This window comes from Reyranella sp., assembly GCF_044224635.1.
Taxonomy (GTDB): domain Bacteria; phylum Pseudomonadota; class Alphaproteobacteria; order Reyranellales; family Reyranellaceae; genus Reyranella.
The window spans coordinates 57,672-114,223 of sequence record NZ_JBGAKA010000005.1; the positions used below are offsets into that span (position 1 = coordinate 57,672).

Annotated in this window: 53 protein-coding genes and 1 riboswitch (2 of these 54 cut by a window edge); of the genes, 29 read left to right on the forward strand and 24 right to left on the reverse strand. The window is 66.9% G+C overall.

The window, feature by feature from the left end:
- The 8 genes from ACILR9_RS06500 to ACILR9_RS06535 form a co-directional block, all read right to left on the reverse strand.
- Window positions 1–1,012, reverse strand: partial view of a type III PLP-dependent enzyme gene (locus ACILR9_RS06500; RefSeq protein ID WP_395709091.1) — the 5' portion only. 119 nt of this gene lie to the left of the window's left edge; only the first 1,012 of its 1,131 coding nucleotides appear in the window; the start codon lies at window positions 1,010–1,012; the stop codon falls past the left edge of the window.
- Between the two features lie 584 nt (window positions 1,013–1,596).
- Window positions 1,597–2,844 (reverse strand): MFS transporter, encoded by a 1,248-nt coding sequence (locus tag ACILR9_RS06505; protein WP_395709092.1) that lies wholly within the window; start codon window positions 2,842–2,844, stop codon window positions 1,597–1,599.
- Window positions 2,845–2,935: 91 nt separating this feature from the next.
- Window positions 2,936–4,081, reverse strand: a complete 1,146-nt coding sequence (locus tag ACILR9_RS06510) for a dATP pyrophosphohydrolase (protein WP_395709093.1) — start codon at window positions 4,079–4,081, stop codon at window positions 2,936–2,938.
- A complete protein-coding gene (locus ACILR9_RS06515; protein ID WP_395709094.1) occupies window positions 4,078–5,055 on the reverse strand; it encodes a metallophosphoesterase family protein in 978 nt (325 codons plus the stop codon). Before ACILR9_RS06515 ends, ACILR9_RS06510 begins: the two co-directional genes overlap by 4 nt.
- Before the next feature lie 117 nt (window positions 5,056–5,172).
- Window positions 5,173–6,399 (reverse strand): serine palmitoyltransferase, encoded by a 1,227-nt coding sequence (gene spt, locus ACILR9_RS06520; protein WP_395709095.1) that lies wholly within the window; start codon window positions 6,397–6,399, stop codon window positions 5,173–5,175.
- Window positions 6,400–6,444: 45 nt separating this feature from the next.
- A complete protein-coding gene (locus tag ACILR9_RS06525; protein WP_395709096.1) occupies window positions 6,445–6,759 on the reverse strand; it encodes an acyl carrier protein in 315 nt (104 codons plus the stop codon).
- A 102-nt stretch (window positions 6,760–6,861) separates the two neighbouring features.
- The gene (locus ACILR9_RS06530) at window positions 6,862–7,788 is read right to left on the reverse strand and encodes an NAD-dependent epimerase/dehydratase family protein (RefSeq protein ID WP_395709097.1); all 927 of its coding nucleotides are present in this window, start codon (window positions 7,786–7,788) and stop codon (window positions 6,862–6,864) included.
- A gap of 120 nt (window positions 7,789–7,908) precedes the next feature.
- Window positions 7,909–9,651, reverse strand: coding sequence for a fatty acyl-AMP ligase (locus tag ACILR9_RS06535; protein ID WP_395709098.1), 1,743 nt, complete (start codon window positions 9,649–9,651; stop codon window positions 7,909–7,911).
- 168 nt (window positions 9,652–9,819) lie between these two features.
- Here ACILR9_RS06535 and ACILR9_RS06540 point away from each other — a divergent pair, with 168 nt between their 5' ends.
- The 4 genes from ACILR9_RS06540 to ACILR9_RS06555 all read left to right on the forward strand — a co-directional run bounded on the left by ACILR9_RS06540 (window position 9,820) and on the right by ACILR9_RS06555 (window position 14,520).
- A complete protein-coding gene (locus tag ACILR9_RS06540; protein ID WP_395709099.1) occupies window positions 9,820–11,025 on the forward strand; it encodes an aspartate aminotransferase family protein in 1,206 nt (401 codons plus the stop codon).
- Between the two features lie 6 nt (window positions 11,026–11,031).
- Window positions 11,032–11,973: an ornithine carbamoyltransferase gene (gene argF, locus ACILR9_RS06545; protein ID WP_395709100.1), complete on the forward strand. Its 942-nt coding sequence runs from the start codon at window positions 11,032–11,034 to the stop codon at window positions 11,971–11,973.
- Entirely contained in the window at window positions 11,970–12,932 is a 963-nt protein-coding gene (locus ACILR9_RS06550) for an Hsp33 family molecular chaperone HslO (RefSeq protein ID WP_395709101.1), read from the forward strand. The genes argF and ACILR9_RS06550 overlap by 4 nt, the downstream gene beginning before the upstream one ends.
- A gap of 79 nt (window positions 12,933–13,011) precedes the next feature.
- On the forward strand, window positions 13,012–14,520 hold the full coding sequence (locus tag ACILR9_RS06555; RefSeq protein WP_395709102.1) for an ABC transporter substrate-binding protein: 1,509 nt from the start codon (window positions 13,012–13,014) through the stop codon (window positions 14,518–14,520).
- Between the two features lie 115 nt (window positions 14,521–14,635).
- On the opposite strand, the gene ACILR9_RS06560 is transcribed toward ACILR9_RS06555, so the two are convergent.
- From ACILR9_RS06560 to argE, 3 genes are read right to left on the reverse strand one after another with little or no spacing between them, the layout of a single operon-like run.
- Window positions 14,636–15,814 carry a hypothetical protein gene (locus ACILR9_RS06560; RefSeq protein WP_395709103.1) on the reverse strand — a complete coding sequence of 393 codons (1,179 nt, stop codon included), beginning with the start codon at window positions 15,812–15,814 and terminating at the stop codon, window positions 14,636–14,638.
- 39 nt (window positions 15,815–15,853) lie between these two features.
- On the reverse strand, window positions 15,854–16,861 hold the full coding sequence (locus ACILR9_RS06565) for a S1/P1 nuclease (protein WP_395709104.1): 1,008 nt from the start codon (window positions 16,859–16,861) through the stop codon (window positions 15,854–15,856).
- Window positions 16,862–16,892: 31 nt separating this feature from the next.
- Window positions 16,893–18,062, reverse strand: a complete 1,170-nt coding sequence (argE, locus tag ACILR9_RS06570) for an acetylornithine deacetylase (RefSeq protein WP_395709105.1) — start codon at window positions 18,060–18,062, stop codon at window positions 16,893–16,895.
- Between the two features lie 506 nt (window positions 18,063–18,568).
- Here argE and ACILR9_RS06575 point away from each other — a divergent pair.
- Window positions 18,569–19,015: a hypothetical protein gene (locus ACILR9_RS06575; protein WP_395709106.1), complete on the forward strand. Its 447-nt coding sequence runs from the start codon at window positions 18,569–18,571 to the stop codon at window positions 19,013–19,015.
- Window positions 19,016–19,164: 149 nt separating this feature from the next.
- Here the strand turns inward: ACILR9_RS06575 and folE are convergent, their stop codons facing one another.
- From folE to ACILR9_RS06590, 3 genes are all read right to left on the reverse strand, one after another.
- A complete protein-coding gene (gene folE / locus ACILR9_RS06580) occupies window positions 19,165–19,791 on the reverse strand; it encodes a GTP cyclohydrolase I FolE (RefSeq protein WP_395709107.1) in 627 nt (208 codons plus the stop codon).
- 11 nt (window positions 19,792–19,802) lie between these two features.
- Window positions 19,803–20,195 (reverse strand): Co2+/Mg2+ efflux protein ApaG, encoded by a 393-nt coding sequence (gene apaG, locus ACILR9_RS06585; RefSeq protein WP_395709108.1) that lies wholly within the window; start codon window positions 20,193–20,195, stop codon window positions 19,803–19,805.
- A gap of 94 nt (window positions 20,196–20,289) precedes the next feature.
- Window positions 20,290–20,763, reverse strand: coding sequence for a PaaI family thioesterase (locus tag ACILR9_RS06590; RefSeq protein WP_395709109.1), 474 nt, complete (start codon window positions 20,761–20,763; stop codon window positions 20,290–20,292).
- A gap of 80 nt (window positions 20,764–20,843) precedes the next feature.
- Between ACILR9_RS06590 and ACILR9_RS06595 the strand changes: the two genes are divergently transcribed.
- Window positions 20,844–21,290, forward strand: a complete 447-nt coding sequence (locus ACILR9_RS06595) for a MarR family winged helix-turn-helix transcriptional regulator (RefSeq protein WP_395709110.1) — start codon at window positions 20,844–20,846, stop codon at window positions 21,288–21,290.
- A gap of 142 nt (window positions 21,291–21,432) precedes the next feature.
- Here ACILR9_RS06595 and ACILR9_RS06600 read toward each other — a convergent pair whose 3' ends face one another.
- Both ACILR9_RS06600 and metZ read right to left on the reverse strand, forming a co-directional pair.
- Window positions 21,433–22,044, reverse strand: coding sequence for a TenA family protein (locus tag ACILR9_RS06600; protein ID WP_395709111.1), 612 nt, complete (start codon window positions 22,042–22,044; stop codon window positions 21,433–21,435).
- Complete coding sequence (gene metZ / locus ACILR9_RS06605; RefSeq protein ID WP_395709112.1) at window positions 22,044–23,255, reverse strand: O-succinylhomoserine sulfhydrylase; 1,212 nt, start codon at window positions 23,253–23,255, stop codon at window positions 22,044–22,046. Before metZ ends, ACILR9_RS06600 begins: the two co-directional genes overlap by 1 nt.
- 66 nt (window positions 23,256–23,321) lie before the next feature.
- A riboswitch (SAM riboswitch) is annotated at window positions 23,322–23,397 on the reverse strand.
- 38 nt (window positions 23,398–23,435) lie between these two features.
- Between metZ and ACILR9_RS06610 the strand changes: the two genes are divergently transcribed.
- Genes ACILR9_RS06610 through ACILR9_RS06620 form a run of 3 tightly spaced genes read left to right on the forward strand, consistent with a single transcriptional unit; the run spans window position 23,436 to window position 24,949 of the window.
- The gene (locus ACILR9_RS06610; RefSeq protein ID WP_395709113.1) at window positions 23,436–23,729 is read left to right on the forward strand and encodes a type II toxin-antitoxin system Phd/YefM family antitoxin; all 294 of its coding nucleotides are present in this window, start codon (window positions 23,436–23,438) and stop codon (window positions 23,727–23,729) included.
- Window positions 23,726–24,103: a type II toxin-antitoxin system VapC family toxin gene (locus ACILR9_RS06615; protein WP_395709114.1), complete on the forward strand. Its 378-nt coding sequence runs from the start codon at window positions 23,726–23,728 to the stop codon at window positions 24,101–24,103. The genes ACILR9_RS06610 and ACILR9_RS06615 overlap by 4 nt, the downstream gene beginning before the upstream one ends.
- A gap of 30 nt (window positions 24,104–24,133) precedes the next feature.
- Entirely contained in the window at window positions 24,134–24,949 is an 816-nt protein-coding gene (locus ACILR9_RS06620; protein ID WP_395709115.1) for a phosphotransferase family protein, read from the forward strand.
- Here the strand turns inward: ACILR9_RS06620 and ACILR9_RS06625 are convergent.
- Complete coding sequence (locus tag ACILR9_RS06625) at window positions 24,942–26,633, reverse strand: thiamine pyrophosphate-binding protein (RefSeq protein ID WP_395709116.1); 1,692 nt, start codon at window positions 26,631–26,633, stop codon at window positions 24,942–24,944. The two genes, ACILR9_RS06620 and ACILR9_RS06625, sit on opposite strands and share 8 nt — an antisense overlap.
- Before the next feature lie 399 nt (window positions 26,634–27,032).
- Between ACILR9_RS06625 and ACILR9_RS06630 the strand changes: the two genes are divergently transcribed.
- From ACILR9_RS06630 to ACILR9_RS06650, 5 genes are all read left to right on the forward strand, one after another.
- Window positions 27,033–27,707: an RNA recognition motif domain-containing protein gene (locus tag ACILR9_RS06630; protein ID WP_395709117.1), complete on the forward strand. Its 675-nt coding sequence runs from the start codon at window positions 27,033–27,035 to the stop codon at window positions 27,705–27,707.
- Window positions 27,708–27,821: 114 nt separating this feature from the next.
- Window positions 27,822–28,550: a DUF1194 domain-containing protein gene (locus ACILR9_RS06635; RefSeq protein WP_395709118.1), complete on the forward strand. Its 729-nt coding sequence runs from the start codon at window positions 27,822–27,824 to the stop codon at window positions 28,548–28,550.
- 180 nt (window positions 28,551–28,730) lie between these two features.
- Window positions 28,731–29,474, forward strand: coding sequence for an aldolase (locus ACILR9_RS06640; RefSeq protein WP_395709119.1), 744 nt, complete (start codon window positions 28,731–28,733; stop codon window positions 29,472–29,474).
- A gap of 10 nt (window positions 29,475–29,484) precedes the next feature.
- Window positions 29,485–30,108 (forward strand): hypothetical protein, encoded by a 624-nt coding sequence (locus ACILR9_RS06645; RefSeq protein WP_395709120.1) that lies wholly within the window; start codon window positions 29,485–29,487, stop codon window positions 30,106–30,108.
- 50 nt (window positions 30,109–30,158) lie between these two features.
- A complete protein-coding gene (locus ACILR9_RS06650) occupies window positions 30,159–30,707 on the forward strand; it encodes a carboxymuconolactone decarboxylase family protein (RefSeq protein ID WP_395709121.1) in 549 nt (182 codons plus the stop codon).
- A 52-nt stretch (window positions 30,708–30,759) separates the two neighbouring features.
- Here ACILR9_RS06650 and ACILR9_RS06655 read toward each other — a convergent pair whose 3' ends face one another.
- From ACILR9_RS06655 to ACILR9_RS06670, 4 genes are all read right to left on the reverse strand, one after another.
- Window positions 30,760–31,536: a cyclase family protein gene (locus ACILR9_RS06655; protein ID WP_395709122.1), complete on the reverse strand. Its 777-nt coding sequence runs from the start codon at window positions 31,534–31,536 to the stop codon at window positions 30,760–30,762.
- Between the two features lie 4 nt (window positions 31,537–31,540).
- Window positions 31,541–32,293, reverse strand: coding sequence for an SGNH/GDSL hydrolase family protein (locus tag ACILR9_RS06660; protein WP_395709123.1), 753 nt, complete (start codon window positions 32,291–32,293; stop codon window positions 31,541–31,543).
- Window positions 32,290–33,444, reverse strand: a complete 1,155-nt coding sequence (locus tag ACILR9_RS06665) for an OpgC family protein (RefSeq protein WP_395709124.1) — start codon at window positions 33,442–33,444, stop codon at window positions 32,290–32,292. The genes ACILR9_RS06660 and ACILR9_RS06665 overlap by 4 nt, the downstream gene beginning before the upstream one ends.
- Window positions 33,445–33,567: 123 nt before the next feature.
- Window positions 33,568–34,776: a CaiB/BaiF CoA transferase family protein gene (locus ACILR9_RS06670; RefSeq protein ID WP_395709125.1), complete on the reverse strand. Its 1,209-nt coding sequence runs from the start codon at window positions 34,774–34,776 to the stop codon at window positions 33,568–33,570.
- 66 nt (window positions 34,777–34,842) lie between these two features.
- Here ACILR9_RS06670 and ACILR9_RS06675 point away from each other — a divergent pair, with 66 nt between their 5' ends.
- The 8 genes from ACILR9_RS06675 (at window position 34,843) to ACILR9_RS06710 (ending at window position 41,905) form a co-directional block, all read left to right on the forward strand.
- The gene (locus tag ACILR9_RS06675; RefSeq protein ID WP_395709126.1) at window positions 34,843–35,853 is read left to right on the forward strand and encodes a Bug family tripartite tricarboxylate transporter substrate binding protein; all 1,011 of its coding nucleotides are present in this window, start codon (window positions 34,843–34,845) and stop codon (window positions 35,851–35,853) included.
- Window positions 35,854–35,934: 81 nt separating this feature from the next.
- Window positions 35,935–37,245, forward strand: coding sequence for a class I SAM-dependent methyltransferase (locus ACILR9_RS06680; protein ID WP_395709127.1), 1,311 nt, complete (start codon window positions 35,935–35,937; stop codon window positions 37,243–37,245).
- 126 nt (window positions 37,246–37,371) lie between these two features.
- A complete protein-coding gene (locus ACILR9_RS06685) occupies window positions 37,372–37,827 on the forward strand; it encodes a class I SAM-dependent methyltransferase (protein WP_395709128.1) in 456 nt (151 codons plus the stop codon).
- Window positions 37,828–38,121: a hypothetical protein gene (locus tag ACILR9_RS06690; protein WP_395709129.1), complete on the forward strand. Its 294-nt coding sequence runs from the start codon at window positions 37,828–37,830 to the stop codon at window positions 38,119–38,121.
- Window positions 38,122–38,241: 120 nt separating this feature from the next.
- The gene (locus ACILR9_RS06695) at window positions 38,242–40,191 is read left to right on the forward strand and encodes a hypothetical protein (protein ID WP_395709130.1); all 1,950 of its coding nucleotides are present in this window, start codon (window positions 38,242–38,244) and stop codon (window positions 40,189–40,191) included.
- A 92-nt stretch (window positions 40,192–40,283) separates the two neighbouring features.
- Window positions 40,284–41,024, forward strand: coding sequence for a class I SAM-dependent methyltransferase (locus ACILR9_RS06700; RefSeq protein ID WP_395709131.1), 741 nt, complete (start codon window positions 40,284–40,286; stop codon window positions 41,022–41,024).
- Between the two features lie 49 nt (window positions 41,025–41,073).
- Entirely contained in the window at window positions 41,074–41,328 is a 255-nt protein-coding gene (locus tag ACILR9_RS06705) for a hypothetical protein (RefSeq protein WP_395709132.1), read from the forward strand.
- Window positions 41,329–41,422: 94 nt separating this feature from the next.
- The gene (locus ACILR9_RS06710) at window positions 41,423–41,905 is read left to right on the forward strand and encodes an L-2-amino-thiazoline-4-carboxylic acid hydrolase (RefSeq protein ID WP_395709133.1); all 483 of its coding nucleotides are present in this window, start codon (window positions 41,423–41,425) and stop codon (window positions 41,903–41,905) included.
- Window positions 41,906–41,933: 28 nt separating this feature from the next.
- On the opposite strand, the gene ACILR9_RS06715 is transcribed toward ACILR9_RS06710, so the two are convergent.
- On the reverse strand, window positions 41,934–43,346 hold the full coding sequence (locus ACILR9_RS06715; protein WP_395709134.1) for an alpha/beta fold hydrolase: 1,413 nt from the start codon (window positions 43,344–43,346) through the stop codon (window positions 41,934–41,936).
- A gap of 72 nt (window positions 43,347–43,418) precedes the next feature.
- Here ACILR9_RS06715 and ACILR9_RS06720 point away from each other — a divergent pair, with 72 nt between their 5' ends.
- The 4 genes from ACILR9_RS06720 to ACILR9_RS06735 all read left to right on the forward strand — a co-directional run bounded on the left by ACILR9_RS06720 (window position 43,419) and on the right by ACILR9_RS06735 (window position 48,448).
- Window positions 43,419–43,892, forward strand: coding sequence for a methylated-DNA--[protein]-cysteine S-methyltransferase (locus tag ACILR9_RS06720; RefSeq protein ID WP_395709135.1), 474 nt, complete (start codon window positions 43,419–43,421; stop codon window positions 43,890–43,892).
- 109 nt (window positions 43,893–44,001) lie between these two features.
- Window positions 44,002–45,957, forward strand: coding sequence for a uroporphyrinogen-III synthase (locus ACILR9_RS06725; protein ID WP_395709136.1), 1,956 nt, complete (start codon window positions 44,002–44,004; stop codon window positions 45,955–45,957).
- 4 nt (window positions 45,958–45,961) lie between these two features.
- Window positions 45,962–47,314, forward strand: a complete 1,353-nt coding sequence (locus ACILR9_RS06730; RefSeq protein WP_395709137.1) for a heme biosynthesis protein HemY — start codon at window positions 45,962–45,964, stop codon at window positions 47,312–47,314.
- Window positions 47,315–47,431: 117 nt separating this feature from the next.
- The gene (locus ACILR9_RS06735; RefSeq protein WP_395709138.1) at window positions 47,432–48,448 is read left to right on the forward strand and encodes a methionine synthase; all 1,017 of its coding nucleotides are present in this window, start codon (window positions 47,432–47,434) and stop codon (window positions 48,446–48,448) included.
- Window positions 48,449–48,663: 215 nt separating this feature from the next.
- Here the strand turns inward: ACILR9_RS06735 and ACILR9_RS06740 are convergent, their stop codons facing one another.
- The gene (locus ACILR9_RS06740; protein ID WP_395709139.1) at window positions 48,664–50,631 is read right to left on the reverse strand and encodes an FAD-binding monooxygenase; all 1,968 of its coding nucleotides are present in this window, start codon (window positions 50,629–50,631) and stop codon (window positions 48,664–48,666) included.
- A gap of 299 nt (window positions 50,632–50,930) precedes the next feature.
- The gene (gene mutS / locus ACILR9_RS06745; protein ID WP_395709140.1) at window positions 50,931–53,567 is read right to left on the reverse strand and encodes a DNA mismatch repair protein MutS; all 2,637 of its coding nucleotides are present in this window, start codon (window positions 53,565–53,567) and stop codon (window positions 50,931–50,933) included.
- A gap of 192 nt (window positions 53,568–53,759) precedes the next feature.
- Here mutS and ACILR9_RS06750 point away from each other — a divergent pair, with 192 nt between their 5' ends.
- The 3 genes from ACILR9_RS06750 to ACILR9_RS06760 all read left to right on the forward strand — a co-directional run.
- Entirely contained in the window at window positions 53,760–53,993 is a 234-nt protein-coding gene (locus ACILR9_RS06750; RefSeq protein ID WP_395709141.1) for an AbrB/MazE/SpoVT family DNA-binding domain-containing protein, read from the forward strand.
- 1 nt (window position 53,994) lies between these two features.
- Window positions 53,995–54,399 (forward strand): type II toxin-antitoxin system VapC family toxin, encoded by a 405-nt coding sequence (locus ACILR9_RS06755; RefSeq protein ID WP_395709142.1) that lies wholly within the window; start codon window positions 53,995–53,997, stop codon window positions 54,397–54,399.
- Between the two features lie 128 nt (window positions 54,400–54,527).
- Window positions 54,528–56,552: the 5' portion of an NADP-dependent malic enzyme gene (locus ACILR9_RS06760; RefSeq protein WP_395709143.1), read on the forward strand. It continues 276 nt past the right edge of the window; the window shows 2,025 of its 2,301 coding nt (coding positions 1–2,025); the start codon lies at window positions 54,528–54,530; its stop codon lies off the right edge, out of view.

Here is a 56,552-nt window from a genome sequence, read left to right on the forward strand (position 1 = left end):
GCTTGTACTCGGTCTTCTCGTAGAGGATGTCGGCCGAATCGCAGGTCGGCCCGGCCAGCACGACCGGCCCGACGCGCGTGCCGTCGCGGCTGGTGCGCAGGCGGTACTTGATGCTCTCGTCCATCGTCTCGGCCAGCCCGCTGAACTTGCCGATGTCGAGGTAGACCCAGCGCTTGCGGTCGTTGGCCGCCTTGCGCGAGACCAGCACGACCTCGCTCTGGATCACGCCGGCGTCGCCCACCATGGAGCGGCCGGGCTCGATGATGACCTCCGGCATGCGGTTGCCGAAATGGCGCACCAGGGCGCGGCCGACCGCCTCGCAGTAGGCCTCGATGCCCTGCACCTCGGCGCGATAGCGCGCTGGGAAGCCGCCGCCGAGATTGACCATGCGCAGGTCGACGCCTTCCTCGGCGAGCGCGAAGAACATCTGCGAGACCTGGCCGAGCGCCCTGTCCCACTGCTCGAGATCGGTCTGCTGGCTGCCGACATGGAACGACAGGCCGTAGGGATCGAGGCCCCACTCCTTGGCCTTGCGCAGCAGGTCCTTGGCCATCTCCGGCGCGCAGCCGAACTTCTTGCTGAGCGGCCATTCGGCGCCACCGCAATCGACCAGCACGCGGCAGAACACGCGCGCGCCGGGCGCCGAGCGGGCGAGCTTCTGCAGCTCGGCCTCGCTGTCGAAGGCGAACAGCCGCACGCCCTGCTGGTACGCCCAGGCGATGTCCTTCTCCTTCTTGATCGTGTTGCCGAAGGAGACGCGGTCCATGGCCACGCCGGTAGCCTGCGCGAACTCGATCTCGCCGCGGCTCGCGGTGTCGAACTTCGAGCCGAGGCCGGCCAGCCGCGCCAAGATCTGCGGCGCCGGGTTGGCCTTCACGGCGTAGAAGATGTGAGCCGCCGGCAGCAGCTCGCGCATGCGCCGGTAGTTGTTCTCGACCACGTCGAGGTCGATCACCAGGCACGGCGTCTCGGGCTGCTGCTCGCGGAGATAACGAAAGATACGCTCGGTCATCGCTGGGGGGTTCCCCGTCACTCATAGTCACGCTGAATCGACGAAACGGCGACGGCTGGGCCGCAAGCTGCGACCCGCCGACGCGACGTACGGTGCCCGCAGGGCAGCGTACGTCAGCCGATACTCGACGGACTCGAGAGCCTCGGGGCGAGAGCGGTGATGTCGGCCCGGTTCAAGACCGGGCAAAAGACATAATAGCGGGGAACGCGCCCCGCGCGGTAAGCAACCATATCAGAAGCTCCCTTCCGGACCCGGCCTCAGCCGGCACTGCCAAAAAGAACACTTTCCGTCGTTGCGTAACCACTAAGGGCCAGCGGCACGTGCGTGGGCGTCTGGTTTGCTATCTACAACTAATCGACGCTGATACAAGTGGATTCTGCGCCGCAACGATTTTTTTCGCCTCTCTCGTGGTCGAGAGGGCGCAAATGCGGCGGACGCGCGGCAGCGCGGCCGAGAGACTCATGGCTGGGAGCGCGCCACTTCAGGCAGGGTAACCTCCGCCGACGACGGCGCTCATCTTCTCAATCATCGGTCCCATGGGCGCCATCGGAGTGGCGCGCTCCCAGCGAATGATCGATGCAACGTCAGGGGCGCAACGACGAGCCCGGCAGCCGGATCGACGCCGCGAGGATGGTGAGCGGCACGAGCGCGATCGCCGAGGCGATCAACGCCGGCTGCGTGCCGAACAGAGTCGCGAGCTTGCCCCAGAACAGCGAGCCCACGACCATCGCGCCGAAGAACACCATCTGGTGCACCGCCATGCCGCGCGCGCGCATGAAGTTGGGCAGGATCGTCTGGATGGCGGTGCTGTTGTTGGCGATGAAGGTGATCCAGCAGGCGCCCGTGAAGGCGACGCAGCCGCCGACGACCCACGGCGTCATCACCAGCGCGGCGACCAGCGTCGCCGCGGCGTGCAGGCCCATCGCCCAGATGTTGGCGCGGTCGGGGCTGAGCAGGCGGTTGAGCGTCGGCATCAGCACGGCGCCCGCCACCGCGCCGGCGCCGAACACGGCGTAGAGGATGCCGAAGGCGAACTCGTCGAGGCCGAGCTCGAAGCGACCGATCACCGGCAGCAGGGTGCTGATGGCGATGCCCGGCACGAAGAAGCAGAGGCCGCGGGCGAACACCGCCTTGAGCTCGCCCGAGCCGCGCACGAAGGCGATGCCGCTTCGCGCCGCCTGCAGGAAGCTCTCGCGGCGGTGGGCGGCCTGCGCGTCGGCCGGCCGGCGCCACGCCGCCATGGCGAAAATGACGCCGATATAGGTGCAGGCGTTGATGGCGAAGAGCAGAAAGACGCCGACCAGGCCGAGCAGGATCTGGCCGACCACCGGCCCCACGGTGCGGGCGAGGTTGAAGCCCGCGCTGTTCAGCGCAATCGCCGGCCGCAGCATCGGCCCCGACACGATCTCCGGCACCACGGCATGCCAGGCCGGCGCGTTCATGGCGTTGCCCAGCCCCATGCAGAAGCTGAGGCCGAGCAGGCTCCAATGGTCGAGCCGCCCCAGGTACGCGAGCAGCGCCAGGGTGGCGGCGACGCCCATCATCCAGACCTGGCAGACGATGATGTAGCGCCGCCGGTCGAAGCGGTCGGCCAGGATGCCGGCGAAGAAGCAGAACAGGAACATCGGCAAGGTGCCGGCGGCCGCCAGCAGGGCGACGAAGATCGGCTCCTGCGTCAGGCTGGTCATCTCCCACGCCGCCCCGGTCGACTGCATCCAGCCGCCGGTGTTCGACAGCACGTTGGCGGTCCACAGCAGCGCGAACGCCCGGATGGCCAGCGGCGCGAAGGCGGAGTGGGCGTGGGCGGAGGTGGGGGCGCCTGACGAGGTCATCAATTCATGCTCCTCTCCCCCCGCTAGGGGGCCTAGCGGGGGAGAGGAACATGAGAAGAAGAACAGGAGGAAGACAATGAATGGCCGCCCTTCACCCCAGCATCTTCTCGTAAATCCGGTGGGTCTTGTAGTGGACGCCGCCGACGGAGCGGATGATGTTGTTGGTGGCCTTGTTGTCCTCGAGGATCCAGCCCAGCTCGGCGCTGGTCTTGCCCAGCCGCTTGCCGTTGGCGCGCAGATGGTCGATCGCCATCATGGCCAGCCCGGCGCCCATCAGCGGATGGTTGCGGTACTTCTTCTTCACGCCCATCAGCGGCACGCGCGTGCTGCCGACGCCGGCGAAGCGCATGCGCCACACCAGCTTCAGGAGATTGACCGGTGAGAGGCCGCCGTTGAACTCGGCGACCGCCTCGCTGAGGTTGGTCAGCGCCACGATGAAGGCCACCGCTTCGTCATCGACCTCCACGAACACGGCAAGCTCGGGCACGATCACCGGGCCGAACGCCTTGGCGGCATGGTCGATCTCGGCCTGGGTGAAGGGCACGAAGCCCCAATTGTCGCTCCAGGCGTCGTTGAAGATGCCGACCAGGGTGCGCACCTCGGCGTCGAACATCTTCATGTTGGCGGTGCGCGCCCGCACCCGGCCGGCGAAGCCGGCGCGCGCCAGCAGCTTGGCGCCGATCGTCTCCGGCGCGTTCTGGACGTCGTAGTCGTAGGAGAACACGTCCTTGATCTTGGCGAAGCCGCACTGCTCGACGCGGCTGCCGGCATAGGGCGGATCGTAGGGCACCAGCAGCATCGGCCGGCTGTTGAAGCCCCAGACCTGCAGGCCGACCTCCTCGTTGACCGAGAGGCTGAACGGCCCGGTGACGCGCCTCATGCCGCGGGCGCTGAGCCACTGCTCGGCCGCGGCGAGCAGCGCGGCAAAGATCGCCGGGTCATCCTCGGCCACCAGGCAGCCGAAATGGCCGGTGTCGTCCCCGTAGCGCTCGAGATAGGCGCGATCGACCTGGGCGGTGATGCGGCCGACCACCCGGCCGGCGCGGCGCGCCAGGAAGAAGCCGACCTCGACATGCTTGAACAGCGGATTCTTCTTCGGCGAGAAGGCCTCGCGGCGCTCGGTGTCGAGATGGGCGACGTAGCCCTTGTGGCCGGTGAACAGGCGCTTGGGCAGATCGATGAAGGCCTTGAGGTCGGCCTTGCCCTCGACTGGCGTGACGACGACGGCGGCGGTCATGGCTGGGACCGCGCCACTCCAGTGGCGCATTCATCCTGTGGTGCAGTCAAAGAGGCGCCACTGGAGTGGCGCGGTCCCAGCGCTCCGAACACGAGATGACCGTCGGTCGCGCAGCCGGTCCCGTCCGGCCGCAGGGTGCGCATCTCGACGTCGAGGCGCCAGGCGCCAGCCTCGCCGCTGATGCGGATCAGATGGTAGCGCGCGGCGCCGTACTTTCTGTCGGGGGCGGCCGAGGCCGAGGCGACGCCGAGCACGGGCACAGGGCCGGCCGGGCCGGCAATACGCGCCAGCTCGCTGCGATGGTTGTGGCCGTGCAGGACGATCTCGCAGCCGACTCGGCGGATCATCGCCTGGAAGGCGGCGGCGTCGGTCAGCCGCTTCATGCGCTTCTCGCTGGTGAGCGGCGGATGGTGAATCAGCACGACGCGGCACAGCCCCTCGCGCCCTGTTTCGGCCAGCAGGCGCTCGGCGCGGGCGATCTGCGCCTCGCCCAAGGTGCCGGTGGCGAAGAACGGCGGCTTGGGCACGCCACTCGACAGGCCAACCAGCGCCACCGGGCCGCGCCGCCGCAGCGTCGGGAAAACCTCGAACGAGGCGGCCGGCGGTACGCCGTCGCCGGCCAGCCAGGCGCCCCACAGGCCGAGCGTGCCGGGCCACTTGGTGGCGACATAGACGTCGTGATTGCCGGGCACCAGCGTGACGTCGCGCGGGCTGCCAAGGGCCACCAGCCAGTCGGCGGCGCGCTGGAACTCGACCGGCAGGGAGATATTAACCAGATCTCCGGTGACGGCGATGTGGTCGGGCCGGGCAGCCTCGAGGTCGGCGACGATGCCGGCCAGCGCGTCAGGCCGGTGCAGGCGCACGCGGCCGCGCCACCAGTTGACGTAGCCGGTCAGCCGCTTGCCCAGAAGCTCGACGACGCGCGCCGGCGGCATCGGCAGATGAGGATCGGAGAGATGGGCGAGGGTGAACAAGGATTCCTCCTGTCATCCTGAGCGCAGCGAAGGATCTCACCGCCAGAGGTTACAGAGTGCACTCGTGGGAAACGGCGATGAGGTCCTTCGCTGCGCTCAGGACGACAGACTCTGAAACTATCGCGCGCCGGCGACGCGCAGCTCGGGTTGGTTGGGCAGGACGCCGAACTGGCGACCGATGCCGGTCATCACCTCGACCATGTGCTCGAGCTGCTCGCGCGTGTGCACGGCGCAGAGCGAGCAGCGCAGCAGCGACACGCCGTTGGGCGTGGCCGGCGGCACGGCGACGTTGACGTAGATGCCGGCATCCAGCATGGCGCGCCAGAAGCCGATGGCAGTCATGCGGTCGGGCAGGTGCACACCGACCACCGGCCCGTGCTCGGGGCCGAGCGTAAATCCCTGCGCCTTCAGGCCGTCGTAGAGGGTGGCGACGTTGTCCCACAGCTGCTTGCGCAGCTCAGGCCTCGCCTGCACGACGCGCAGCGCCTGGCGCACCGAGGCGACGATCGAGGGCGGCAACGAGGCGGTGAACATGTAGGCGCGCACGGTGACGCGCAGGATGTCGAAGTCGGGATCGTCCGACACGCAGTAGCCGCCGATCGCGCCCAGCGTCTTGGAGAAGGTGCCGACGATGAAATGGCAGTCGTCGATCACGCCGGTCGCCTCGCAGAGGCCGCGGCCATGCTCGCCCAGCGCGCCCAGCGAATGGGCCTCGTCGATCAGCACGTAGGCGCCATGCTTCTTGCAGACATCGACGAACTCGCGCAGCGGCGCGCTGTCGCCTAGCATCGAGTAGATGCCCTCCAGCACGACCACGCGATTGCCCGGCTTGTCGCCGAGCCGGCGCAGGCGGGCATCGAGGCTCTTGGGATCGTTGTGCTTGAAGCGCACGACCTCAGCCTGGGTCATCTTGCAGGCGTCGTAGATCGAGGCGTGGCTGTCGGCATCGATCAGCAGGAAATCGTCCGGCCCGGCCAGGGTCGAGATCACGCCGAGATTGGCCTGGTAGCCGGTGGTGAACACCATGCAGTGCTTCTTGCCGTAGAAGGCGGCGATCTCCTTCTCCAGCGCGACGTGCTCGCTGTAGCTGCCATTGGCGATGCGCGAGCCGGTGGTGCCGGTGCCCTCGGCGCGTATCGCCTCGATCGCCGCGTCCATGCAGGACGGATCGAAGGTCAGGCCGAAATAGTTGTTGGTGCCGACCAGCAGCGTCTTCTTGCCATTGATGATCGCCTCGGTCGGCGACAGCACCCGTTCCATGCGGATCTGGAACGGGTCGTAACCGGTGGTGCGAACATCGCGATAGGCCTCGAGCAGGCCGGCATGGCGGTCAAACAGGCCCATGGGTGCCCCGCCTGATTTTCGGAGGTGGGTCGAAGGATCGGCGCCCTAATTGCGGGCGCTGAGGTCCAGGATCGTGTCGGCGAGCTGGTTCACGGTGTGGATCTCGGCGATGACGCTCATCGGGATCGACACGTCGAAACGGTCCTCGAGCTCCATAACCATATCCATGATGGCCAGCGAATCGATGGTCAGGTCCTTGGCGATCACCGTGTCGCCCACGATCGGCTGGTCGCCATTCTGGTAGGGCGCCAAATGGTGGCATATCTCGCGAATCACCTCGCCGCGCGAGACATCGCGCGTGCGGATGAGGGTCTCGATCATGCCGTCGTTTGCGACGGTCATTTCGTGGGTGGTGCTCAAAAGCATCTCTCCCGTCCGGGGGGTAGGGTCAGGCGGTGACGTTGTGACAGAAACGCCAATTCCTTGTGAAATGACAATTTGTTACTCAGTGTTTCACACCTTCTATAGCCACTCGCGACGGCGATACCACAATACCGTGTCGTGAAAACCATCTGTCAAGTCGTAACGGGCAGCGAAGCCGATTGCTCCGGCGAGGCGCCGGTCATGGACCACCCAGTCGGGGTGGAAGATCTCATGCACCTTGCCGGGAGTCAGGATCTGGACCGGGCCGCCCAAGCGATGGCCGAGCTGGTTCAGCCGCGCCACCCCCGCCATGACGATCCGCGGCACCGCGATCGACCAGGCCGTCCGGCCAAGTGCGGCGGCCGCCGCCCGGTGCATATCGCGGTAGCCGTAGCCGCCCTCCCGGCCATCGTCGATTTCGTAGATCGACCCGTCCGCGGCACGCTCGACCGCGAGCGCCAGCGCCTCGGCGAGGTCCTCGACATGGATCAGCGACAGCCGGGCCCCGGCAACCGCCGGGCGCGGTGCCAGCCCGCGGGCGACGGCGCGGAAGTAAGCCAGAGTCTCGCGGTCGCCCGGCCCGTAGACGGCGGGGGCTCGCACCGCGAGCCAGGGCCCGGCCCGGCTGGCGACCGCCTCCTCGGCCGACCGTTTGCTCGCCGCATAGGCCGAGAGCTGGGGCTCGCGGGCGGCGAGCGAGGACAGCAGGAGGAGCCGGGCGGCGCCCGCGGCGGCGGAGAGGCGGGCCGTCCCGTCGCGGTTGATCGCCATGAACTGGTCGGCGTGGCGCGCCTTGATCAGGGCGGCGGCGTGGAGGACTGTGTCGGCGCCGTCGACTAGACGCTCCAGGGCATAGGCGTCGCCGAGGTCGCCCAGCACCAGCTCCGCCTCGATGCCCGCGAGCGACGGCAGCGGAGACCAGCGCCGCACCAGCAGCCGCACCCGCCAGCCGCGCCGCACCAGCGCCGACACCAGGTGCGGCCCGACGAACCCGGTAGCGCCGGTGACTGCGACCAGGCGGGTCATGCCCGCTCAGATCATGTCATCCTGAGCGCAGCGAAGGATCTCATCGCCAGGCACAACGCAATGCGCCGTCGCACGCGGCGATGAGATCCTTCGCTGCGCTCAGGATGACAGAAGGGCACCTCACGCCGCCGCGGTCTTTGGCGCGTAGACCCCGGCCAGGTAGTTGGCCTTGGCGCGGGTGCGCGAGAGCTTGCCGGAGGAGGTCGTCGGCAGGCCGAGGCTGGGCGGGACCAGGGCAACGTCGCAGTCGACGGCGATCATCTCGCGGACCGCGCCGGCGACGTCGCGCGCCAGCGCCTGGCGGCCCTCCTCGCCGGCGACCCGTGCCAGCACGGCGACGACCACGCGCTCGCCGTCTTGCGTCTCGATCGAGAAGGCGGCGGCATCGTCGTTCTTGACCACGCCGCGCGCTTCGAGCGCCCACTCGATGTCCTGCGGCCAGACATTGCGGCCGTTGACGATGATCAGGTCCTTGGCGCGGCCGGTGACGACGACCTCGTCGCCCAGGCGGTAGCCGAGATCGCCGGTATCGAGCCAGCCGTCGGCCGACAGCACCTCGCGCGTCGCGTCGGGCTCGCCGTAATAGCCCGGCATGATGCTGGGTCCCTGCGCGAAGATGCGGCCGACCTCGCGCTCGCCGAGGACCGTCCCGGTCTCGCCGCGCACCTCCAGGCGATGGCCCGGCAAAACCTTGCCGCAGACGACGAAGCGGCGTGAGCGGCGATCGTCGGTCGGGCCGGCGACCGGCACGGCGCGCTGCGCCTCGGCGAGCGCGGTGCGGTCGACCGTGTCGATGCGCACGCCGGTGCCGCCGGGGGAGAAGGTGATGGCGAGGCAGACCTCGGCCATGCCGTAGCTCGGGATGAAGGCCTTGCGGCTGAAGCCGGCGCTCTCGAAGGTGGCGGCGAAGCGCTCCAGCACGTCGGGCCGGATCATGTCGCCGCCGATGCCGGCATGGCGCCAGCTCGCCAGGTCGAGGTCGGCCGGCACCTGGCGGGCGGCGCGCCTCGTGGCGAGGTCGTAGCCGAAGCTCGGGCTGTAGGAGATAGTGCCGCGGTTGCGCGCAATGATGCTGAGCCACTGCATCGGCCGGCGGGCGAAGTCGCGCGGCGTCAGGTAATCGAGCGAGAGCTGGCTGGAGAGCGGCGCCATCAGGAAGCCGATCAAGCCCATGTCGTGATAGAGCGGCAGCCAGCTCACGGCGCGGTCGCCCGCGACGACGTCGAGCCCGGCCGGTCCGGTCATGCCGGCCAGATTGGCCATCAGCGCGCGCTGGGTGATCTGCACGCCATGCGGATGGCGCGTGCTGCCCGACGAGAATTGCAGGTAGCAGAGGTCGGCCGGTCCGAGCGGCCTGAGATCGACCGGCTTCTCGGGCAACGCCTCGAGGGCGGCCAGCCCGCCGTGCAGGCGCACTGCGGGAACATCGCCTGCCGCGTCGGCCAGGAAGCCGGTAAGATCGTCGATCCCGAACGCCACGACCGCACCCGAGGCGACGAGCTGGCGGCGCAGCTGGTCGAGATAGGCATCCTTGCCGCCGATGCCGATCGGGATCGACACCGGCACCGGCAGCAGGCCCGCATACTGGGCGCCGAAGAACAGGTCGAAGAAGCCCGGCCACGTGTCGGCGGTGATCAAGAGGCGCTCGCCCGGCGCGAAGCCGGCGCCGATCAGGCGGCGGGCGACGACATGGGCGCGCTCGCGCGCCTCGCGCCACGACAGGGACGATATTATCTCCCCCCTGACACTATAAAAGGTGATGCCGGTCTCGCCCGTCGCCGCATAGTCCAGCATCTCCGGCACCGAGCGGAAATCGGCGCGGCGCAAGGCAATCCGGGAGTTGCGGGTGGGCAGCGGGTTCATCGGAAGGGCGGTCTCCTAGCAGAGCGGTGGGGTACCCTCAAGGCGGCCGCCAAGGCGGAGCAGGCCGCCAAGTTGACACACCCGGACCCCGGTTAGATAGTGCCTGCGCCCGCTCAACCCCGGTTTATCCGTTCCGGAGCCGTGGTCGAAGAGCGGGTTATTCTTTTGATGGAGACTGCCGTGATTACGGCTGTGATGCCGACGTACGGTCGCAAGGACGTCGTGTTCGAACGCGGAGAGGGCAACTATCTCTACGCGACGGACGGCCGACGTTACTTGGACTTTACCTCGGGCATCGCCGTGAACGCGCTGGGCCACTGCCATCCTGCCCTGGTCAAGGCATTGACCGAGCAGGGCCAGAAGCTGTGGCACACCTCCAACCTGTTCCGCATCGGCAACGGCGAGAAGCTGGCCAAGCGGCTGGTCGAGAATTCGTTCGCCGACACCATGTTCTTCTGCAACTCCGGCGCCGAGGCGATCGAGGGCGGCATCAAGCTGATCCGCAAGTATCAGTTCATGAACGGCAAGCCCAAGCGCTACAAGATCATCTGCTTCCAGGCGGCGTTCCACGGCCGCCTCCTGAACGCGCTCGCCGCCACCGGCAACGAGAAGTATCTCGAAGGCTTCGGCCCGCCGGCGCCCGGCTACAAGCACGCGCCGCTCAACAACACCAACGTCGTGCGCGACATGATCGACGACGAGACCGCCGGCATCCTCGTCGAGCCGATCCAGGGCGAAGGCGGCATCCGCGCCACGACCACGCAGTTCCTCAAGGATCTGCGCGCGATCTGCGACGAGTTCGGCCTGCTGCTGTTCTACGACGAGATCCACACCGGTTTCGGCCGCACCGGCAAGATGTGGGGCTACCACTGGTCGGGTGTGAAGCCCGACGTCGCGGCGATCGCCAAGGGCATGGGTGGCGGCTTCCCGATCGGCGCCTTCATGGCGACCGAGAAGGCGGCGGTCGGCATGGTCCCGGGCACGCACGGCTCGACCTATGGCGGCAACCCGCTGGCGACGGGCGTCGCTAATGCCGTGCTCGACGAGTTGCTGAAGCCTGGCTTCATCGACGCTGTGCGCACCAAGGGCGAGTACCTCAAGGGCCAGCTCGAAGGCCTCGTGAAGAAGCACCCCACGGTCTATGCCGAGCAGCGCGGCATGGGCTTCCTGCAGGGCATCCAGTGCACGTCAGCGGTGCCGGCGGGCGACATGGTGAACCGCCTGCAGTCGCTCGGGCTGCTGGTGCCGCCAGCCGGCGAGAACGTGATCCGCGTCTTTCCGGCCCTGATCGCCGACAAGGCCGCGCTCGACGAGGGCATCGACATCCTGAGCAAGGCCGCGCAGTCGTTCGAGGCCGCCAGGGCCGCCGAGTAATTGGCCATGGCAGCACCCAAGCACTTCCTCGATCTCGACCAGGTCGATCCCAAGACGCTTCGCCAGATCCTCGATCACGGCAAGGCGATGAAGACGGCCCGTCGGAATGGCGGGCCCAACGGCTCCGGACACGAAAAGCCGCTCGGCGGCAAGACGCTCGCCATGATCTTCGAGAAGCCGTCGACACGCACCCGCGTGTCGTTCGAGGTCGGCATGCGCGAGCTCGGCGGCCAGACGATCATGCTGGGCCGCACCGACACCCAGCTCGGGCGCGGCGAGACCATCGCCGACACCGCGCGCGTGCTGTCGCGCTATGTCGACATCATCATGATGCGCACCACCGTCGAGGAGAAGCTCCTCGAGATGGCGAAGTACGCGACTGTGCCGGTGATCAACGGCCTCACCGACAAGACGCATCCCTGCCAGCTGATGGCCGACGTCATGACCTACGAGGAGCATCGCGGGCCGATCCAGGGCCGCGCGGTCGCCTGGTCGGGTGACGGCAACAACATGGCGACCAGCTGGATCCACGCCGCCGTGCAGTTCGACTTCGAGCTGCGCGTCGCCTGCCCAACCGAGCTCAAGCCGCCGGCCGACGTGCTGGCGTGGGCGGAGAAGTCGAAGGGGCGCATCACCATCGGGCACGACCCCGAGGCGATCGTGCGCAATGCCGATTGCGTCGTCACCGACACCTGGGTGTCGATGGGCGACGAGGATCCGCACAGCCCGAGCGCCTCGCGCCGCCACAACCTCCTGCGCGGCTACCAGGTCGACCAGCGGCTGATGAAGCACGCCAAGAAAGACGCCATCTTCATGCACTGCCTGCCGGCGCATCGCGGCGAGGAAGTGACGGCAGACGTCATCGACGGACCGCAGTCGGTGGTGTTCGACGAGGCCGAGAACCGCCTGCACGCCCAGAAGAGCATCCTCGCCTGGTGCCTATCGTGAGCGCCACGTCGGAAGCCCGGCCTTCCGACGATTGGGACAGCGCCCTACCGTTCCAGCTCGACGCGCTCGGCGTGCGCGGCCGGCTGGTCCGGCTGGGCCCCTCCCTCGACGAGATCATCGAGCGCCACCACTACCCGCTGGCGGCGGCGCGGCCGCTCGCCGAGGCGATGACGCTGTGCGCCGCGCTCGCCACCTCGCTCAAGTACGACGGCATCTTCACCCTGCAGATCTCGGGCGACGGGCCGGTGCGCTTGCTGGTCACCGACCTCACGACCGACGGCGCGCTGCGCGGCTACGCCCAGTTCGACTCGTGGAAGCTCGCCATCGCGCTCGGCGGCTCGGCCGAGGCACCCGACGGCTACGTGCCACGCCTGTTCGGCCACGGCCGGCTCGCCTTCACAGTCGACCAGGGCCAACACACCGAGCGCTACCAGGGCGTGGTGCCGCTCGAGGGCGCCACCCTGGCCGACTGTGCCCATACCTATTTCCGCCAGTCCGAGCAGCTGCCGACCGGCATCAAGATCGCGGCGCGCCGCTACGAGCGCGACGGCAAGGGCCACTGGCGGGCAGCCGCGCTGATGGTCCAGCAGATGCCCGAGTTCGACGCCGGCCGTCTCGATATCGACCCCGAGCAGCGCGAGGACGATTGGCGCAAGGCGGTCATCCTGATGGCCTCGGCGACCGAAGCCGAGATGCTCGACCCCGGCTTGCCCGCCCCCCGCCTGCTGCTGCGGCTGTTCCACGCCGAGCGGCCACGCGTGTTCGCCCGCCGCGCTTTCGCCGCGCGCTGCCGCTGCAGCCGCGACCGCATCGACCGCGTGCTGCGCTCGCTCAAGCGCGAGGAGCTCAGCGACCTGCGCGACAGCGCGGGCAAGGTCGTCGTGAAGTGCGAGTTCTGCTCGACCGAGTACGGCTACGACGACGGCGACCTGGACCGGATCTACGCCAGCGCAGCATGAGTTCATTTTCCTCCCCCGTAAGACGGGGGAGGAAAAGCTGGGGCCCGCATCGGAACTGGTCTTGCAAGAGGGAGGAACCATGAGACACGCATTCTTGGCCTTCGTTCTCGCCCTGCTTCTGGCCGCCGGCAATGCCTTCGCCCAGACCCACCTGCGCATCGGGCTGGGTGACGATCCTGATGTCCTCGATCCCTCGCTATCGCGCACCTACACCGCGCGCATCGTCTTCGCGGCGCTGTGCGACAAACTGTTCGACATCGACGAGAAGGCCAACATCGTGCCGCAGCTCGCGACGGGCCATGAGGTCTCGGCCGACGGCAAGGCGGTCACGATCAAGCTCAGGCCCGGCGTCAAGTTCCATGATGGCGAGGCGTTCGACGCGACGGCCGCCAAATACAGCCTCGACCGCCATCTCACGATGAAGGGTTCGTTCCGCAAGCCCGAGCTGGCCCAGGTCGACACGGTCGAGGTGGTCGACCCGATGACCATCAGGCTCAACCTCAAGACGCCGTTCTCGCCCTTGCTCGCCCAGCTCACCGACCGTGCCGGCATGATGGTCTCGCCCAAGGCGGCCGAGGCGACCGGCGACAAGTTCGGCTTGAAGCCGGTGTGCGCCGGCCCCTACAAGTTCGTCGAGCGCGTCCAGCAGGACCGCATCGTCGTCGAGAAATTCGCCGACTACTGGAACAAGGACCAGGTTTTCATCGACAAGGTGACCTACCTGCCGATCGTCGACGCCACGGTGCGGCTGGCCAATGTCCGCTCGGGCGGCCTCGACATGATGGAGCGCGTGCTGGCCACCGACATCAAGACGGTGCGCGACGATGCCAGGCTCAAGCTCAGCAAGGCGGTGTCGATCGGCTGGTTCGCTCTGCTGGTGAACGTCGCCAACGGCCCCAAGGCCGACAACCCGCTCGGCAAGGATGCCCGCGTGCGTCATGCCTTCGATCTCGCGGTCGACCGGGAGGCCCTGAACCAGGTCGTGTTCAACGGCGAGTTCGTGCCGGGCAACCAATGGGTCAACCCGCAGAATTTTTACTATCAGCCGAAGTTTCCTGTCCCCAAGCGCGACCTTGCCAAGGCCAAGGCGCTTCTGAAGGAAGCCGGCGTCAACTCCCGCATCCCGATCGACTTCATGGTCAGCAACACGCCCGAGACCCGCGCGGTCGCGGAGGTGGTGCAGTCGATGGTTGCCGAGGCCGGCTTCGATCTCAAGATCCGCGTCACCGAGGTCGCGACGGCGCTGAAGCAGGCGGAGGATGGCAACTTCCAGCTCTACATGAACACCTGGAGCGGCCGCATCGATCCCGACGGCAACTCGGTGATCTATCAGATGTGCGGCGCGCCGCAGAACATGGGCAAGTACTGCAGCCCGGAGGTCGACAAGCTGCACGAGCAGGCGCGCGCGGTGACCGATCCCGCCCAGCGCAAGGCGATCTACGAGACGCTCACCGCCAAGTTCCTGGCCGACGGCTGGATCCTCTATCTCTACCATCCGCAGTACCTGATCGCGCATACCGTCCGGCTCGAGGGGTTCAAGCCGATGCCTGACGGCCTGCTGCGCGTGGTCGGCGTGAAGCTGAAGTAGCAAGGGGCGCGACGCCGGCGACCGCCATCGTGGTGGGAGATCCCCAGCGCGCGCAGCGCGCAACATGATGCTGTGAAAATGGCAGCGCTCCGTGGAGGAGCCTGGCGGCGGCACCTCAGCCGCGGACGCCAAGCCTGTCCAACAGCTCAGGCAACTCCGCAAGGTCGGTCCAATGAAATGGCCCTGCATCCTCGACCTCCGGGTCCTTATGCAGCAGGAAATCGAGATTGCGCTCGAAGCTTGCCTGCATCTGCGCGAACAGGCGCGTCTCGGCGACCGCCCTTGCGGGAGGCGCCAGTCGCAATCGCTTCGCCACCCGGGGCGAGAACGGCAACGCATAGAGCGTGGTCGGGATCTCGACGATAATTCCCGGCTGGATGAACTCCACGCGCTCGTCGCGTGGCGTATCGCGCGCCAGGAATTGGCCGAAGAAGTCGCGCATGTCGGCGTAATCGTCGGGCAATTTGCGCAGCGCCGCGGATTCGGTGCGTAGCCCTCGCCGCTTCAGGACGTCGGCGAGCTGGCCGGCATGGCCCGCCGACTGCCGCAGGTTGCCTGGCGGCCGCACCGCGATGTAGTGCGCAACCGTCATCGGTCGCGTCTCCGGCCGCCGCGTCTCGATGCCGTCCTTGACCTCAAGCCGCCCCGGCCAGACGACCTCGCGCGCCGACGCGACGAAGCCCTGCCGGCGCACGAAGCGGCGGATGCTGTTGCGATAGTAGCCGGCGGCCAGCCCGGAAGGGCCCGCGATGTCGACGATCGGCAGCTCGAAATAGGCGGTGAGCTGATTGTCGGAGAACAGTGTCGGATCGCCGATGAAACGGCGGATGTAGCCGCGCAGGTCCCGATGGGTCACCTGCTCGGCATCGAAGACCTGGGCGTAGTGGAAGTGGCCGATATAGTCGGCGCCGATGAAGTAGAAGGGCGGCTGCGGGTCGCTGGTCAGGATGATGCAGGGCACGCCGAGCGCGTGCACGATACCGGCTTCGTAGGTGACGTTGGCCCGATTGCCCGTCAGGTCAAGGACCACCAGGTGGGCGCTCTCGATGAGGTCGAGAACACCCGGAACGATCGTCGCGCGTGTGCGGTTCTCCGGGGCAATCACCGCGACCTTGCGGCCGGCTTGCCCGGCCTCCGGCTCCAGATCCCGGGCGATATGCTCGACCAGAACCTTCAAGCCGGCGGTGCGATCCTCGACCTCGATGTGTCCGTCCTGCACCTGCCGCATCGGTCCGAGCACGAGGAGGGTGATGGTCTCGATCTGGGCAGCGGCGGTAGCGTCGTTACCCTTCATGAGGTCTGCTCCCCCGAAGTGGACTGGATCGTACGCCTGTCAGGGCCACAGCGCATTCAGCACCGCGGCCAGCCGGGCCCCAGCGCGCGCGATCTGCCGGCGCTTGATGCGCTCGGCGCTGGCTTCATAGGCGGCCGGATCGGCGAGCTTTGCCGGCCAGACGCCATCCTGCCGGGCGCCGATCGAGACGCCGGAGAAGGCGCTCGCCGCCTGCCGCACGCTCTCGCTCGCCCACTGCTCCGGCCACGACGCGAGCGGTCCCTGAGTCTTCGGCACCTCGCGCGCCAGCGCCAGCAGGTCGGGCTGCGTGGCAAGGCTCCAGCCGTCCGGCACCGCATCCCACATCGCATGGAGGTTCTTGTCGCCGATCCTGATGGCAGAGCCGCCCTTGGTCCTGATATCCGCCCCGCCGACGCCCGGCTGGCCGGGAGAGACCGGTCTGCCCTCGGCGTCGAGATAGATCGCACCGCCATGCAGAGGCTGATGCAGGTCGCCGACGAAGTGCGCCAGCATCAGCAGCGCCTCCTTCTTGTCGCGGATCGAGAAGGGCGGCGGTGCGGCGCGCCCTTCCAGCACGTCGATCGCCGCGTCGATGGCGCCCACGACGTCGTGCGGGCTGGCCCCGGCGAAGCCTTTCCCGTACGCGCCGCGCTGCACGTCGATATCGGTGAAGTGGTAGGTCTCGTGGCAGCCGTGGCCGGCGCCTGGGCCCTGACAGTTGCTCCAGTTGCGCTTCACGTAGTCTTCCATGCGCGCGACCTCGGCCGGCGCCATGAAGCCCTCGCACCAGTGCTGATAGCGGGTGGTGGCATCGTAGACGAAGCTGCCGTCGGGGCGGCGCTCGACCGACCGCACGCAGTCGGCCCACTTGGACGCCGTCTCGAGGTTGTAGCCGAGCAGCTGCTCGACGTGACGGCGCGCATCTGATGTCAGCAACCGGTCGGCGACAGCGCCGACCAGCTCGTGGCCAGGCGGATCCCAGCACCAGGCGGGCCGCGCCACGATCGGGAGGGACAGGAGTGGCAGCAACAGGCAGAGCCATCGCACGGGACCAACCTCCCGGAACGGCGGCGCCGCGTCAGTCGCGGCAGCACCATTCCATCATACGCTGCATGAAGCCTTCGCAGGCGTCGATCTGCGAGGCCAGGATGAATTCATTGGGCTGATGGGCCTGGGCGATATCGCCCGGGCCGCAGACAACCGTCGGAACGCCCAGCGTCTTGCGGAAGATGCCGGCCTCGGTGCCGTAAACCACGCTGCCCACCGTGTTGGAACCCGACCAGGTCGCTGCCAGGCGCTTGGCCTCGTCGTTGCCCTCGGGCGAAAAGGCGGGCGTCGAGGAGCGCAGCACGGTGTTGATCTCGGCGGCAGGATGCTTCGCCTTCATCCTGGGCAGCAGCTCGTGCTCCAGCCAGGCCAGCGCACGCTTGCCCAGCGCATCGATCGGTTCGGACGGCAGCTCGCGATAGCCCCACAGCACCTCGCATTCGCGCGCCAGGATGTTGCCCGCGGTGCCGCCGGTGATGGTGCCGACATTGAAGGTCGCGGCGGCCGGCATGAACTCGCTGTCCTTCGGGGCCTTGGCGTCGAGCTCGTCCTGCACCGTGTTGAGGTAGTGGACGAATTCGCCGGCAAAATGGATGGCGCTGACGCCGAGGTGGGTCATCGAGGAATGGGCCTCGAAGCCGGTGAACTTGGTGATGTAGATCTGCGCGCCCTTGTGGGCGTGCACCACCGTCATCATGGTCGGCTCGCCGATGATGATGGCGCGCGGGCGCGGCACCTCGGCCGCCATGCGCGCGGCCAGCGAATGCGCGCCGACGCAGCCGACCTCCTCGTCGTACGACAGCGCGAAGTGAATCGGCTTCTTGAGCGGCGCCCTGGTGAACTCGGGCAGCATGGCGAGCCCGACGGCGTAGAACGCCTTCATGTCGCAGGTGCCGCGGCCGTGATACTTGCCGTCCTTCAGCGCGAGCGTCCAGGGATCGGTGTCCCACGGCTGACCGTCGACCGGCACCACGTCGGTATGGCCGCTCAGCACCACGCCGTCCTTCACCATCGGCCCGACCGTGGCGAAGAGGTTGGCCTTCTTGCCGTCCTCGCTCGGCACCAGCTTGGAGCCGACGCCGTGGTCGGCGAGGTATTGCTGCACGTACTCGATCAGCGCCAGGTTGGAATTGCGCGAGGTGGTGTCGAACGCCACCAGCCGGCGCAGCATCTCGACCGATCCGACGATCTCTCCTGCCATGATACGCGAACGCTCCCCGTCTACGTGTGTCGCCTTGTCTGTCCTACGGCAGAGCCATGGCAAAGGGAAGAAGAGGCCGAGGGTGGCAGGCCTGCGGCTGCCGGGGGTGGCGGCGCATAGGCGCTACCTTACAAAGGGACCTCACCCTGAGGAGCGGCCCGTCCTTCGACGCGCTCCCCTCCTCACCCTGAGGAGCCGCGCACAGCGCGGCATCTCGAAGGGCGAGGAGGGGAGCTTGCTCGGGATGAGGTTTTTGGTGGGTCTTCGACCAAAGTTAGCGCTTATGGGTGGCGGCGACCGCGCCGGGCCCTGCCGCCGAATCCCTTTCCCAAGACCTTGCAGTATCTGGCTTATTCCAGATGCAAATGCCCGCCCCGGAGCAGGACAAACCATCGAGGAGCCGCCATGCGATTCGGCATCGTCGCCATCCCGACCGCCCAGGAGGTCACCGGCCTTTTCGAACACGCCATCACCTTCGCGCAACGCGTCGAGGCGCTGGGCTTCTGGTGTGGGCAGGCGAGCCGGTCCATGGTCCCGCGCTTTCCGTCTGGCCGGGCACCGAAGGCGGTCCACCGGTCTATCTCGGCGCCTGGCGCAGCCCGCGCTGGATCAACCTCGCGGCCGGGCAGTGCGCGGGCTGGATCGCCTCTGGGATCTACGCCTCGCTGGACGACCTGCCGGTGGGCCTCGACATGTTCCGCAAGGCCGGCGGCAAGCGCGCCCTCCTCGCCAACGTCTTCACCGACCTGCGCCCCGATCCGCCGGCTCATCCGCTGATCGCCCATGCGAGGACGACGCTGGTCTGCGGCAAGCCCGAAGCCCGCGACCGCCTGCGCCGCATCGCCGACCTGGGGTTCGACGACGCGCTGCTGATCGTGCCCTTCGGCGTGCCCAGCATGCTCGACGAGATCCGCGAGTTGCTGCCGCAGTGGGTGCGTTCACCTCCCCCGTAATCGGGGCGAGGTGCCCCGTCATACGGGGCGGAGGGGGAGAGCCGCAGTCGCGATTCATGAGTTCCGACGTCGGAATGACATTGATCTCGACTGTGGCCCTCCCCCTCCGGCCCTTTGGACCACCAGCCAGCCGCAGAGACCGCGCGTTGCTAGACCGTCGTCCGGCCGATCATGGTGAGAAACTCGCGGCGCGTATCGCCGTTGTCGCGGAAGGCGCCCAGCATGCGGCTGGTCACCATGGCGACGTCCGACTTGTGCACGCCACGCGTCGTCATGCATTGATGCGCCGCTTCGATGACCACGGCGACGCCACGGGGCTGCAGGACGTCCTGCAAGGTATTCGCGATCTGCGCCGTGAGCTTCTCCTGGATCTGCAGCCGGAAGGCGTAGGCATCGACCACGCGTGCGAGCTTGCTGATGCCGACCACGCGCTTGTCGGGAAGATAGCCGATATGGACCTTGCCGATGATCGGCACCATGTGGTGCTCACAATGCGATTCCAGCCGTATGTCGCGCAGCATCACGACCTCGTCGTAGCCCTCGACCTCCTCGAAGGTCCGCTGCAGCATCTCGCGCGGATCCTCGTCATAGCCGCGGAAGAATTCCTCGTATGAACGCACCACGCGATCGGGCGTGCCGACCAGCCCTTCGCGCTCGGGATCGTCGCCGGCCCAGCGGATCAACGTGCGCACCGCCGCCTCGGCTTCCTCGCGCGACGGGCGGGTAAGGCCGGTGGCGGCTGACACAAGGTCGCTCTTCTTCAGAATCCTGTTCATGCTCACTCCCCTCAATTGAGCCGGCGATCGACGTTGGGCGTGTCGAGAGAGAAGGTCGGAATCTCGATGTCGAAATTCTCGCCTGCTTCGTTCACCATCTGATAGCTGCCGCCCATGAAGCCGGATGGCGTGGAGAGCGGTGTGCCGGAAGTGTACTCGAACTTGTCGCCGGGCCGCAGCACCGGCGTCTTGCCGACCACGCCCGGTCCGCGGACCTCGCGCATGCGCCCCAGCCCGTCGGTCACCTTCCAGTGCCGGCTGCGCAGCTGCACCGTGACGTCGCCGCCATTCTCGATGCTGACATGGTAGGCCCAAACGAACTGGGGCTTCATCGGATCGGACTGGTCGGGCAGATATTGCGGCTTCACGGTCACGCGGATGCCACGGGTTGTAGAAGAGAACATGTGTCGAAAGTCCCTGCGTATCCAAAGACATGGGACGTCCCGAACGAAAGGTCAAATTCGCCGAGCGGCTGAAGGTTCTAGCTTGGCTGGCTCATCACATCGGAAAGATCAGGCAGGTCGTCGTGCCGTGCGCCAGCAGGCGATCGTTCGAATCGTAGAGTCGGCCTTCCGAGGTGCCGATGCGCGAGCCGACATTGATGACCTTGCCCTCGGCCCGCACCTTGCCGGTCTTCTCGGTCATGGCGCGCACATAGTTCACCTTGATCTCGAGCGTGGTGTAGCCGACGCCGGCCTTGAGCATGGTGTGGATGCAGCAGCCCATGACGCCGTCGAGCATGGTCGCGGCGATGCCGCCATGGATGCTGCCCAGCGGATTGAGATGATCGGCGACCGGTGTGTAGGTGAAGACGACCTCGCCGAGATCGACCTTGGAGATCTCGAAGCCGATCGCGCGGGCAATCGGCGGCGCCGGATAGCGGCCGTCCATCACCCCCTTGAACAGGGTGAGCCCGTCGACGCTTCGTACATCGTCGAGCGACAACACGCCGAAGCCGGCATCGGCGGCCATGATCCCACTCCCTTCGCAATTTCCGTGCATATACACATTGACCCTTTGTCCGAGCAAGCGATGGCAGTAGTCTTGCCGTCATGTCGGCCCTGCCTCCGCTCCGCCTGTCGCCGCGCGACTGCACCTGCTTTCGCATCCGCGGGGCGGCGCGGCGCGTGACCCAGATCTACAGCCAGCATCTGGCACCGACCGGCCTCAAGATCTCGCAATTCTCCCTGCTGGGCTTTGTCCTCGCCGAGGGACCGGTCTCGGTCGGCCGGCTGTCCGACCTGCTGGCGACCGATCGCACCACGCTCACGCGCAACCTCAATCCGCTGCTGCGCGGCGGCCTGGTCGAACGCGCCGCGTCGGGCGACAGGCGCCGGCACGAGCTGGTGGCGACGGCGGCCGGCCGCGCCCTGTTCAAGCGTGCCCTGCCGCTGTGGGTCACCGCCGAGCAGGAAGTGCGCGACGCCATGGGCGCCAAGCTCACCAGCGAGCTGCACGGTGCGCTCGACCAGTCGATGGAGCGCCTGGCGGCGCTGTAGGTTGTCTTCTCCTCCCCACGTAGTGGGGAGGTGCCCCGTCATACGGGGCGGAGGGGTCATGAATCACGGTTCGATGGCCCATGACCCCTCCGTCACCGTAAGACGGCGACACCTCCCCAGCGAAGACGCTGGGGAGGAGACGTCAAAGGCTGGCGTCGAAGAAACCGTGCTCGAGCTCCATGGCGCGGCGGTAGTTGGCGCGCACCGGAGCGGTGTCGCCGGCATGGCGGTCGAGCAGGGCCTCAAGTCGCGCCGCCAGCTTCTCGAAGTCGGGGTCGGCATAGGTCTCGACCCATTCGCGATAGAGCGGCGCCACGTCGCGCGTCTGCAGCGAGCGGCCGAGATAGGCGTAGAGCCGCATGCACGGCGTCAGGGCGGCGACGGTCTCGCCGAGATCGCCCTGCTCCGCGGTCTGCATCAGGAAGACGACATAGGCGTTGGTCGCCGGGAGGGGATTGACGGCCGACAGATCGACCTGCCAGCGCTGGGCGTAGCTCTTGTGCAGCTCCAGCTCGGCGCGCACGCCGGCGATCAGGTCGGCGAAAGTCTGCAGATCCTCGCGCTCGGTGCTGTAGGCGAGACAGAAGGCATAGGCGCGGGCGAACGATTCGAGGAAGTAGGCATCCTGCGCGACGTAGCCCTTGAAGCAGTGGATCGGCAGCGAGCCGTCGGCCAGTCCACGCACGAAGCCATGGCCCAGGATGCGCGTGGCAAGATCGGAATTGTCCTGCCACAGCGTCTTTGCGAGCGACATCAGCCGCCGAGCGCCTGCATCAGATCGGCGATGATGTCCTCGACATCCTCGAGGCCGACCGAGATGCGCACGGTGCCGTCGCCGATGCCGAGCTTGGCGCGCTCGGCGGCGCCGATGCGCATGTGCGTCGTGGTCGCCGGATGGGTGACCAGGCTCTTGGCATCGCCGAGATTGTTGGAGATGTCGACCAGCTGCAGGCGATTCAGCGTCTCGAAGGCCGCCCATTTGCCGGCCTTGAGATCGAAGGTCACGACGCCGCCGAAGCCCGACATCTGCTTGGCCGCCAGCGCATGCTGCGGATGATCGCTGCGGCCTGGATAGAGCACGCGCGAGATGGCGGGGTGGCCGGCCAGCGCGTCGGCGACGCGCGCGGCGTTGGCGCAATGGCGCTCGACGCGCAGGCCGAGCGTCTCCAGGCCCTTGACCAGCACCCAGGCGTTGAACGGGCTGAGCGAGGGGCCGGTGTTGCGGATGATCGGCTGCAGCTTGTCGAGGATGAACTCGCGCGAGCCCAGCACGGCGCCCCCCAGGGTACGCCCCTGGCCGTCGATGTACTTGGTTGCCGAGTGCACGACGATATCGGCGCCCCATTCGAGCGGCCGCTGCAGGATCGGCGTGGCAAAGGCATTGTCGAGCACGACCTTGGCGCCGGCCTTGTGGGCGAGCCGGCAGACCTCGGTCAGGTCGACGATATCGAGCATCGGGTTGGACGGCGATTCGAACAGCACCGCCTGCGTCGGCTTCGACAGGGCCTTCTCCCAGGCCGCGAGATCCCCGCCATCGACCAGCTCGCTCTCGACGCCGTACTTGGGCAGCAGATCGGCCACGATGTAATGGCACGAGCCGAACAGCTGGCGCGCCGCGACGACGCGGTCGCCGGCCTTGAGCAGCGCCAGCAACGCGAAGAACACCGCCGACATGCCGGTCGAGGTGGCGCGACAGGCCTCGGCGCCTTCGAGCGCGGCCAGCCGGTTCTCGAACATGGTCACGGTGGGATTGCCGAACCGCGAATACTGGTAGTGGCTGCTCTCGCCCTTGAAGGTGGCCTCGGCCTCCTCGGCGCTCGCGTAGGCGTAGCCCGAGGTGAGATACAGCGCCTCCGAGGTCTCGTCGAAATTGCTGCGCAGCTGGCCACCACGCACCGCCCGGGTCTGCGGCCGCCACGCCGATTGATCCGCCCGCGCCCGCTTGTTCGAGATCGTTCCGTCCATCGCTCCCTCCTGACGCCTGCGCCGACCTGCGCAAACGAAAAGCCCCCGACCGAAAAGGGCGGGGGCTTTGCGAGCACTCCGACCTTTTAGCGATGTTTAACGTGGTCGCAAGCCGGTCGGCCCAAATCCCACGATGACGTGGGTCTATAGTATCGACCGCAGGCGAGGGCAAGCGCGATCTTGAAGACGGCAGCCTGCTTAGCTAAGTTGGCTAAGATGAAGTACGTCAACACCCACGAGGCCAAGACCCAGCTCTCCAAGCTGATTGCGGCGGTGCGGGCGGGCGAGGAAATCGTCATCTGCCAGGCCGGCAAGCCCGTGGCGCGCCTGACCGCGTTCGAACCGACGCGCAAGGTACCGCGGCTCGGCATGTGGGCAGGCAAGGTCGAACTCAGACCCGGTTGGGATTCCGAGGAGACCGACAGGGAAATCGAGGAGATGTTCGATGTCCTCAAGGAGGCCGACGACTCTTGAAGCTTCTGATCGACTCGAATGCGTTGATCTGGATGGCAACCGAGCCCACTGTCCTGTCATCAGAGGCACGTCGGGCGCTCCAGGATCCCGATAACGATCGTTTCGTCAGCATTGCTTCCATCTGGGAGATCACCATCAAGATGTCGCGCGGCAAGCTCGTCTTGCCGGAAAGGCTCGAGGCAGCGGTCGACGGCATGGCCGCGGCGCTGCTGTCGATCACGCTGGCGCACGTCGATCGGGTCGGCTCCCTGCCCTTTCATCATCGCGATCCGTTCGACCGGATGATCATCGCGCAGGCGATCGAGGAAGAGCTGACGATCGTCACGCGCGATCGACACTTTCCGGCCTACGGCGTGCCGCTGCTCACGGCATGACCGAACGGCACGATCATAGGATCGGCCGTCATGACCGTCATGTTGAAGCCGGCCCTCTTGCTCACCGACGCCCAGGCACAGTCGATCGTCGATCGAGCGGCGCCGGGACGCCGCGTCGCGCGCCTGTCAGCTTTCGGGCGTGGCGAGATCAGCGCCGTGTTCGACGTCGAGCTCGCGGATGGCCGGCCCGGCCTGGTGATCAAGATCTATCCTGACACCCTGCAGTGGAAGATGAAGAAGGAGATCACGGTCGCGGCTCTCTTGAGCGCTCACCGCCTCGCCGCACCGGTGTCGCGCATCCTGCTTGCCGATGATTCCAAATCGCTGATTGCGTTCAACTACGTCGTCATGGATCGATTGGCTGGGTCCAGCCTGGCCGACCACGAACGCGACCTCTCCGAGCCGGAGTGCTTTGCGATCTACGCGGAGATGGGAAGGCTGCTGCGCGACATCCACGCCATCCCGCTGGAGAGCTTCGGCTATATCGGAGCCGAGGGCGTGGTGACGCCGTTTGCGACCAATCGCGCGTACATGTCATCCCAGTTCGACCGCAAGCTCGACGGATTCTCCACCCTCGGCGGTACGCCGCAGATCGCGGCACGCCTCAACGACTACGTTGCGCGCCGTGCGGCGCTGCTCGACGGATGCGCAACGCCGTGTCTCTGCCATTACGACTTCCATCCGGGCAACTTTCCTGTGGCTACGGGCGCAGAAAGGTCCCTCGACTGCGCGGCCCTCCGGGCAGCTTCGCTCGGGATGACAGCTTTTTTGCCAAATGCGATTGCCATGCGTCTCCACGGAAGACGCGCCACCGGAGTGGCGCGCCACCGGCAAGCCTTCAGTTGAGCTTCTGCCGGGCCAGCGACTGCTCGCGCAGCTTGCTCAAGGTGATACGCGAGGTGAGCGCCTCGGGATCGGTCTTGAGGTGGATGATGGCGGGCTTGCCCGCTGCCACGGCGCGCTCGAAGGCGGCGGCGAAGTCGGCCGTCTTGTCGACCGTCTCGCCATGGCCGCCGAAAGCGCGCGCATAGGCGGCGAAGTCGGGGTTCTTGAGCTCGGTGCCGTGCACGCGCGTCGGGTACTCGCGCTCCTGGTGCATGCGGATGGTGCCGTACATGCCATTGTCGACGACCACGATCACCACGTTGGCGCCATGCTGGACGGCGGTAGCGAACTCCTGGCCGTTCATCAGGAAGCAGCCGTCGCCGGCGAACGACACCACCATGCGATCCGGCGCGGCGATCTTGGCGGCGACCGAGGCCGGCACGCCATAGCCCATGGCGCCGCTGGTCGGCGCGAGCTGGCTCTTGAAGCCGCGATACTGGAAGAAGCGGTGCAGGAAAGCGGCGTAGTTGCCGGCGCCGTTGGTGACGATGGCGTCGTCGGGCAGGCGCTTGTTCAGCCAGGCGACGATCTCGGTGACATTGACCGCGCCAGGCTGCTGGTTCGGCTCGATGTTCTTCAGGTAGTCGGCGCGCGCGCCTTCGAGATTGGCCTTCCAGCGCGAGCCGTCGACCGGCTTCATGGCTCGGGCGGCGGCGGCGAAGTTGGCCATGCCGCTGTTGATCGGCAGGACGGCTTGGTAGACGCGGCCCAGTTCCTCGGCGCTGGCATGGACATGGACCAGCGGCTGCGCAGGCACCGGCAGATCGAACAGCGTGTAGCCGCCGGTCGTCGCCTCGCCGAGCCGCGGACCGACCGCCAGGATCAGGTCGCTGTCCTTGAGGCGCTTGCCGAGCGGTGGATTGACGCCGATGCCGAGGTCGCCGACGAAATTGGGATGACGATTGTCGATCAGGTCCTGGTTGCGGAACGCCGTCGTCACCGGCAGTCCGTTGGCCACGGCGAAGGCGGTCATGTCGGCGCAGGCCTCGCGGCTCCAGCCGCCACCGCCCACGATCACCATCGGCTGCCGGGCCTCGGCGAGCATCCCGCGCAGCGTCGCCATGTCGGCGGTCGACGGTGCCCCGCGCGCGATTTTGTAGGGGCCGGCGTCGGCGACCTCGACCTCGTCAGTCAGCATGTCCTCGGGCAGGGCGAGCACGACCGGGCCGGGGCGGCCGTTGAGGGCACGATGGAAGGCCTGGCTCACCAGCTCGGGGATGCGCCGGGCATCCTCGATCTGGGCCACCCACTTGGCCATCTGGCCGAACATGCGCCGGTAGTCGATCTCCTGGAACGCCTCGCGGTCGAACTGCTCGCGGCCGACTTGGCCGACCAGCAGGATCATCGGGGTCGAATCCTGAAAGCCGGTGTGCAGGCCGATGCTGGCGTTGGTGGCGCCCGGGCCGCGTGTCACGAAACAGACACCCGGCTTGCCGGTGAGCTTGCCGTAGGCCTCGGCCATGTTGGCGGCGCCGCCTTCCTGGCGGCAGATGATGTAGCGGATCGAGTTGCGCTGAGCGTACAGCGCGTCGAGCGCGGCGAGATAGCTCTCGCCCGGAACGCCGAAAATCGTGTCGGTGCCATGGATGCGCAACTGGTCGATCAGAACCTGTGCGCCGCTGCGACGCGGACGGGCCGTGGTCATGATCGATCCCTTACTTCGTGGGTGAGAAGGAGGTTGGCACCAATATCTTGTCTTTCTCGTAGAGCGCGAGAAACTCGCGCAGCCTGCCGGGCTGCAACTCGTAGGTGCGGTGGTCGACGATCATGGACAATCCTCCAATTTACAGACTGATTGTCTTACCGCGTTGGTGCGATCTCAACCCTCGCTCAATGGTGGACACCTCCGGTGAAACAGCGCATAAAGTGCGGCATTGCGACACTGGCCGAGGGAATCGGCACAGTCGCGGGGCGCGATTTCCGGTCAACGTCTTTCCGTGAGCTTCTTGGTCATCTGTCAAATGTCGACGAAACGCTTGGGCCCAGTCGTCCAGCAAGCGCGCGCCGGATTCCGCTCTAACTTTCCTCCAGCCCCGAGCTTCGAATGAGTCGTAAATTGTTTGTGGGCAACCTGCCCTATTCGGTCACGTCTGAGCGTTTGTCGGAAGCCTTCTCTCAGTTCGGCACCGTTACTTCTTCAAAGGTGATCGTCGATCGCGAGACCGGCCGCAGCCGCGGCTTCGCCTTCCTCGAAATGGAAACGGATGACCAAGGTGCGTCGGCCATGCAGGCCATGAACGGCGCGTTGCTGGACGGCCGCTCGATCGCGGTGCGCGAAGCTGTCGAGCGTCAGCCCGGCGGTGGCGGCGGCGGCGGATTTGGCGGCGGCGGTGGTGGTGGTGGCCGCGAAGGCGGCGGCTTCCGTCCGCGCGGCCCGCGTCCGCCCTATGGCGGCGGCGGTGGTGGTGGCTACGGCGGCGGCGGTGGCGGTGGCTATCGCGGCGGTGGTGGTGGTGGTGGCTACGGCGGCGGTGGCGGTGGCGGTGGCTACCGGGGCGGCGGCGGTGGTGGCGACGGCGGCCCGATGCGTGATCGCCGCGCCGATTTCTCCGGCGGCCCGCCGAGCGGCGGCCTCGACGGCGGCGGAGGCGGTGCGGGTGGCGATTTCGGTCGTCCGCCGCGTCGGCGCGAAGGCGGCCCGGGCGGTGGCGGCGCCGATCGCCCGCGGCGAGAGCGCGACTACGAGCCCCGCAAACGCGGCTTCGACGACGACCAATAGGGTCTGTCTTCCAGATTCTGGGACGGAAACGCCGGAGGTTCTTCCTCCGGCGTTTTTGTTTGCCCGCCCGCGGGCGGTGCTAGACTGGTCCGACCTGAAGGTCAGGAGATCGAGATGAAGCGACGCACCGCGCTCGTGGGCTCCCTGGTGGCCTTGGCCGCACCTGCGCCGGTCAGGGCGGCTGACTTGCCGGTCGACCTGCAGCTCGTCCTGGCGGTCGACGTCTCGCGATCAATCGACGAGGTCGAAGCCGAGCTGCAACGGCGCGGCTATGTCGAGGCGCTGACCAATGATCGCACCATCGACGCCATCCTGTCAGGCGAGCACAGGCGCATTGCGCTCTGCTACACCGAATGGGCGGGCACGCACTACCAGGTCGTGGTGATCGACTGGACAGTGATCGACAGCCCGGGCGCAGCGCGAAGCTTCGCCGAGAAGCTCAGCGAAGCGCCACGCCAGTCGCAGAGCTGGACGGCGGTCGGCGCCGCGCTCGCTCATGCCGGCCAGCGCTTCGACGGATCGGGCTTCATCTCCAAGCGACGCGTCATCGACGTTTCGGGCGATGGCCGCACCAACGACGGTCCGCCGGCGGAGTTGGTGCGCGACCGGTTGGTGGCGCAAGGCATCGTCGTGAACGGCCTGCCGGTGATGATGAATCGCAGCAATTTCGGTCGACCGCCCGATCTCCTGCTCGACAAATACTACGAGGAGAACGTGATCGGCGGGTCGGGCTCGTTCATGATCGTGGCCGACAATTTCGACCATTTCGGTCGCGCCGTGCGCACCAAGCTCGTGCGCGAGATTTCGTCGATCGGCACGACGACTGGCTCGCACCCCGGCTGATGCCGCGGGGCATTCGCATCTGGTGCGCTTTTCATCTCCTCCCCAGCGAAGCTGGGAAGGAGAATGAATGAGGAATGGAGATGTGCAGCGCCGCGGAGTGGCGATTTCACTTGGCCGCGATACTTGCTTGGCCGCATCATCGCCGGGCAATTCGCGTTTCTTGCCAAGGAGCCTCGATCGATGCTGCCCAACGACCCAGTGAGCCAGGCGCGGCTCGACCTGACGACGGCGCTCAGGGCGGCGGTGCGTCATGGCCTGAACGAGGGCGTGTGCAACCATTTCAGCATGGCGGTGCCCGGTCGAGACGACTTGTTCCTGGTCAATCCGCAAGGCCTGCACTGGTCGGAGATCACGCCGGCCGATCTCGTGATCGCCGATGGCGCGGGCAACATCGTCGAGGGGCGCTATGCCGTCGAGCCGACCGCCTTCTTCATCCATGCCCGCCTGCACGCCGGCAACCCGCGCGCCAAGGTCGTGCTGCACACCCACATGCCCTACGCCACGGCGCTGACCTCGATCCGCGACGGCAGGATCGAGATGTGCACCCAGAACGCCTTCCGCTACTGGAACCGCATTGCCTACGACGAGGAATATTCCGGCGTGGCGCTGTCGGCGGAGGAAGGCGATCGCATGTGCCAGGCGCTGGCCGACAAGGACATCCTGTTCCTGCGCAACCACGGGGTGATCGTCACCGGGCCGACGGTGGCCCAAGCCTACGACGAGCTCTACTACCTCGAGCGTACCGCCATGGTGCAGGTGCTGGCGATGCAGACCGGCCGACCGCTGCACAACATCGACGCGGCTCTGGCCGAGCACACCGCCAACCAGATCGCCGGGGAAGCGCAGCAGGCCATCCTGCATTTCGAATCTCTGAAGCGCTTGCTGGATCGGGACGAACCGGGCTGGCGCCGGTTGGCCGCCTGAGGGAGTCGCCATGCCTTTCACCCTGCGCACCGGTGCCGGTCCGCTCGCGAGCCTGGCCTTCATCCTGGTGACGGCGACGGCAACGCCGCTCTCGGCACAGAGCGTGCCGGGCGTCAGCCAGGGCCCCAAGCTCGGCGAGATGGAGGTCAAGGCCTACCAGAAGATCCCCAGGAGCAAGGTCGCCGTGCAGCTCACCTCGGACACCCACTTGTCGCGCGAGCTGCGACGCCAGGTGATGGTGCGCCTGTCGCAGCGCGGCAACGAGGTGGGGTTCAGCGGGGGCAACGTCATGCGCATGGACGTGACCTACTTCGACCTCTCGGGCGGCACCGGTCGCGACCGGGGGACGATCGGCGGCCAGCCCGATTATGCACCGCCCGGCTCCAACCCGCGCATCGAGCTGCCGTCCAACACGATCAATCGTCGCGACGGCGTCTCTCCGGTTCCGGCCGGCCCGACCCTGCGCATCACGCTCACCCTCTACACCACCGAAGGCGGCAAGGTGCTGTGGACGGCGACCGGGTCGTGCACCACGCAGGCGGAAAAGGCGGAGCGCGCCGGCAACGCCATCATCAACCGTATCTTCGACAATGCCGACCGGAGCATGACCGGCGACGCCGGCTGCCCGTTCTGACCGTTCTCTCCGTTCCAACCGTCCTGCTCAACAGAAGGATCCCCCCCTTCATGCCGCGCCTGGCTCCGCTCGACCTCGACAAGCTCACGCCTGAACAGAAGAAGGTCGCCGACGCGATCGTGTCCGGACCGCGCGGCGGCCTGCGCGGTCCGTTCGAGCCTTGGCTGCGCAGCCCCACCCTGGCCGATCGCGCCCAGAAGCTCGGCGAATATTGCCGCTTCAACAACTCGTTGCCGAACGATCTCAGCGAGCTGGCGATCTGCCTGGTCGGCCGACACTTCAAGGCGCAGTACGAGTTCTACGCCCATGCCCGGCTCGCCAGGCAGGCGGGCCTCCCGGCCGGGATCGTCGAGGCGATCCGGACGCGCGCCACGCCGCCCTTCACGCGCGAGTCCGAGCGCATCGTCTACGATTTCGTCACCGAGTATCTCGAGACCAACCGCGTGGCCCAGGCCAACTACAAGCGCGCCGTCGACGCCTTCGGCGAGCAGGGCGTGGTCGATCTGGTGGGCGTGTGCGGCTACTACATGTTGGTGTCGATGACGCTCAACGTCTTCGAGATGCCCTTGCCGCCGGGCGAGCCCGAGCCACTGGCCTGACGCATCTCTTGCCCTCCCCCGGTGACGGGGGAGGGATTGAGGCAGTCGGAAATCACTCCTCGAAGATCGCGACGGCGCGGGTCCAGCCGGCCGAGGCGCCACGGATCTTGTGCGGGAAGCAGGCGATGGTGAAGCCGTCGGGCGGCAGCGCCTCGAGATTGTGCAGCTTCTCGAGATGGCAGTAGCCGATGTCGCGGCCCGCCTTGTGGCCTTCCCAGATGATCGACGGATCGTGGTCGCGCGCCCATTTCTGCGCAGTGAAGTAGAATGGCGCGTCCCAGCTCCAGGCGTCGGTGCCGGTGAGGCGGATGCCGCGTTCCAGCAGGTACATGGTGGCGTCGTAGCCCATGCCGCACCCGGCATTGACGTAGTCGGCGTTGCCGTAGCGCGAGCCCGCCCGCGTGTTGACGACGACGATCTCGAGCGGCTTCAGGTCGTGGCCGATGCGCGCCAGCTCCTCCTCGATCTCCCGGACGGTGATGACGTGGCCGTCCTCCTTGGCGCGGAAGTCGAGCTTGACGCCGGGCTGGAAGCACCATTCGAGCGGCACCTCGTCGATGGTGATGGCGCGCTCGCCCTTGTTCATGGTCGGATGGAAATGATAGGGCGCGTCGAGATGCGTGCCGTTGTGCGTCGACAGGGTGACGTTCTCGACCGCCCAGCCGGCGCCGTCGGGCAGGTCTTCCTTCTTCAGCCCGGGAAAGAAGCCGGCGATCTGCGCCGCCGTATTCTCGTGCCTGTGATACTGGATCTTGGGGTTGAACGGGACGGGATCGGAGATCACGTCGTTCTCGAGATAGATCGAAAGATCGACGAAACGACGGGACATCGTATCAGGGACCGGTAAGAGAGTTGAGGATTGCCCGGGTGAGCAGCTTGCCAATGCACTTCTGGCCGAAATCGTTGAGGTGCAGGCCGTCGAGCTGCACGAACTGCGCATACGGCATGCCGTCCTCGTACCAGGCACGCATGATGTCGAAGCGGCGGAACAGGCCGGCGTCGTACTCGCGGGCCGCCGCCGCCATGACCTTCTCGTAGGCCTCCTTGTCGGCCGCCGCGACGACCGCCGGCACGTACTGCAGGTTCATCAGCACGAAGTCCGACCCGAGCGACTTGCCGAGCGTGAGGCCGCCGCGCAGCCAGCGCTCGAACTTGTCGAGCGGCATCTGGCGGATGGCGGCGTTGGTCCCGGTCTGCCACACCACCAGCGAGGCCGGATTGCCCTCCATCTCGGCGCGCATGCGCGCCGCCATCTCCTCGACGTCCTGACCGCCGATGCCGCGGTTGAAGACGTCGACGTCGACGCCGGGCAGTGCCTTCTCAAGTCCCATTTTCAGCTGGGCCGGATAGGCGAAGGCGGGATTGGAAACACCGTAGCCAGACGTCGACGAGGAGCCGAGGGCGATGATGCGCAGCTGCTTGCGGGTGGCGATCGCCTTGCGGGCGATGGTGAGCTGGCTGCCGAGCTCCAGCAACTGCGGCTTGGCCCGGCAGAGAGTCATGGATTGAGGCCACGCGGCGCCGGGGAGGAGAAGCGCGAGCGCCGCCCCCAGCGCCAGCCAGGATCGCCACAGCCGACGGCTCATGGCATGGCCCCCGCCGTGGTCGGCGTCCGTCCTCTTGTAGGTCCTCCACCCTTGAACCAAGCCGCCATGTAGGCGGCACAGCACATGATGACGATTCCCCCGACGCTCACCCCAATTTGCGACAGCAAGGATTCCTCGAAATGACTGACGATTACCTGTCCAGACAGCGCAAGAAACGTACCCAGGCAGAATATAAGCAAGGATTGCTCCCCGCATCTGCGAAATGGCTCGAACGCACGCCACTTTAGAACGGACGCGTTGGCGGGAACGGCCATGCGGACCAGCCAAGCAATTGCCAAGAAATGCATGAAGCGCAGGATGTCAATATTGGTCTTGTCGATCGGGTAGATCACCCGGGCGACCCAGGCGGGCACCAGCCGCTCGATGGAATTGTAGTGCCAAGACAGCGCTATGAACGCGGAAAACAGCAAATATAAGATGGCCAGCACGGCCAACGGCCAGCGAATGCGGTCGAGCCAGGCGAGTTCCTTGCCGAGCACCGCGCAACAGGCGCCGACATAGAACACGACCTGCCAGGCCATGGGGTTGAAGTACCAGACCTTGCCGTCGGGATAGGCCGGCAGGTTCCAGGAATAGTGGCAGGTGACGCCATACAGGCCCAAGGAGACGGCGATGACGGCCAGCGGCCAGCGCACGATGGCCGGCAGCACGAAAGGGAAAGCCGCCAGCAGCACGATGTAGAGCGGCAGGACGTCGAGATTGACCGGCCGGAACTTGAGCAGCGCCGCCTCGAGGATGGCCTGATAGGGGTTCTGGCCGAACCCGAGCAGCTCCATCTCGTCGATCAGCGACGGTGTGTCGCGGGCGATCGAGACCCAGGCTACCTGCGCCGTGAAGGCGACGAACAGCAGGATGTGGGCGACGTAGAGCTGCCATACCCGGCGGTAGATGCGCGCCGCCGCCCTTACCCAGCCTTCGCGCTCCATCATGCGGGCGTAGGCAATGACGGCGGTATAGCCTGAGATGAAGACGAAGATCTCCGTGGCATCGCTGAACCCGTAATTGCGCACGGTCAGCCAGCTCACGATGTTGGTCGGAATGTGGTCGACGAAGATGAACCACAGCGCCAGGCCGCGGAACAGGTCGAGCCGGATGTCGCGGCCTGAGGCAATGACGGGCAGGACGGCCATGGCCGGCTATTGGTATCGCAGGCGAGGCGGTGCGGCTACACGCGCCATCCTGAGATTTTCTTGCGGCCCGCGGCGGCTCGTCCGCTCCTCCTTCCGAGCGGGCGAGGCGCCGGTCCACAAGGCTCAGCCAATCACCTTCTTCGCGCGCAGCGCCTCGACCTCGGCGGCGCTGAGGCCGGCGATGTCCTGAAGCACGCGGTCGGTGTGCTCGCCCAGCGCCGGTGGCGGCCGGCTGTCGTCGACCGGCGTATCGGAGAAGTGGTAGTTCGAGCCGATCAGCGGCACCGTGCCGACGCGGCTGTGCTGGTAGGTCTTGAGCATGCCGCGGCGCTTGACCTCAGGCTCGTCGAGCGCCTCCTTCATGGTGCGGATCGGCCCCGCCGGCAGATGGCGGAATTTCTGAGTCCAGTTCTCCTTGGTGTCGGTCTTCAGCACCTCTTCCATCAGCCGTGTCAGCTCGGGCTTGTTGGCGACGCGCTGGGCGATGGTCGAGAAGCGCGGGTCAGTCACCCACTCGGGATGGCCCATCGCCTTGCAGGTGTCGGCGAACAGCTTCTGGTTGGCCACCGCCATGTAGATCTTGCCGTTCTTGGTCTCGAACGAGCTGTTGGGCGCCGAGGCGAAATGGCCGTTGCCGGCGCGGCGCGGCTGGTCGCCGCCGATCAGGTAGTAGGAGCCCATGTTGCCGAGCGAGGCGAGCGCGGTATCGTAGAGCGCGAGGTCGATGTGCTGGCCCTTGCCGGTGTCGTGGCGCGCGAACAGCGCGGCGTTGATCGCCGCCACCGAATGAATCGCCGTCATGGTGTCGACGATGGCGATGGCATGGCGCAGGCCCTCGCCATTGGCCTCGCCGTTGACGCTCATCATGCCCGATTCGGCCTGCAGGACGGGATCGTAGCCCGGCCGGTCGGACAGCGGCCCGCTCTGGCCATAGGCCGAGATCGACAGGTAGATCAGCCGCGGATAGCGGGCCTGCAGGCTCTCGTAGTCGAGGCCGTACTTCTTCAGCACCCCGGGACGAAAATTCTGGACCATGACGTCGGCCGCCGCGAGCAGCTTGTGCACGACCGCCTGGCCGTCGGGCTTGGTGAAGTCGAGGGCGACGCTGCGCTTGCCTCTGTTGAAGGCCATGAAGAAGTGGCTTTCGCCCTGCTCGCCGCCGGCGCGCGGACCGGCGCCCTTGCGCGTGTCGTCGCCGCCGTCGGGATTCTCGATCTTGAGCACCTCGGCGCCCATGTCGGACAGGATCTGGGTGCACATGGGACCCGCGATGACGCGGGAGAAGTCGACGACGCGTATGCCGCTGAGCGGTGGCCGGCCTGATTGTGACATGGACGCAAGGTAGGGCTGCGGGCCGCGCGCTGTCCATGCGCGGCCATTGCATTAGATTGAGCCTTCATGACCTCATTCCGCATGACGCTCTCTCGCCGCGCCCTCCTGATCGCCTCGTCCGCCGGTGGCGTATCGGCCCTCGGCGCACACCGCGCCGTCGCCCAGGCCGATGCCAATGGCGCTGCTTATCCGGCCAAGCCGATCCGCATCATCGTGCCGTTCGCCCCCGGCGGATCGGGCGACATCACCGCCCGCCTGGTTGGGAAGTATATCGAGGACAAGACCGGACAGCCGGTCGTGGTCGAGAACAAGCCGGGTGCCAACGGCATCGTCGGCGTGCTGGCGGCCAAGTCGGCGCCGGCCGACGGCTATACGCTGATGCTGGCCACGACCTCGACCAACGCCGCCAACATCCACATGTACAGGAGCCCGGGCTACGATCCGGAGAAAGACTTCCAGGTGGTCGGCGTGATCGGCTCGAGCGGCGCCTTCCTGGTGGTGCCGGCGGACAGTGCCTACCGCTCGCTGGCCGACCTGCTGGCCTACGCCAAGGCCAATCCCGGCAAGCTCAATTTCGGCTACTTCAACGCGAGCTCGCAGGTTCCCGCCGAGGTGCTGGCCAGGCAGGCGGGCGTCGACTGGCAGGGCGTCGCCTACAAGGCGATCGGCAACGCTTGGAACGATCTCTACTCCGGCGCCATCCAGTTCATGTTCGTCGACCTGACGGCGGGTCGCGGCCAGGTCGTGGCCAACAAGGCGCGGCCGCTTGCGCTGACCCTGCCGCAGCGCAGCCCGCTCTACCCCGACCTGCCGACGCTCGCCGAAACGTTCCCCGGCTTCACCACCACCGGCTTCCTCGCCGTCGCGGTGGCCAAGGCGACCGCGCGGCCGATCCAGGAGAAGCTCAACACGCTGATCAACGAGGCCATCACCTCGCCCGACATCGCCAATCGGCTGGCCAACGAGTTCGCCCTCACGGCCAGGCCGCTGACGCTCGAGCAATGCGCGGCGCAGGACCGCGAGGAGCGCGCCAAGTGGGCGGATTACGTACGGATCGCGCGCATCGAGCCGCAATAGACCCACGCGCAATGGCCAGTGGCCCATCCCGACCCGTGAAATACAATTGAAAAACCGGCTGATTGCTGCGAGGGGAACAACATGCCCATGCTGCAACGGATCCAACGCGCCTATGAGGCGCTGTTCAGCGAGTCGCCGACACTGGAATCGAGGCCTGCAGAGGAGCGTCCGATCCTGCAGCCCGGCCAGATCGACGTGAGAAGCCTGATCGAGCGTTACGACGCGGCCAAGCACGCCGAGCTGGCCGATGCCTATTTCGAGCCCCTGGTCGACAACCCTGTGCTCCGCCGAAAGCCCTTCTCGCACGCCCACGACGCCGTCTACATCATGGCCAGCCTGGCCCATGTGATGGAGGGGCTGCGGCTCTTCCCGCAGGCGACTGTCCTCGATTTCGGCGCCGGAACCTGCTGGTCCAGCCGCATCCTGGCCAGCGTTGGCTGCCGGGTGACCGCACTCGACGTGTCGAAGAATGCGCTGAAGATCGGCCGCAGTGTGCATGAGCAGGATCCGCTGACCCGGGACCTGCCGATCGATTTTCAGGTTTTCGACGGCCGCTCCATCCCTGCTGGCGCCGCCTCCTTCGACCGCATCCTGAGCTTCGACGCCTTTCACCATGCCCCCGATCAGGCAGGGCTACTGCGAGAATTTTCGCGCGTGCTGGTCGAAGATGGAATCGTAGGCTTCGCCGAGCCAGGCCCGTACCATTCTTTGACTCCGACGTCGCAGATGGAGATGCGAGCCTATAACGTTATCGAGAACGACATTCGCGTCGAGGAGATCTGGGACACGGCGCGCGCCTGCGGCTTCGCTGACATCCGGCTGTCTTTCACGATGCCGTACCAGGAACTGCTTTCGCTCGACGAGTTCAATCGCATTCTCGCGGCGAAGTCGGCCCCTGACGAGATCGTGTTCTCGGCCGGCAACGTCCTGATGCACAAGAATCGCCGCGTCTTCTTCCTCTACAAATCGACATCACGCGAACAGGACAGCCGCTTCGTGGGCGGAAGCGACGGCTTGCGCTGCGCCATGCAATTGCGCGACATCACGGTCGAAGATGCAAGCACCGTGCGCCTTGCCCTTACGATCGAGAATGTCGGCAAGAGCACGTGGCGAGCGTCCGGCGGCGGCCCCGGCTGCGTCAATATCGGCGTCCACCTTCGGGGCGCCGACAACAGCATGCTCGATAACGATTTTACCCGTCTGTCGCTTTCGTCCGACCGCGTGCGTCCCGGTGAAAAGCGCGAAGTGAACGAGTTGCTCCCCCTCCCCGAGCTCGACGATTTCACGATCGAGCTCGACCCCGTGGCCGAGAATGTGACTTGGTTCGAGCTTACCGGCGGGTCGCCGCTCCGGCTCACCTTTCGTAACAGAAGGTATGTCGCCCAGCACTAGGGGGGCGAAAGGTTGCCGACATGGCATGGCATATGGTTATTCGGCGACTTCTGGGGCTGCAGTCAACGCAGCTTACAGAGACGATCGGCGTTGCGCAGGTTCGAAGGCACTCGGCTGTCAACGTCGATGCAGAGACGCTGGAGAGATGCTTGGCGCGGGTGGCGCCGATTCGGTGAGACCGAGCCACACTGGTCGGTCCTTTCGAGTCCAGCATTCAAATCGGCGCGCATTGGAGAAGTCATCGACGAATTCTATACCACCGGCGAAGGTGACCTGCGTCGATGGATGGAGCTGGTGGAACGCGGCGCAGTACGGTTTCCATCGCGCGGCACATGCCTGGAGCTCGGATGCGGCGTTGGCCGCCTGACACTTGGGTTGTCCCGATCATTCGAGCACGTGATCGGCCTTGATGTCTCGGCCAGTCATCTCGACCTTGCAGAAGAAGTCTTGCGCAAGGAAGGGCGCACGAATATCGAGCTTCGGCGGGTGAACACGCTGGAAGCCTTTCAGCAACTGCCCGAAATCGACCGCTTCTTCAGCCTGATCGTTCTTCAGCACAATCCACCGCCCGTCATGTGCTGAATGCTGCACAAGATTCTGTCGAGGTTGAAACCCGGCGGCACAGGCATTTTCCAGGTACTGACCAAGCTTCGCGACTATTCCTTCGACGCGGCAGCCTATCTCGCGAGCCCGACATCCGGTGACGTGCTGGAGATGCACGCTTTGTCGTTCGACGTCGTGGTGGCAACGGTCGAGCAAGCAGGCTGCAAGCTGGTGCTGGCGTCAGAGTACGATTGCGTCGATCATGCCGGTTCGGAGTCGATCGAATTCCTGATCCGCAAGTCCGGTTCGCCGGGAAGAGACCCGTTGCACTGAAATGACGAAAATCGGAAGGCATCCAAAATCGGATTGCTGACAAGCCGCGCAATAGGCATTGTCATTCCGAACACTGCTTCCGGGGTCGGGGCGGACGAGCAAGATCGAGGTTCCGATACATTGACCGAAGAGGGTCAGCTCCAGAAGCCGCGCTGGATCCTGATTGCGACGTGGTTGGCCTTGGCCATCGTGCTCGTCATTCAAGCTCTGCCGTTCACTTATGGATATCGCCGCTCCGCTGATGATGCGGTGTTTCTCGATGCCCTGGCCGGAGGATGGGCCGGCATCGAACGGCTGGCTTTGGCCCTGTCTGTCCAGCAGGGGAGGCTGGGACTGATCCCTGCCATTCCGCTCAACGCACTCGGTGCCTACCTTGCCGACAGCTATTGGGCGCGCCTGGCATTCGTCCTGATGCATTTCAGTGTGTTCGCTCTGTTCGCAGCGTATGTCTCGCGCCTTCTGGCGGCGAACGTCCTCTACCCGCTGCTGCTCCTGCTGCTCACGCTGCAGACGGTCGAAGGCGTCAACGATTACATGCCGCCGATTTCCTACCCGGTACAGAACACCGTGCCTCTCATCATGGTGTTCTCCGCGCGCCTGACGCTGCTGCAGGCGGACAGTCAGGGACGGGTCAGCGGGTTGGCCGTCTGGCTGGCGCGGCTCTTCTTTCTGATCGCTCTTGTCCTGAACGAATTCACCTTCCTCGCGGGCACGGCGGCCTTGGCCTGCGAGTATTTGGTGATTTGGGCACGCAAGCTGCGCGGGACCTCTGCATCGACGACAAATCTGCTCGCTCTGGTCGATCGACGATTCATATGGGATGCAGGCCTCGTCGCCATCGCCTTCGTCTCCTACGTCGGCTACCGGCACGTCTTTCCGTCGACCTACATAGGCAATGTGATCGACGGCGCTGGTTCACCCTGGCGGGTTGTCGCGACCACGCTGCGACACGTTCATGCCGGAACGATCTTCGTCCGCGACTTGTTCGAAGTCGGGTCGATTCCGCAACATGCGATATTCCTGGCCGCGGTCGTCGGCGTGCTGACCGCCGCTTGCTCGTTCTTCTTTCTGGGGCAGGCGCGCGCTATTCGAACTCCGCTCACTGTTCTGGTGGTCTGCATCGTCGCTATCGCCTATGTCACATTTCCGCTGGCGGGCAATGCGAGGCAGCAGGCGTGGTGCCTCGACAGCGGTGCTTGCGGCTACCTGGACAGCCGAATTTCCTACCTCGGTTTCGGGCTCATCCTGCTTTGCCTCATAGCCCTGGTGCTGAAAGCGATGCCGACGCGCCGCGCCGCGCGGGTGACGATTACGGTTCTGTCGGGCGTGCTGGGCCTGATGGCCGCCACAAGCTACGCCTACAATCTGCGCGACGGCCTAAAATACGCCAACGATGCGCGAGCTTGGCGGAGGGCTAACCTGCTGGCATGCTACCCGGATCTTCAGTCCCAGCAGGACCGTCGACTGGTGAGGATGATCGATCCGGAGGCACGCATCCGATTCCATCCCGGCACTGATCAGGCACGCTTCTGGCGCAACTATCTGGCTCTCAAGAGCCGAAATCAGACATGCACTTTGGACGATGCTCGCCGGCAGGCCGAGCGAGATCTCTTGAACGACGCCGAGCCGATTCTGGATGTCGGTCAGACGATCAGTTTTTCGCAGCCGTCGGCGGCCCGCTATCTGGGCACAGGCTGGTCGGCACTGGAGCCAGCCGGAATCTGGACCGACGGCCCGCGCGCGGAACTGGTCTTCCAGCTCGCGTCCGGTGCACAGGCCAGGCCGCTGACCCTGAAAGTCGGGTTCAACGCCTACATGCGGCCCAACCTGTCCAATCAGGCAATCGATGTCCTTGTCGACGGACAGCGCGTCGACACCTGGACCATCACTCCGGCGATGAATGACGGCAGAACTCATGAGCGCACGATCGACCTCGGTCGGCGGTCAATAGTGGAAACCGAGATCGTCTTCCACGTCCTCAATCCGCGACAGCCCACGACAGATCGAGAAATCTCCGATACGCGCCACCTCGGCATATTCCTGCGTTGGATGGCCCTGGAACCACCCTGATGGTGATTTGGCCAGCACCGGCTTGATCGCATGGGGCAGGATTTGACCGTACGAGGGGCCCGCCGGGACAGCGGGTTGAAAGATGTCCCGGCTTGCTGCAAGGGAAGACCGTGTTAATCCTCCGGCGATTGCGGCGATCGTACCAGGCATTCATCTGCACGGAGGAACCCATCGCCACCGCGGAAGAACCCGCGAGCCCGGCGTGGAAGTCGCCTCCGGTCGTTCCGCCGGTCTTGAAGGAAGGGCAGATAGACGTCCGCGACCTGATCGCGCGGTACGATGCCGCGCGGCATGTCGAGCTGGCAGATGCCTATTTCGAGCCGCGCATGGACAACATCGCGCTGCGCCGCAAGCCATTCATCGTCGCCAACGAGATGATCCACATCCTGACGGCCTTCGCACATGTCGTCGACGGACTACGGCTCTTCCCGCAGCTGCGCCTTCTCGATTTCGGCGCCGGCACCGCTTGGTCGAGCCGGTATCTCGCGAGCCTCGGTTGCCAGGTAACTGCAATCGACGTGTCGAAGAACGCGCTGCAGATCGGCAGGAGCATCCATCAGGAAGACCCGATGACGCGCGACCTGCCGATCGAGTTTCGCGTCTCCGATGGACGGTCGATCCCCGTCGCCGACAAATCGTTTGACCGAATTCTCAGTTTCGACGCCTTTCATCATGTCGCCGACCAGAAGACCGTGCTGGCCGAATTCTCGCGTGTGTTGCGTGACGACGGCGTCGCAGCGTTCGCCGAGCCCAGTCCGTATCATTCCCTGGCGCCTTCGTCGCAGTTCGAGATGCAGACTTACGATGTGATCGAGAATGATATCCGGGTTTAAGAGATATGGGACATGGCGAAAGCTTGCGGCTTCGCCGACATCTGGCAGCGTGAACGTCGGCATTCACCTGAAGTCGATCAGTGGCCGCATGCTGAACAACGATCACGCTCGGTTGCCAGTATCCACCAAGCCGGTGCGGGTCGGCGAGACGCTCGAGATTTCGGGGACCATACCCCTGCCGGACATCGAAGATTTCCAATTGGAGGTGGACCTCGTGGCCGAGGCGATCGTCTGGTTCGAGTTCGTGGGCAGCCAACCCGTGAAGCTTCACTTTCGCAAGCGAGCGTACGTCGACAACTCCTAGCCCGTTCGTTCTTGACCAAGCAGCAATGTTGTCTTCCCGAGCGGGACAATGCACGCTCGGCCGGCAAGCGGCCGTTGCCCTGGAGGTTCCCGACATGATCCAGCCCGTCCATCCCGAAGGCCTGTCGATGCTGGAGAAGCGCCGCATCGAGGCCGAGATCCTGAAGGAGGTCTACGAGACCTTGAAGGAAAGCCATGGCGAGGAGACGGCGCGCAAGACGATCGCCGAGTCGGTGCGCCGGTCGGCGATCGAGCAGGCGCGCGCCTTCGCGGCCGCAGCGCCCGATGGTCCATCCCTCAAGGCGTTCCAGGACGTGATGCCGCTGTGGACCAAGGGGGGAGCGCTGGAGATCGAAGTCAAGGAACAAACCGACACGAGCTTCGCCTTCAACGTCGTGCGCTGCCGCTACGCCGAGACCTACAAGGCGATGGGCCTGGGCGAGATCGGCCATCTGCTCTCGTGCAATCGCGACGGCGCCTTTTGCGAAGGGTACGATCCCAAGCTCAAGCTCGAGCGAACGCAGACCATCATGCAGGGCGCCAGCCACTGCAACTTCCGTTACACTTACGAGACGTGATTGCGGCGAGGGACCTTTCCTCAAAGGCCTAATTCAAAAACTCCGCGATCACCAAATGGTTGTCCTTCAACGGCCAGGTCCGCGTCGGGATGGCCTCGTTGTTGAACACGGCCATCACGGTGCGCGGGCTGGCATCGAAGGCGAGCTTGCCGAACGAGACGCCGGGCACGCCGTCGTTGATGCCGGGCGGCACCTTGCCGTCGAGCGTGAACTTGTCGCGGCCGACGCCGAAATAGCCGCGCGGCCGGCTCATGGCGACAATGGCGGCGGCCGTCTCGTCGCCCTTGCCGACGATGCCTGGCCTCAAGTGCACGACGTCGCTCGAGCGTAGAAAAGGTGAGCGGTAGGCGTGGGTGATCGGCTGCGCCGCCATGCGCAGCACGAACTCGTAGTAGGCGTCAGGCCGAGCGACCATGGGGCCCCAGGCACCGTCCTCGCCGGTGACCTTGCGGTGCACCGGCAGCGCGCTCCGGCGTTCGCCGGTCTTGCTGTCGATCTCGAATATCTCGACCTCGGCATCGGCCACCGGGATGTTGGTGTAGACGCCATCGGCGATGCCGGTGACGCGGCCATTCAGCACCGGCAGCGGCTCCTGGGCGATGAACATGCTGGCCGGCGCCCGGCCGGCGATGAACTCGTACATGGCAGCGAAGGCGAGCTTGTGGAAGGCCACCTCGCGGTGATCGAGGCCGTCCAGGACGACATTGCGCGCGCCGCGCAGCTCGGAGGCATCGTAACCGACGCCGGTCGGCTTGCCCGGCGCCCCGACGAAGCGCGCGTCGGGCTGCGAGTACTTGTCGTTCCTGTCGGAGCGGATCGCCATCAGCTCGACTCCCGGGATCAGGTCGTCGGGTCCGGCATTGAGCTCCTTGAGGAACGCGAAGGCGCCGTTGAACTCGCTGCCCACCAGCAGGCTGTCGGAGATCACGATGCCCTTGTTGGGCGTGCCGCACAGCACCGCATGGCTGACCGACGCCGCCCCGCCGGCATGCTTGAGATAGCTGCGGATGGCGTTGCCGCCGCGCGACGAGCCGACCAGTGCGACCTTGCGTCGCCGCGTCGCCTTCAGCACCTCGGCGACGGCGGCAGCGAGCTGTTTGGTCTGGTCCTCGGTCGACGACCGGAACGGCTCCGGCCTGGCGTCCTCGCGGCGCGCGTTGGGATAGACGAAATCGACCGCGTGCAACTGGTTGCGCTTGAAGCCATTGGCCTCGAAACGCCACAGGGTGTTGATCCATAGTGCGCTCGAATCGCCATTGCCGTGCACGAACACGACCGGCGGCGGCGCCGCCACATCCGTGACCTGGCGACGCGGCGGCGCGGGCGCCGGTTGCGGCGGCGTTGGCGGCTGAGGCTGGCGCGGCGGCAGCTGCTGGCCGAACGCCAGCGTCGGCCACAGCGCCAAGGCGCCGCCAAGCAGGGCACGTCGACCGGGCCTCACACCCCTGATGTCCTTTCCCCCAGACATTGGCCCATGTTGGCAAAAGCCCGATGCCGACGCTACGCTCGCGATATGTCCATTTGTTACGTCGACAGCCCGGTTGGCCGCCTGGCGCTCGAAGCCGATCACGACGCCGTGACCGGGGTGCGCTGGACGAGCCGCGGTGAGCGGGCGGGAGAGGGCAGGCCGAGCCCGGTGCTCGCCGAGGCGCGCCGCCAGCTGGCGCGCTACTTCGCCGGCCGGCTCGAGCGCTTCGACCTGCCGCTCGACCAGCATGGGACCGATTTCCAGAAGCGCGTCTGGGCGATGATGTGCAACATCCCCTACGGCGAGACCGCGACCTATGGCGGCATCGCCATGGCGCTGGGCTCGGGTCCGCGGGCCGTCGGCATGGCATGCGGGCGCAATCCCATTCCCATCATCGTGCCCTGCCATCGCGTTCTCGGCGCCGGCGGCACCGAGGGCGGCTATTCGGGTGGCCGCGGGCTGCCGACCAAGCGCCAGCTGCTCGCCCTCGAAGGCGTCGTCCTGGACCGCCGGGAATAGATGTCGCACTGGGCGCATTCCGTTCGGCCGATTGCAGCCGAACGGAATGTGCTGAGGCCTGGCATCCCTGTCATTGCGTCGGCCGCAGGCGGCGGCTACGGAGAAGCGAATGCGCGTGCTGATCACCCGGCCGGAACGCGAGGCGACGACGCTGGCCACGGCGCTCGGCGAGCGCGGCCACGCGCCGGTCGTGGCGCCGCTGTTCCGCCTCGATATCCTCCATCCGCCTGATGATTTCCCCGAGGCGCTCGCGGCCTGCCAGGCCGTCCTGCTGACCAGCGCCAACGGCGCCCGCGCGCTTGCCGAAGCGAGCCCACAGCGCGCCAAGCCAATATTCGCCGTCGGCGACACAACGGCGAGCACGGCCGAGGGGCTGGGTTTCACCACGGTGACATCGGCCGCCGGCGATGGCGCCGCGCTGGTCGAGCTGGTCCGCCAACGGCTCGATCCCAAGGCGGGCCCGCTGATCCATGTCGCGGGAACCGAGATCGTCGTCGATCTCGTGGAGAGCCTGGCCGGCGATGGCTACGATGTCCGCCGCTTCGCGCTCTACGAAGCGCGCAAGGAGACGAGCTTGCCAGAGTCGGCGCGCGCGGCCTTGCAGGCGCGCGCCCTCGACGTCGCGACCTTCTTCTCGCCGCGTGCTTCCGCCGCGTTCGCCAGGCTGACCGAAGAGGCCGGGCTCGGCGATGCACTGCAGGGCGTCACGGCCGTGGCGATCAGCCCGGCTGCCCTGGCGCCGCTGGCCGACCTGCCGTTCAAGGCCCGGGTGGCGGCGGTGCGACCAACTCGCCAGGCCGTGCTCGACGAGATCGACCGCCTGGCCGAAGCCGGCGTACAAGGACAAGCGAGCATGAGCGACACCCCTTCCTCCCCGGCGGCCCCTTCTTTGTCGCTCTCCCCGGCCGAGCCTGCGCCGCCCGTCGTCGAGGTTCGGCGCGGCATCGGCATCGTCGGCACCTTCCTCACCAGCCTCGTCGCCGCTGCTCTCGTGCTGGCGCTTGCCCTGATCTCCCTGCCGTTCTGGCCGGAACAGTTCCAGGTGCTGTGGCGCGGCAAGTCGATGGCGGTCGCCCCGCCCCCCGCCATCGATCTTCAAGCCGTGCGCGCCGATGCCAGCACGGCTGCCTCGGCCGCCGTCGAAGCGGCAAAGCGCGACCTCGCCGCCCGCCTCGACGACCTCGATAAGCGCGTGCGGGCGGCGGCAGCTGCAGCCGCCGAGCGGCCGGCATCCGCGGAACCGGCGCTGGCCGAGCTGCGCAGCAAGGTCGAGGCGCTCGAGCGGCGCACCGCCGGTGCCGCATCGACTACGCAGCAACCGGCAACCCCCACGCCGGCGCCTGCTCCATCCACGACCAGCGACACCGAGAAGGAGCTCGCCATCCTGTCGCGCGAGATCGCCGCCTTGCGTACCTCGATGCAGGCGCTCGACCAGGCGGTCGCCGCGCAGAAGGACGAGCAGGCGCGCCAGCGCGAGCAGACCAAGAGCATGTCCGACGCGATCGGCGTGCGCGGCGCGGCCGACCAGAAGGCGCTGATCGCGGCACGCGCCTCGGCGGTGATCGGGATCGCCGCGCGGCTGAGCGCGGCGCTCGAATCGGGCCTGCCCTTCACCGTCGATCTCGGTCTGCTCACCCCGCTCGTGCAGGGCGACGCCAAGCTCGCCGAGATCACCACGTCGCTGCAGCCCTATGGCGCATCCGGCGTGGCCTCGCGCGCTATCCTAGCGGCCGAGTTCCCTGCCGTCGCCAAGGCGGCGCTGGCCGACGATCTCGCCGACGATTCGTTCGGCGAACGGCTGCTCGGCAAGCTGCGCGCCCTGGTCTCGCTGCGCCGTGTCGGCGACGTCGAAGGCAATTCGGTCGAGGCCCGGCTGGCGCGCGCCGAGACCGCCCTGGAAGCCGGCGATCTCGCCAAGGCGGTGACCGAGGTGAAGTCGCTGCCGCCGCAGACCGGCAAGGCGACCGAGGCGTGGCTGAAACGCGCTGAAGCCCATCTCGCGGCCGAGCGTGCGGTCCAGCAGCTCGCCGCCCATGCCGTCACCCTGCTCGGGACGGCGCGCTGACTCCATGACCCTCCTGCGTACCCTGATCTGGTTCGCCATCGCCGCTGCCGCCATGCTGGGCGCGGTCTGGCTCGCCCGGCGGCCCGGCACCGTCACCGCCGAATGGCATGGCTGGCGCCTCGACACCAGCGTCGGCATCGTCCTGGTGGCGCTCGTGCTGCTGATCGCCGTGTGCTTCGGCCTATGGCTGCTCTATCGCTGGATCGTCGGCGCGCCGGGGGCGCTGATCGAGGGCTGGGGCGAGGGCCGGCGCCGGCGTGGCTATCGCGAGCTGACGCAAGGGCTGGCGGCGGTGGCCGCCGGCGACGGCGTCGAGGCGCAGAAGCATGCGCGCAAGGCCGACCAGCTTCTCTCCGAGCCCGGCCTGACCTTGCTGCTGTCGGCCCAGGCGGCCCAGCTCAACGGCGATCGAGACGCCGCCAACCGCGCCTTCACCGCCATGCTCGAGGACGAGCAGATGGCGTTTCTCGGCCTGCGTGGTCTGATCGGCCAGGCGCTGCGCGAGGGCGACCGGGCCAAGGCGCTGGCCTATGCCGAGCGCGCCTTTCGCCTGCGGCCGCAGACCCCGTGGGTGGTGCACTCGCTGTTCGACATGCAGGCGCAGACCGGCGACTGGAAATCCGCGCAAGCGACCCTGGATACCGGCCTGCGCCGCAAGGTGGTCGGCGCCGACAGGGGCCGCACCTTGAAGGCCCTGCTGCTGGTCGAGCGCAGCCGCATCGCCGAGCGCGACGGCAATGCCGCCGACGCCCTGGCGCTGGCCCGCGAGGCGTTCGGCCTCGCGCCGGAGCGCATCGCCGTGACGCGCCGCCTGGCAGAGCTGCAGATCAAGGCGAGCGACGGCAAGCGGGCGATGAAGACCCTGGAGCGCGGCTGGGCGGTGGCGCCGCACCCCGACCTCGCCCGGCTCTATGTCGACGCGTCGGGCGAGAGCGAGGCGCTGAAGAAGGTCGGCGTCGTGCGGCGCCTGGCCGAGAAGAACCCCGGCGACATCGAAAGCCATGTCGCGCTTGCCCAGGCCTCCATCGAGGCCGGGCTGTGGGGCGAGGCGCGGCGCCATCTCGAGACGGCGGGCGGCGCCCACCCGACGGCGCGCGTCTGCCGCCTGATGGCCGAGGTCGAGGAGCACGCCAATTCCGACCCGGCGGGCGTGCGCAACTGGCTGGGACGCGCGACCGATGCGCCGTCCGATCGCAGCTGGCGCTGCTCGGCCTGCGGCGCCCATCACGAGACCTGGCGCTCGGTGTGCGAGAGCTGCGGCGCCTTCGGCACCCTGCAGTGGCGCGCGCCCGGCACGTTCGGTCAGATCCTGCCGCCGGAGGAACGGGTCGCCCTGGCGGCGACCGCGCAACAGTAGTGGCCTGCAGCGAGGCTTGTCGTACAGAATCGCTGTCATCCCGAGCCAGCGAGGGACCTTTGGGCAGCACGAAAGATCCCTCGCTGTGCTCGGGATGACAGTTTTGTGGGAGGAAACATGTTCGAGACCACGCTCGCCGGCAGCCTGCCGAAACCGGCTTGGCTTGCCACGCCGAATGTCCTGTGGGCACCCTGGACGTTGAGCGGCCAGCCGCTGTTCGAGGCCAAGGATGATGCCACCTTCCTCGCCATCCGCCGCCAGGAGGAGGCCGGCCTCGATATCGTGAGCGACGGCGAGCAGGCGCGGCAGCATTTCGTGCACGGCTTCCTGGCCGAGGTCGACGGCGTCGACTTCGACAAGAAGGTGCGCATGGGCATCCGCAACAATCGCTACGACGCCGACTGCCCGACCGTCACCGGCAAGCTCACGCGCCGCAAGTTCGTGCACGAGCGCGAGGCGCGCATCGCCCGCGCCGCGACCAGCCGCAAGCTCAAGTTCACGCTGCCCGGACCGATGACCCTGATCGACACCCTGGCCGACGGCTACTACGGCGATCGCGTGAAGATGGCGTTCGCCTTCGCCGAGCTGCTGAACCAGGAGGCGCGCGACCTCGAGAAGCTCGGCGTCGACGTCGTCCAGTTCGACGAGCCGGCCTTCAACGTCTATCTCGGCGAGACCGTCGAGTGGGGCGTGCCGGCGCTGGAGAAGGCGGCCGAGGGGCTGAGATGCACGACCGCCGTGCACATCTGCTACGGCTACGGCATCGAGGCCAACATCAAGTGGAAGGAGACGCTGGGCGAGAGCTGGCGGCAGTACGAGCAGACCTTCCCGGCGCTCGACCGCAGCAAGATCCAGCAGGTCTCGCTCGAGTGCCGCGAAAGCCACGTGCCGCCCGAGCTGATGAAGCTTCTGAAGACGAAGACGGTGCTGGTCGGCGCCATCGACGTGGCGTCGGAGACGGTCGAGACGCCGCAGCAGGTGGCCGACACGCTGAAGCTCGCAACGCAGTACGTCGACCCCGAACGCATCCAGGCCTGCACCAACTGCGGCATGGCGCCGATGACGCTCGCCGTCGCCTACGGCAAGCTGCGCGCCCTGGCCGAAGGTGCGGCGCTGGCGCGCAGGAGCTTGTAGCAGCGCCGTTCATTCGTCCCCGTACGTGCGACTCGTATTCTCCTCCCCAGCTCCGCTGGGGAGGTGTCGGCGTCTTCGCCGACGGAGGGGTCAAGGGCACAGGAGGGGTTGCTCATGACCCCTCCGCCCGCGATTACGCGGACACCTCCCCAGCGGAGCTGGGGAGGAAAATGAGATGAGCGCCATCGGAGTGGCGCGCTCCCAGCGCATGACTTTCACGCCACCGCAGCTTCGCCCCTTCGGCGCGCGTCCTGGTCTGATTGCGGCAGCATGAAGCCATCGAAGAATGACGCGAGCTGAGCGTAGCCATCGAGCGGCAGGACGTGAGCGACGTATTGGTCGGGCCGCACGACGACCATGCACCCTGCTTCCCGATCGATGCCGCGCAGGGCAAAGATGTCGTTGCCGCCCCTGACGTCGGCGCAGAATATCTTCTCGTAGTCGAGCAGGCCGTAACGTCCCTTCTTCGGCAGAAGCAGCGCCGGCATGTCCTCGAGGGCGAGCTCGCGATGGGCTTGCTGGAACACGGCGCGGACATCGATCACCGCGTCGATGTCCTCGTCGGGGCGCGTGTACTTCCGCACGGGCGAATCCCGGCTCTCGGCCAGGAAATCGCACATCTGGCGGATGGGGGAGCCTGACGCGGCCGGATCGACCGCCGTGGCGAAGGCGAAGAGGCGAAAGCGCCCGTCGGCCTGGACGACGTGACCCAGATGAACAGGCTTGGCGTCGGCGAGGCGGATCACCGGCGCGGAATGAAAGCGCGTTCCGACGACGAATCCCTTGGCAAGATTTTGGCAGACGGGTTCCCCGGTCAGGATCGACAGGCTGTAATGCGTCGCCGTCCCCGCCGTGTAGCGTCCATGCCGGATGAAATAGCTCTGGGTCTTTGCCGGATCGGCACCGCCCGCTTCTCCCTGGGACGAGGCGATCAGCGCCGCCCATTCGCGGTCGAAGTCGATCAGCTCCCCGGCGATGGCCCGCCGTTCCAACGAATAGGAATGCAGCAGGGCCGGCGCGCACCGCCCGCGCAGGACGGCGGCGAGCTTCCAGCCCAGATTGAAGGCGTCCTGCATCGAGACGTTCATGCCCTGCCCCGCCTTCGGACTGTGGGTGTGGCAGGCATCGCCGGCAATGAACACGCTGGGCGCGCGCGTCGCGATCTCTTCCGCCGGCACGTCATCGAACTTGTCGGTCAGGCGCTGGCCGATGTCGTACACCGACCACCAGGGGATTTCCTTCACCTCGAGCCGGTAGGGATTGAGGATTCGCCGGGCCTTGGCGATGAGCTCCTCGACCGTGATGTTGCGGTTTGCAACCCGTTCGCCGATGTCGAGCCTGGTGAGCTCGACATACAGGCGGACGAGATAGCCGCCTTCGCGCGGGATGATGAGAAGGCTGCCCTCGCTGGCCGACTGGATGAGCGACTTGCAGCGGATGTCCGGGAAGTCGGTGACTGCCAGCACGTCCATGACACCCCAGGCGTGATTGGCCGAATCGCCGCGCAGCTCCCGGCCGATCGATCGCCGGACCACGCTGTGCGCGCCGTCGCAGCCGACCACGTAGCGGGCGGCGACCGTCTCGATCTCGCCCTGGTGCGGGGCCTCGAGCCGCTCGAGCGTCACGGTGACGCGCCGTGCCCCATCGTGACTGCCGCGTCCCGCGGGTTGCACGCCAAGCACGCGCCGCCCGTAATGCGGCTCGAGCTTGGCAGCCGACCGGCGCATGAGGTCGAGATAGAGATCGTGCACGCGCGCCTGGTTGAGAACGACGTGCGGGAATTCCGACAGCCCGTCCTCGACGTCCTGGATCCAGCCGCTGCGAACGATGTTCGCGGGCTGCCCGGCATCCGGCTTCCAGAACGTCGTCTCGTTGATCCAGCACGCCTCCTTCGCCACGCGCTCGCTGAAGCCGAAGGCGTGGAACATCTCCATCGTCCGGCAGGCGATTCCGTCCGCCTGGCCGAGCAACAGGCGGCCCGATTTCTGCTCGACGATGCAGGTCCTGATGTCAGGAAACGCCGACAGCTGCGCAGCGAGCGTCAGCCCGGCCGGTCCGCAGCCGACGATCAGGACATCGACCTCAGCCGGAACGGAACCCTGCGCGCCCGACGCCGGATGGCGCTCCGCCCGATCGAAGATCTCCGGATCGCCCGGCTCGAAGCCATTCAGGTGAAACTGCATGAGGCGTTCCCCGTCGCTGAGAAGCGTGCTGAGCGACCTTACGGCACAAACCGGCCAGCGGGAATTCGCCGGGCAGATCCAATCGCCCAAGCGGCCATCCAACCGCCCCCGAAGTGGTGCAGTCGAGAGTTGGACGTGGCGAACCTTTTGTCGTCCTGAGCGCAGCGAAGGACCTCATCGCCGGACGATACAGGCGTGCTTTGAGACTTCTGGCGATGAGATCCTTCGCTGCGCTCAGGATGACAAAAGAAGTGCGACTTCATTTGACAAGAGCGTCGAAGTTGACGCCGTTGAAACTTCTATCGCTCCGACCGCAGCTTCGAGCGCAGCGCATAGACCAGGTCGAGCGCTTCGCGCGGCGTGAGCTCGTCGGGATTGATCTCGCCCAGCTCCTTCTCGACCTCCGACTCGCGCGGCTTCGCCGTGCCGCCGGCCGGACGCGCCGACGCGGCGGCAAAGAGGGGAAGATCGTCGGCGAGCCGGGTCACCGCGCCTGACTGTTCGCCCTTCTCCAGCTCGGCCAGCACCGTCTCGGCGCGACTCACCACGGCGGCCGGCAGGCCGGCGAGCTGGGCGACGTGGATGCCGTAGGACCGGTCGGCGGCGCCGGGCGCGACCTCGTGCAGGAACACGACCTGGTTCTGCCATTCCTTGACGCGCATCGTGTAGGGCGCCAGCGCCGCCAGACGCTGCTTCAGCGCGCCGAGCTCGTGGAAGTGCGTCGCGAACAGGGCACGGCAGCGGTTGACGTCGTGCAGATGCTCGAGCGTCGCCCAGGCGATCGACAGGCCGTCGAAGGTCGCGGTGCCGCGGCCGATCTCGTCGAGGATGACGAGGCTTCTCGCCGTCGCCTGGTTGAGGATCGCCGCCGTCTCGACCATCTCGACCATGAAGGTGGAGCGGCCGCGCGCCAGGTCGTCGGCCGCGCCGACGCGGCTGAACAGGCGGTCGACCAGGCCGATCGTCGCCTGCCGAGCCGGCACGAAGGAGCCGGCTTGCGCCATCACCGCGATCAGCGCGTTCTGGCGCAGGAAGGTCGACTTGCCGGCCATGTTGGGGCCAGTCAGCAGCCACAGCCGGCGCTCCGAGCCGAGATCGCAATCGTTGGGCACGAAGCCGGCCCCGCCCTGGCGCCGCAATGCCGCCTCGACCACCGGATGGCGGCCGCCGTCGATGGCGAAGTCGGCCGCCTCGCTCAGCGCCGGCCGCACGTAGCTTTCGCTCGCCGCCAGCTCGGCGAGCGCGGTCGCGACATCGAGGGCGGCCAGCGCGCGTCCCGCTGCGGCGACCCGGGCCGAGGCCGCCATCACCTCGCCGGCCAGCGCCTCGAAGATCGCGAGCTCGAGCGCCAGCGCCTGGTCGGCGGCGCGGCCGATGCGGGTCTCGAGATCGGCCAGCTCGGCGGTGCTGTAGCGGGTGGCGTTGGCCATCGACTGGCGGCGCGTGAAGCCCAGGGCCGCGAGATCGAGCTTGTCGGCATGCGTCGCCGTCACCTCGATGTGATAGCCGATCATGTTGTTGTGGCGGATTTTCAGGGTCGCCACGCCGCTCGAGCCGCGGTATCTGGCCTCGAGCGCCGCCACGGTCTTGCGGCTGTCGTCGCGCAGGGTGCGCTGCTCGTCGAGCTCGGCGCGGTAGCCCGCTCGGATGAAACCGCCGTCGCGCGCCAGCAGCGGCGGCTCGTCGGCCAGCGCCGCGGCGAGCGAGTCGATCAGCGCGCGGTGATCGGCGCAGGCCGCGACGATGTCGGCGAGCGGCGCGGGCGGCGGCGCCAGCGCCTCGGGCTCGGCGCGCAGCAGGGCGGCGAGCGCCTCGCCCGAGTCCAGCCCGTCGCGCAGCGCCGCCAGATCGCGCGGGCCGCCGCGGCCGACCGACAGGCGCTGCAGGGCGCGCTCGATGTCGGGCGTGCGGCGCAGCGCCTCGCGCACGCGTTCGCGCACCGCGGGGCGCTCGACGAAGAGCTGCACCAGGTCGAGCCGGCGCTCGATGGCCGCACGGTCGGTCAGCGGGGCAGCGATGCGCTCGGCGAGCAGGCGGGCGCCGGGACCGGTCAGCGTGCGATCGATGGTCGCCAGCAGGCTGCCGTCGCGCCTGCCGTCGAGGCCGCGCACCAGCTCGAGGTTGCGCCGCGTCGCCGGGTCGATCTCCATCGTGCCGTCGGCCCGCTCGCGGCGCGGCGGCGACAGGGCCGGCAGCTTGCCGGCCTGGGTGAGCGCCACGTAATCAAGCAGCGCGCCGCAGGCCGCCGTCTCGGCGCGCGAGAAGGCGCCGAAGCTGTCGAGGGCCGCCACCTTGAAGGTCGCCTGCAGGCGCTTGCGAGCATTGTCGCTGTCGAAGCGTGCCGAGGGCAGCGGGGTCAGCACGCTGTTCCATTCCTCGAGCGTCGCCTTGAGCGGATCGCGCGCCAGCAGGCGGTCGGGCAGCAGCAGCTCGCCGGGGGCGAGGCGGGCCAGCGCCGCGGCCAGCTGGCCGGGCAGCACCGGCTGGGCGGCGAAGTCGGCAGTCGACAGGTCGAGCCAGGCCAGCGCCAGCTCGCCCTGCGCCTCGGCGATCGCCGCGAGATAGTTGTGGCTGCGCGCGTCGAGCAGCGAATCCTCGGTCAGCGTGCCCGGCGTGATGACCCGCACCACGGCGCGCTCGACCACCGACTTGGCGCCGCGCTTCTTGGCCTCGGCCGGGTCCTCGACCTGCTCGCAGACGGCGACCTTGAAGCCCTGACGGATCAGCCGCGACAGGTAGGCTTCGTGGCTGTGCACCGGCACGCCGCACATCTTGATGTCTTCGCCGAGATGCTGGCCGCGCTTGGTGAGCGCAATGTCGAGCGCCGCCGACGCCGCCACCGCGTCGTCGAAGAACAGCTCGTAGAAATCGCCCATCCGATAGAACACCAGATGGCCGGGATGGGCCGCCTTGATCGCCAGGTACTGGCGCATCATCGGCGTCACATCGGCCGGGACGGCCACAGGAGGGGGAGCGCTGTCGGGCACGGAATCGGTTTAGCATGCCGGCGCCGCCGGTGATTGGGGGCTGTTTGGGGAAATGCAACGGCAGCGGAAGGTGGCCTCGAAAACCGACCCCGGAGGTGCTATGTAATGCGAGGGAATCACATCTCCTTACTGGAGGCCCACTTGAGCGCAACAGTTACCAGCAAAGGCCAGATCACCATCCCCAAGGCGGTTCGAGAGCAGCTGGGGATTGGGCCTGGAAGCGTGATCGATTTCGAGCGCACCGAGGACGGCCGGATTGTCCTGGTAAAGGCCGGGAAAAAAGCGCGCCCTAGTCGTTTCGCCCGTCTGCGGGGGAGTGCCGGCAAGGGACTGAGCACCGACGAGATCATGGCCTTGACGCGGGGCGAGGACTGACGTGACGCTGGTCGACACCAACGTCCTGCTCGACCTCGTAACCAACGATCGCGATTGGGCCGACTGGTCGTTGGCCCGCTTGGAGGACGCCGCGCTGGCGGGTCCCCTCCTGATCAATGATATCGTCTATGCTGAAACCTCGATTCGCTTCGACCGAATTGAGGACCTCGACGCCACACTTGCCACCGCGAGGATCAAGCTCGCGCCCGCACCACGTCCGGCGCTGTTCCTCGCCGGAAAGGCGTACAGGCAATATCGCGCGGCCGGTGGAACGCGAACCGGGGTTCTTCCCGACTTCTTCATCGGCGCGCATGCCACGGTCGAAGGCTGGCCCCTGCTCACGCGCGACACGAACCGATATCGTACCTATTTCCCGAAGGTCACGCTCATCGCGCCGGCGACTTGAAATTGGTCACCTTCTAGGCAAGTCGGCGGAGGCAGTGACCATGCCCGCCGCGTTGCGGCGCGGTATGGCCCGCTGGCACCGGCGGTGGATTGCCGTCAATATGCCCTTTCAACCGGGAGAGAGACGCAATGGCGAGCAGCGGCTCGGAAGCAATGGTCAGCAACGAGATGGGCGATCTCGATGGCGATTCGCTCATCATGCATCGCACCGGCCGGCCGGGAAAGATCGAGATCATTGCCACCAAGCCCCTGGTCACCCAGCGCGACCTGGCGCTCGCCTATTCGCCCGGCGTCGCCGCGCCCTGTCTGGAGATCGCCAAGGCGCCGGACACGGCCTACGACTACACCGCGCGCGGCAACCTCGTCGCCGTGATCTCCAACGGCACCGCCGTGCTCGGGCTGGGCGACATCGGCGCGCTCGCCAGCAAGCCGGTGATGGAGGGCAAGGCCGTCCTGTTCAAGCGCTTCGCTGACGTCGACTGCATGGACATCGAGGTCGGCACCAAGGACGTCGACGAGTTCATCAATTGCGTGCGCTTCCTCGGGCCGACCTTCGGCGGCATCAATCTCGAGGACATCAAGGCGCCGGAATGCTTCATCATCGAGCAGCGCCTGCGCGAGCTGATGGACATCCCGATCTTCCACGACGACCAGCACGGCACCGCCATCGTCTCGGCCGCCGGCCTGATCAACGCGCTGCACCTCACCGGCCGCAACATCAAGGACATCAAGATGGTGGTGAACGGCGCCGGCGCAGCGTCGATCGCCTGCATCGAGCTGGTCAAGGCGATGGGCATGCCGCACGAGAACGCCATCCTGTGCGACACCAAGGGCGTGCTCTACCAGGGCCGCACCGAGGGCATGAACCAGTGGAAGAGCGCCCACGCCGTGCGCACCAAGGCGCGCACGCTCGCCGAGGCGATAAAGGGCGCCGACGTGTTCTTCGGCCTGTCGGTCAAGGGGGCGGTGACCAAGGACATGGTCCTGTCGATGGCCGACAAGCCGATCATCTTCGCCATGGCCAATCCCGATCCCGAGATCACGCCGGAGGACGTCCGCTCGGTGCGCGGCGATGCCATCATCGCCACCGGGCGCAGCGACTACGCCAACCAGATCAATAACGTGCTGGGCTTCCCCTACATCTTCCGCGGCGCGCTCGACGTCAGGGCGCGCACCATCAACGAGGAGATGAAGGTCGCCGCCGCCGAGGCGCTGGCCAAGCTCGCGCGCGAGGACGTGCCCGACGAGGTCGACCGCGCGTATTCGGGCCGCCGGCTGCGCTACGGGCCGGACTATGTCGTGCCGGTGCCGTTCGATCCGCGCCTGATCTCGGCGGTGTCGTCTGCTGTCGCGCAGGCGGCCATGGATTCGGGCGTCGCCCGCCGGCCGATCCCCGACATGGCCGAGTACAAGCGTGCCCTGTCCGGACGCCTCGATCCGACCAGCCACTGGTTGCAGAGCCTGTTCGAGCAGGTCAAGGCCAACCCGCAGCGCATCGTGTTCGCCGAGGGCGAGGAGGAGCGCATCATCCGCGCCGCCGTGGTGTTCCGCGACAACGGCTACGGCACGCCGATCCTGATCGGCCGCGAGGAGCTGGTGCGCGAGACCATGAAGTCGCTCGGCATCACCGACACCACGGGCATGGAGATCCACAACGCGCGCCTCAGCACGCGCAACGCGACCTATACCGACCTGGTCTACAAGCGCCTGCAGCGCGACGGCTTCCTGCGCCGCGACGTGCAGCGCATGGTCAACCAGGGCCGCAACGTGTTTGGCGCCTGCATGGTGGCGAAGGGCGATGCCGCCGGCATGGTGACCGGCATCACGCGCCGCTTCCCCGAGTGCTACGGCGACATCCAGCGCGTGATCGATGCCAAACCGGACCGCGTGCCGATGGGCTATTCGATCGTCGTGGCGCGCCACGGCACGGTGTTCCTGGGCGACACCTCGATCAACGAGACGCCGACGCCCGAGCAGCTCGCCACCATCGCCAAGCAGATGGTCGCCAACGCCCGCATCATGGGCCACGAGCCGCGTGTCGCCTTCCTCTCCTTCTCCAATTTCGGCAGCCGCGAGATCGATCGCATCGAGCGCATCCGCAAGGCGATCCGCCTGCTCGACGCCGAGAAGGTCGATTTCGAATATGACGGCGAG

Excerpts from the sequence above, each read along its gene's own strand:
- ACILR9_RS06505 (WP_395709092.1), bottom strand. The coding sequence starts at position 2,844 with ATGACCTCGTCAGGCGCCCCCACCTCCGCCCACGCCCACTCCGCCTTC.
- ACILR9_RS06510 (WP_395709093.1), bottom strand. The coding sequence starts at position 4,081 with ATGACCGCCGCCGTCGTCGTCACGCCAGTCGAGGGCAAGGCCGACCTC.
- spt (WP_395709095.1), bottom strand. The coding sequence starts at position 6,399 with ATGGGCCTGTTTGACCGCCATGCCGGCCTGCTCGAGGCCTATCGCGAT.
- ACILR9_RS06530 (WP_395709097.1), bottom strand. The coding sequence starts at position 7,788 with ATGACCCGCCTGGTCGCAGTCACCGGCGCTACCGGGTTCGTCGGGCCG.
- ACILR9_RS06535 (WP_395709098.1), bottom strand. The coding sequence starts at position 9,651 with ATGAACCCGCTGCCCACCCGCAACTCCCGGATTGCCTTGCGCCGCGCC.
- ACILR9_RS06540 (WP_395709099.1), top strand. The coding sequence starts at position 9,820 with ATGGAGACTGCCGTGATTACGGCTGTGATGCCGACGTACGGTCGCAAG.
- argF (WP_395709100.1), top strand. The coding sequence starts at position 11,032 with ATGGCAGCACCCAAGCACTTCCTCGATCTCGACCAGGTCGATCCCAAG.
- ACILR9_RS06555 (WP_395709102.1), top strand. The coding sequence starts at position 13,012 with ATGAGACACGCATTCTTGGCCTTCGTTCTCGCCCTGCTTCTGGCCGCC.
- ACILR9_RS06560 (WP_395709103.1), bottom strand. The coding sequence starts at position 15,814 with ATGAAGGGTAACGACGCTACCGCCGCTGCCCAGATCGAGACCATCACC.
- argE (WP_395709105.1), bottom strand. The coding sequence starts at position 18,062 with ATGGCAGGAGAGATCGTCGGATCGGTCGAGATGCTGCGCCGGCTGGTG.
- folE (WP_395709107.1), bottom strand. The coding sequence starts at position 19,791 with ATGAACAGGATTCTGAAGAAGAGCGACCTTGTGTCAGCCGCCACCGGC.
- apaG (WP_395709108.1), bottom strand. The coding sequence starts at position 20,195 with ATGTTCTCTTCTACAACCCGTGGCATCCGCGTGACCGTGAAGCCGCAA.
- ACILR9_RS06590 (WP_395709109.1), bottom strand. The coding sequence starts at position 20,763 with ATGGCCGCCGATGCCGGCTTCGGCGTGTTGTCGCTCGACGATGTACGA.
- ACILR9_RS06595 (WP_395709110.1), top strand. The coding sequence starts at position 20,844 with ATGTCGGCCCTGCCTCCGCTCCGCCTGTCGCCGCGCGACTGCACCTGC.
- ACILR9_RS06600 (WP_395709111.1), bottom strand. The coding sequence starts at position 22,044 with ATGTCGCTCGCAAAGACGCTGTGGCAGGACAATTCCGATCTTGCCACG.
- metZ (WP_395709112.1), bottom strand. The coding sequence starts at position 23,255 with ATGGACGGAACGATCTCGAACAAGCGGGCGCGGGCGGATCAATCGGCG.
- ACILR9_RS06620 (WP_395709115.1), top strand. The coding sequence starts at position 24,134 with ATGACCGTCATGTTGAAGCCGGCCCTCTTGCTCACCGACGCCCAGGCA.
- ACILR9_RS06625 (WP_395709116.1), bottom strand. The coding sequence starts at position 26,633 with ATGACCACGGCCCGTCCGCGTCGCAGCGGCGCACAGGTTCTGATCGAC.
- ACILR9_RS06630 (WP_395709117.1), top strand. The coding sequence starts at position 27,033 with ATGAGTCGTAAATTGTTTGTGGGCAACCTGCCCTATTCGGTCACGTCT.
- ACILR9_RS06635 (WP_395709118.1), top strand. The coding sequence starts at position 27,822 with ATGAAGCGACGCACCGCGCTCGTGGGCTCCCTGGTGGCCTTGGCCGCA.
- ACILR9_RS06640 (WP_395709119.1), top strand. The coding sequence starts at position 28,731 with ATGCTGCCCAACGACCCAGTGAGCCAGGCGCGGCTCGACCTGACGACG.
- ACILR9_RS06645 (WP_395709120.1), top strand. The coding sequence starts at position 29,485 with ATGCCTTTCACCCTGCGCACCGGTGCCGGTCCGCTCGCGAGCCTGGCC.
- ACILR9_RS06650 (WP_395709121.1), top strand. The coding sequence starts at position 30,159 with ATGCCGCGCCTGGCTCCGCTCGACCTCGACAAGCTCACGCCTGAACAG.
- ACILR9_RS06655 (WP_395709122.1), bottom strand. The coding sequence starts at position 31,536 with ATGTCCCGTCGTTTCGTCGATCTTTCGATCTATCTCGAGAACGACGTG.
- ACILR9_RS06660 (WP_395709123.1), bottom strand. The coding sequence starts at position 32,293 with ATGAGCCGTCGGCTGTGGCGATCCTGGCTGGCGCTGGGGGCGGCGCTC.
- ACILR9_RS06665 (WP_395709124.1), bottom strand. The coding sequence starts at position 33,444 with ATGGCCGTCCTGCCCGTCATTGCCTCAGGCCGCGACATCCGGCTCGAC.
- ACILR9_RS06670 (WP_395709125.1), bottom strand. The coding sequence starts at position 34,776 with ATGTCACAATCAGGCCGGCCACCGCTCAGCGGCATACGCGTCGTCGAC.
- ACILR9_RS06675 (WP_395709126.1), top strand. The coding sequence starts at position 34,843 with ATGACCTCATTCCGCATGACGCTCTCTCGCCGCGCCCTCCTGATCGCC.
- ACILR9_RS06680 (WP_395709127.1), top strand. The coding sequence starts at position 35,935 with ATGCCCATGCTGCAACGGATCCAACGCGCCTATGAGGCGCTGTTCAGC.
- ACILR9_RS06685 (WP_395709128.1), top strand. The coding sequence starts at position 37,372 with ATGCAGAGACGCTGGAGAGATGCTTGGCGCGGGTGGCGCCGATTCGGT.
- ACILR9_RS06690 (WP_395709129.1), top strand. The coding sequence starts at position 37,828 with ATGCTGCACAAGATTCTGTCGAGGTTGAAACCCGGCGGCACAGGCATT.
- ACILR9_RS06710 (WP_395709133.1), top strand. The coding sequence starts at position 41,423 with ATGATCCAGCCCGTCCATCCCGAAGGCCTGTCGATGCTGGAGAAGCGC.
- ACILR9_RS06720 (WP_395709135.1), top strand. The coding sequence starts at position 43,419 with ATGTCCATTTGTTACGTCGACAGCCCGGTTGGCCGCCTGGCGCTCGAA.
- ACILR9_RS06725 (WP_395709136.1), top strand. The coding sequence starts at position 44,002 with ATGCGCGTGCTGATCACCCGGCCGGAACGCGAGGCGACGACGCTGGCC.
- ACILR9_RS06730 (WP_395709137.1), top strand. The coding sequence starts at position 45,962 with ATGACCCTCCTGCGTACCCTGATCTGGTTCGCCATCGCCGCTGCCGCC.
- ACILR9_RS06735 (WP_395709138.1), top strand. The coding sequence starts at position 47,432 with ATGTTCGAGACCACGCTCGCCGGCAGCCTGCCGAAACCGGCTTGGCTT.
- ACILR9_RS06740 (WP_395709139.1), bottom strand. The coding sequence starts at position 50,631 with ATGCAGTTTCACCTGAATGGCTTCGAGCCGGGCGATCCGGAGATCTTC.
- mutS (WP_395709140.1), bottom strand. The coding sequence starts at position 53,567 with ATGATGCGCCAGTACCTGGCGATCAAGGCGGCCCATCCCGGCCATCTG.